63 protein-coding genes and 2 tRNA genes (1 of these 65 cut by a window edge) are annotated in these 57325 nt (G+C 38.4%); 12 read left to right on the top strand and 53 right to left on the bottom strand.

The window, feature by feature from the left end; translation table 11 throughout:
• The 4 genes from HMPREF1514_RS00785 to HMPREF1514_RS00770 form a co-directional block, all read left to right on the top strand.
• On the top strand, positions 1 to 478 hold the 3' portion of the coding sequence (locus HMPREF1514_RS00785; RefSeq protein ID WP_037596535.1) for a threonine/serine exporter family protein. The gene continues 299 nt to the left of window position 1, outside the view; 478 of the gene's 777 nt are visible here — the last part of the coding sequence; the start codon falls outside the window, past its left edge; its stop codon occupies positions 476 to 478.
• A 12-nt stretch (positions 479 to 490) separates the two neighbouring features.
• A complete protein-coding gene (locus HMPREF1514_RS00780; protein WP_006270632.1) occupies positions 491 to 931 on the top strand; it encodes a threonine/serine exporter family protein in 441 nt (146 codons plus the stop codon).
• A 133-nt stretch (positions 932 to 1064) separates the two neighbouring features.
• Positions 1065 to 2237 carry a hydroxymethylglutaryl-CoA synthase gene (locus tag HMPREF1514_RS00775; protein ID WP_037596532.1) on the top strand — a complete coding sequence of 391 codons (1173 nt, stop codon included), beginning with the start codon at positions 1065 to 1067 and terminating at the stop codon, positions 2235 to 2237.
• A 1-nt stretch (position 2238) separates the two neighbouring features.
• Positions 2239 to 3519 carry a hydroxymethylglutaryl-CoA reductase, degradative gene (locus HMPREF1514_RS00770; protein ID WP_037596530.1) on the top strand — a complete coding sequence of 427 codons (1281 nt, stop codon included), beginning with the start codon at positions 2239 to 2241 and terminating at the stop codon, positions 3517 to 3519.
• Positions 3520 to 3547: 28 nt separating this feature from the next.
• On the opposite strand, the gene fni is transcribed toward HMPREF1514_RS00770, so the two are convergent.
• The 8 genes from fni to gla all read right to left on the bottom strand — a co-directional run bounded on the left by fni (position 3548) and on the right by gla (position 11731).
• On the bottom strand, positions 3548 to 4564 hold the full coding sequence (gene fni / locus HMPREF1514_RS00765) for a type 2 isopentenyl-diphosphate Delta-isomerase (protein WP_037596528.1): 1017 nt from the start codon (positions 4562 to 4564) through the stop codon (positions 3548 to 3550).
• Complete coding sequence (locus HMPREF1514_RS00760; protein WP_037596525.1) at positions 4561 to 5559, bottom strand: phosphomevalonate kinase; 999 nt, start codon at positions 5557 to 5559, stop codon at positions 4561 to 4563. Before HMPREF1514_RS00760 ends, fni begins: the two co-directional genes overlap by 4 nt.
• Complete coding sequence (gene mvaD / locus HMPREF1514_RS00755) at positions 5552 to 6496, bottom strand: diphosphomevalonate decarboxylase (RefSeq protein ID WP_037596523.1); 945 nt, start codon at positions 6494 to 6496, stop codon at positions 5552 to 5554. The genes HMPREF1514_RS00760 and mvaD overlap by 8 nt, the downstream gene beginning before the upstream one ends.
• Positions 6478 to 7356, bottom strand: a complete 879-nt coding sequence (gene mvk, locus HMPREF1514_RS00750; RefSeq protein WP_006270628.1) for a mevalonate kinase — start codon at positions 7354 to 7356, stop codon at positions 6478 to 6480. Before mvk ends, mvaD begins: the two co-directional genes overlap by 19 nt.
• Before the next feature lie 165 nt (positions 7357 to 7521).
• Positions 7522 to 8457, bottom strand: coding sequence for a serine hydrolase domain-containing protein (locus tag HMPREF1514_RS00745; RefSeq protein WP_037596519.1), 936 nt, complete (start codon positions 8455 to 8457; stop codon positions 7522 to 7524).
• Positions 8454 to 9194, bottom strand: coding sequence for a CppA N-terminal domain-containing protein (locus HMPREF1514_RS00740; RefSeq protein WP_037596517.1), 741 nt, complete (start codon positions 9192 to 9194; stop codon positions 8454 to 8456). The genes HMPREF1514_RS00745 and HMPREF1514_RS00740 overlap by 4 nt, the downstream gene beginning before the upstream one ends.
• Before the next feature lie 81 nt (positions 9195 to 9275).
• Positions 9276 to 10541, bottom strand: coding sequence for an HdeD family acid-resistance protein (locus HMPREF1514_RS00735; protein WP_037596514.1), 1266 nt, complete (start codon positions 10539 to 10541; stop codon positions 9276 to 9278).
• A 338-nt stretch (positions 10542 to 10879) separates the two neighbouring features.
• On the bottom strand, positions 10880 to 11731 hold the full coding sequence (gene gla, locus HMPREF1514_RS00730; RefSeq protein ID WP_006269234.1) for an aquaglyceroporin Gla: 852 nt from the start codon (positions 11729 to 11731) through the stop codon (positions 10880 to 10882).
• 108 nt (positions 11732 to 11839) lie between these two features.
• Between gla and HMPREF1514_RS00725 the strand changes: the two genes are divergently transcribed.
• Together HMPREF1514_RS00725 and HMPREF1514_RS00720 are read left to right on the top strand one after the other, a co-directional pair.
• Positions 11840 to 14119 carry a Xaa-Pro dipeptidyl-peptidase gene (locus tag HMPREF1514_RS00725; protein WP_037596512.1) on the top strand — a complete coding sequence of 760 codons (2280 nt, stop codon included), beginning with the start codon at positions 11840 to 11842 and terminating at the stop codon, positions 14117 to 14119.
• 36 nt (positions 14120 to 14155) lie between these two features.
• Complete coding sequence (locus HMPREF1514_RS00720) at positions 14156 to 14455, top strand: YbaB/EbfC family nucleoid-associated protein (protein WP_037596509.1); 300 nt, start codon at positions 14156 to 14158, stop codon at positions 14453 to 14455.
• A gap of 51 nt (positions 14456 to 14506) precedes the next feature.
• On the opposite strand, the gene HMPREF1514_RS00715 is transcribed toward HMPREF1514_RS00720, so the two are convergent.
• The 3 genes from HMPREF1514_RS00715 to HMPREF1514_RS00705 are packed head-to-tail and all read right to left on the bottom strand — an operon-like array spanning position 14507 to position 17619.
• Positions 14507 to 16264, bottom strand: a complete 1758-nt coding sequence (locus tag HMPREF1514_RS00715; protein ID WP_037596506.1) for a glycerophosphoryl diester phosphodiesterase membrane domain-containing protein — start codon at positions 16262 to 16264, stop codon at positions 14507 to 14509.
• The gene (locus tag HMPREF1514_RS00710) at positions 16261 to 17076 is read right to left on the bottom strand and encodes a hypothetical protein (RefSeq protein ID WP_037596609.1); all 816 of its coding nucleotides are present in this window, start codon (positions 17074 to 17076) and stop codon (positions 16261 to 16263) included. The genes HMPREF1514_RS00715 and HMPREF1514_RS00710 overlap by 4 nt, the downstream gene beginning before the upstream one ends.
• Before the next feature lie 48 nt (positions 17077 to 17124).
• The gene (locus HMPREF1514_RS00705; RefSeq protein WP_003029403.1) at positions 17125 to 17619 is read right to left on the bottom strand and encodes a DUF536 domain-containing protein; all 495 of its coding nucleotides are present in this window, start codon (positions 17617 to 17619) and stop codon (positions 17125 to 17127) included.
• A 156-nt stretch (positions 17620 to 17775) separates the two neighbouring features.
• Between HMPREF1514_RS00705 and HMPREF1514_RS00700 the strand changes: the two genes are divergently transcribed.
• The gene (locus tag HMPREF1514_RS00700; protein WP_037596503.1) at positions 17776 to 18951 is read left to right on the top strand and encodes an NAD(P)/FAD-dependent oxidoreductase; all 1176 of its coding nucleotides are present in this window, start codon (positions 17776 to 17778) and stop codon (positions 18949 to 18951) included.
• Between the two features lie 150 nt (positions 18952 to 19101).
• On the opposite strand, the gene HMPREF1514_RS00695 is transcribed toward HMPREF1514_RS00700, so the two are convergent.
• From HMPREF1514_RS00695 to tsaB, 10 genes are all read right to left on the bottom strand, one after another.
• Positions 19102 to 19842, bottom strand: a complete 741-nt coding sequence (locus tag HMPREF1514_RS00695) for a MerR family transcriptional regulator (RefSeq protein WP_037596501.1) — start codon at positions 19840 to 19842, stop codon at positions 19102 to 19104.
• 95 nt (positions 19843 to 19937) lie between these two features.
• On the bottom strand, positions 19938 to 20609 hold the full coding sequence (locus tag HMPREF1514_RS00690) for a CPBP family intramembrane glutamic endopeptidase (RefSeq protein WP_037596498.1): 672 nt from the start codon (positions 20607 to 20609) through the stop codon (positions 19938 to 19940).
• A gap of 76 nt (positions 20610 to 20685) precedes the next feature.
• Positions 20686 to 20829, bottom strand: a complete 144-nt coding sequence (locus tag HMPREF1514_RS09395) for a hypothetical protein (protein ID WP_156921856.1) — start codon at positions 20827 to 20829, stop codon at positions 20686 to 20688.
• Positions 20830 to 21024: 195 nt separating this feature from the next.
• On the bottom strand, positions 21025 to 22251 hold the full coding sequence (locus HMPREF1514_RS00685; protein ID WP_037596607.1) for an MFS transporter: 1227 nt from the start codon (positions 22249 to 22251) through the stop codon (positions 21025 to 21027).
• Between the two features lie 374 nt (positions 22252 to 22625).
• Entirely contained in the window at positions 22626 to 23537 is a 912-nt protein-coding gene (locus tag HMPREF1514_RS00680; protein WP_049476305.1) for a helix-turn-helix domain-containing protein, read from the bottom strand.
• A gap of 17 nt (positions 23538 to 23554) precedes the next feature.
• Positions 23555 to 23881, bottom strand: coding sequence for an AzlD domain-containing protein (locus HMPREF1514_RS00675; protein WP_003070962.1), 327 nt, complete (start codon positions 23879 to 23881; stop codon positions 23555 to 23557).
• Positions 23871 to 24566, bottom strand: coding sequence for an AzlC family ABC transporter permease (locus HMPREF1514_RS00670; RefSeq protein WP_037596496.1), 696 nt, complete (start codon positions 24564 to 24566; stop codon positions 23871 to 23873). Before HMPREF1514_RS00670 ends, HMPREF1514_RS00675 begins: the two co-directional genes overlap by 11 nt.
• A 2-nt stretch (positions 24567 to 24568) precedes the next feature.
• On the bottom strand, positions 24569 to 25582 hold the full coding sequence (gene tsaD / locus HMPREF1514_RS00665; protein ID WP_037596494.1) for a tRNA (adenosine(37)-N6)-threonylcarbamoyltransferase complex transferase subunit TsaD: 1014 nt from the start codon (positions 25580 to 25582) through the stop codon (positions 24569 to 24571).
• Positions 25572 to 26015, bottom strand: a complete 444-nt coding sequence (rimI, locus tag HMPREF1514_RS00660) for a ribosomal protein S18-alanine N-acetyltransferase (RefSeq protein WP_003070965.1) — start codon at positions 26013 to 26015, stop codon at positions 25572 to 25574. The genes tsaD and rimI overlap by 11 nt, the downstream gene beginning before the upstream one ends.
• Complete coding sequence (gene tsaB / locus HMPREF1514_RS00655) at positions 26012 to 26695, bottom strand: tRNA (adenosine(37)-N6)-threonylcarbamoyltransferase complex dimerization subunit type 1 TsaB (RefSeq protein WP_037596492.1); 684 nt, start codon at positions 26693 to 26695, stop codon at positions 26012 to 26014. The genes rimI and tsaB overlap by 4 nt, the downstream gene beginning before the upstream one ends.
• Positions 26696 to 26972: 277 nt before the next feature.
• Here tsaB and HMPREF1514_RS00650 point away from each other — a divergent pair, with 277 nt between their 5' ends.
• Together HMPREF1514_RS00650 and rnjA are read left to right on the top strand one after the other, a co-directional pair.
• The gene (locus tag HMPREF1514_RS00650; RefSeq protein ID WP_003070969.1) at positions 26973 to 27203 is read left to right on the top strand and encodes a DNA-dependent RNA polymerase subunit epsilon; all 231 of its coding nucleotides are present in this window, start codon (positions 26973 to 26975) and stop codon (positions 27201 to 27203) included.
• Positions 27204 to 27206: 3 nt separating this feature from the next.
• Positions 27207 to 28892 carry a ribonuclease J1 gene (rnjA, locus tag HMPREF1514_RS00645; protein ID WP_003070971.1) on the top strand — a complete coding sequence of 562 codons (1686 nt, stop codon included), beginning with the start codon at positions 27207 to 27209 and terminating at the stop codon, positions 28890 to 28892.
• 153 nt (positions 28893 to 29045) lie between these two features.
• On the opposite strand, the gene gap is transcribed toward rnjA, so the two are convergent.
• From gap to rsgA, 11 genes are all read right to left on the bottom strand, one after another.
• The gene (gap, locus tag HMPREF1514_RS00640; RefSeq protein ID WP_003070973.1) at positions 29046 to 30053 is read right to left on the bottom strand and encodes a type I glyceraldehyde-3-phosphate dehydrogenase; all 1008 of its coding nucleotides are present in this window, start codon (positions 30051 to 30053) and stop codon (positions 29046 to 29048) included.
• A gap of 359 nt (positions 30054 to 30412) precedes the next feature.
• Complete coding sequence (gene fusA / locus HMPREF1514_RS00635) at positions 30413 to 32494, bottom strand: elongation factor G (RefSeq protein ID WP_003070974.1); 2082 nt, start codon at positions 32492 to 32494, stop codon at positions 30413 to 30415.
• A 148-nt stretch (positions 32495 to 32642) separates the two neighbouring features.
• Complete coding sequence (gene rpsG / locus HMPREF1514_RS00630) at positions 32643 to 33113, bottom strand: 30S ribosomal protein S7 (RefSeq protein ID WP_003026449.1); 471 nt, start codon at positions 33111 to 33113, stop codon at positions 32643 to 32645.
• A gap of 19 nt (positions 33114 to 33132) precedes the next feature.
• Positions 33133 to 33546, bottom strand: a complete 414-nt coding sequence (gene rpsL, locus HMPREF1514_RS00625; RefSeq protein ID WP_003026451.1) for a 30S ribosomal protein S12 — start codon at positions 33544 to 33546, stop codon at positions 33133 to 33135.
• Between the two features lie 200 nt (positions 33547 to 33746).
• Positions 33747 to 34313, bottom strand: a complete 567-nt coding sequence (locus HMPREF1514_RS00620; protein WP_037596489.1) for a hypothetical protein — start codon at positions 34311 to 34313, stop codon at positions 33747 to 33749.
• Between the two features lie 13 nt (positions 34314 to 34326).
• Complete coding sequence (gene purR / locus HMPREF1514_RS00615) at positions 34327 to 35145, bottom strand: pur operon repressor (RefSeq protein WP_020997566.1); 819 nt, start codon at positions 35143 to 35145, stop codon at positions 34327 to 34329.
• A gap of 92 nt (positions 35146 to 35237) precedes the next feature.
• A complete protein-coding gene (locus HMPREF1514_RS00610) occupies positions 35238 to 36182 on the bottom strand; it encodes a 3'-5' exoribonuclease YhaM family protein (protein ID WP_037596486.1) in 945 nt (314 codons plus the stop codon).
• A complete protein-coding gene (rmuC, locus tag HMPREF1514_RS00605) occupies positions 36172 to 37428 on the bottom strand; it encodes a DNA recombination protein RmuC (protein WP_037596483.1) in 1257 nt (418 codons plus the stop codon). The genes HMPREF1514_RS00610 and rmuC overlap by 11 nt, the downstream gene beginning before the upstream one ends.
• Before the next feature lies 1 nt (position 37429).
• A complete protein-coding gene (locus HMPREF1514_RS00600; RefSeq protein WP_037596480.1) occupies positions 37430 to 38062 on the bottom strand; it encodes a thiamine diphosphokinase in 633 nt (210 codons plus the stop codon).
• Positions 38055 to 38714 (bottom strand): ribulose-phosphate 3-epimerase, encoded by a 660-nt coding sequence (gene rpe / locus HMPREF1514_RS00595; protein WP_003070987.1) that lies wholly within the window; start codon positions 38712 to 38714, stop codon positions 38055 to 38057. Before rpe ends, HMPREF1514_RS00600 begins: the two co-directional genes overlap by 8 nt.
• Before the next feature lie 12 nt (positions 38715 to 38726).
• A complete protein-coding gene (gene rsgA, locus HMPREF1514_RS00590; protein WP_037596477.1) occupies positions 38727 to 39605 on the bottom strand; it encodes a ribosome small subunit-dependent GTPase A in 879 nt (292 codons plus the stop codon).
• A 111-nt stretch (positions 39606 to 39716) separates the two neighbouring features.
• Between rsgA and HMPREF1514_RS00585 the strand changes: the two genes are divergently transcribed.
• A tRNA-Leu gene (locus tag HMPREF1514_RS00585) sits at positions 39717 to 39799 on the top strand.
• Positions 39800 to 39931: 132 nt separating this feature from the next.
• Positions 39932 to 40020 (top strand) — tRNA-Ser (locus HMPREF1514_RS00580).
• 64 nt (positions 40021 to 40084) lie between these two features.
• Here HMPREF1514_RS00580 and rsmA read toward each other — a convergent pair.
• From rsmA to HMPREF1514_RS00510, 14 genes are all read right to left on the bottom strand, one after another.
• On the bottom strand, positions 40085 to 40960 hold the full coding sequence (gene rsmA, locus HMPREF1514_RS00575) for a 16S rRNA (adenine(1518)-N(6)/adenine(1519)-N(6))-dimethyltransferase RsmA (protein ID WP_037596474.1): 876 nt from the start codon (positions 40958 to 40960) through the stop codon (positions 40085 to 40087).
• 18 nt (positions 40961 to 40978) lie between these two features.
• Entirely contained in the window at positions 40979 to 41695 is a 717-nt protein-coding gene (locus HMPREF1514_RS00570) for a hypothetical protein (protein WP_037596471.1), read from the bottom strand.
• Positions 41685 to 42263, bottom strand: a complete 579-nt coding sequence (gene rnmV / locus HMPREF1514_RS00565) for a ribonuclease M5 (RefSeq protein WP_037596469.1) — start codon at positions 42261 to 42263, stop codon at positions 41685 to 41687. Before rnmV ends, HMPREF1514_RS00570 begins: the two co-directional genes overlap by 11 nt.
• Positions 42263 to 43039, bottom strand: coding sequence for a TatD family hydrolase (locus tag HMPREF1514_RS00560; RefSeq protein WP_037596466.1), 777 nt, complete (start codon positions 43037 to 43039; stop codon positions 42263 to 42265). Before HMPREF1514_RS00560 ends, rnmV begins: the two co-directional genes overlap by 1 nt.
• Before the next feature lie 134 nt (positions 43040 to 43173).
• Positions 43174 to 44313 (bottom strand): tyrosine-type recombinase/integrase, encoded by a 1140-nt coding sequence (locus HMPREF1514_RS00555; protein WP_037596465.1) that lies wholly within the window; start codon positions 44311 to 44313, stop codon positions 43174 to 43176.
• A 63-nt stretch (positions 44314 to 44376) separates the two neighbouring features.
• Positions 44377 to 44586 carry a hypothetical protein gene (locus HMPREF1514_RS00550; RefSeq protein ID WP_003036575.1) on the bottom strand — a complete coding sequence of 70 codons (210 nt, stop codon included), beginning with the start codon at positions 44584 to 44586 and terminating at the stop codon, positions 44377 to 44379.
• Positions 44587 to 44634: 48 nt separating this feature from the next.
• The gene (locus HMPREF1514_RS00545) at positions 44635 to 45489 is read right to left on the bottom strand and encodes a rolling circle replication-associated protein (protein ID WP_037596461.1); all 855 of its coding nucleotides are present in this window, start codon (positions 45487 to 45489) and stop codon (positions 44635 to 44637) included.
• Between the two features lie 245 nt (positions 45490 to 45734).
• Entirely contained in the window at positions 45735 to 46301 is a 567-nt protein-coding gene (locus HMPREF1514_RS00540; protein ID WP_037596460.1) for a hypothetical protein, read from the bottom strand.
• A 53-nt stretch (positions 46302 to 46354) separates the two neighbouring features.
• Positions 46355 to 46729 (bottom strand): hypothetical protein, encoded by a 375-nt coding sequence (locus tag HMPREF1514_RS00535; protein WP_037596457.1) that lies wholly within the window; start codon positions 46727 to 46729, stop codon positions 46355 to 46357.
• Positions 46730 to 46835: 106 nt separating this feature from the next.
• Positions 46836 to 47261 (bottom strand): RNA polymerase sigma factor, encoded by a 426-nt coding sequence (locus tag HMPREF1514_RS00530; protein WP_051426762.1) that lies wholly within the window; start codon positions 47259 to 47261, stop codon positions 46836 to 46838.
• A 206-nt stretch (positions 47262 to 47467) separates the two neighbouring features.
• Positions 47468 to 48325: a hypothetical protein gene (locus HMPREF1514_RS00525; protein ID WP_037596455.1), complete on the bottom strand. Its 858-nt coding sequence runs from the start codon at positions 48323 to 48325 to the stop codon at positions 47468 to 47470.
• 21 nt (positions 48326 to 48346) lie between these two features.
• Positions 48347 to 48877, bottom strand: a complete 531-nt coding sequence (locus HMPREF1514_RS00520; RefSeq protein WP_037596600.1) for a hypothetical protein — start codon at positions 48875 to 48877, stop codon at positions 48347 to 48349.
• 4 nt (positions 48878 to 48881) lie between these two features.
• Positions 48882 to 50012 (bottom strand): hypothetical protein, encoded by a 1131-nt coding sequence (locus HMPREF1514_RS00515; RefSeq protein ID WP_037596451.1) that lies wholly within the window; start codon positions 50010 to 50012, stop codon positions 48882 to 48884.
• Between the two features lie 10 nt (positions 50013 to 50022).
• On the bottom strand, positions 50023 to 50418 hold the full coding sequence (locus HMPREF1514_RS00510) for a hypothetical protein (protein WP_037596449.1): 396 nt from the start codon (positions 50416 to 50418) through the stop codon (positions 50023 to 50025).
• A gap of 145 nt (positions 50419 to 50563) precedes the next feature.
• Between HMPREF1514_RS00510 and HMPREF1514_RS00505 the strand changes: the two genes are divergently transcribed.
• A complete protein-coding gene (locus HMPREF1514_RS00505; protein ID WP_025194625.1) occupies positions 50564 to 50896 on the top strand; it encodes a helix-turn-helix transcriptional regulator in 333 nt (110 codons plus the stop codon).
• Between the two features lie 279 nt (positions 50897 to 51175).
• On the opposite strand, the gene rpmH is transcribed toward HMPREF1514_RS00505, so the two are convergent.
• The 7 genes from rpmH to glpK form a co-directional block, all read right to left on the bottom strand.
• On the bottom strand, positions 51176 to 51310 hold the full coding sequence (gene rpmH, locus HMPREF1514_RS00500; RefSeq protein WP_003026476.1) for a 50S ribosomal protein L34: 135 nt from the start codon (positions 51308 to 51310) through the stop codon (positions 51176 to 51178).
• Positions 51311 to 51446: 136 nt separating this feature from the next.
• A complete protein-coding gene (locus HMPREF1514_RS00495; protein ID WP_037596444.1) occupies positions 51447 to 52079 on the bottom strand; it encodes a hypothetical protein in 633 nt (210 codons plus the stop codon).
• 17 nt (positions 52080 to 52096) lie between these two features.
• Positions 52097 to 53107: a DUF6287 domain-containing protein gene (locus HMPREF1514_RS00490; protein ID WP_037596442.1), complete on the bottom strand. Its 1011-nt coding sequence runs from the start codon at positions 53105 to 53107 to the stop codon at positions 52097 to 52099.
• A 55-nt stretch (positions 53108 to 53162) separates the two neighbouring features.
• A complete protein-coding gene (gene jag, locus HMPREF1514_RS00485) occupies positions 53163 to 54200 on the bottom strand; it encodes an RNA-binding cell elongation regulator Jag/EloR (RefSeq protein WP_003071016.1) in 1038 nt (345 codons plus the stop codon).
• A gap of 12 nt (positions 54201 to 54212) precedes the next feature.
• On the bottom strand, positions 54213 to 55028 hold the full coding sequence (locus HMPREF1514_RS00480) for a YidC/Oxa1 family membrane protein insertase (RefSeq protein ID WP_037596440.1): 816 nt from the start codon (positions 55026 to 55028) through the stop codon (positions 54213 to 54215).
• Positions 55012 to 55371, bottom strand: coding sequence for a ribonuclease P protein component (gene rnpA / locus HMPREF1514_RS00475; protein ID WP_003071021.1), 360 nt, complete (start codon positions 55369 to 55371; stop codon positions 55012 to 55014). The genes HMPREF1514_RS00480 and rnpA overlap by 17 nt, the downstream gene beginning before the upstream one ends.
• Before the next feature lie 265 nt (positions 55372 to 55636).
• On the bottom strand, positions 55637 to 57148 hold the full coding sequence (glpK, locus tag HMPREF1514_RS00470; RefSeq protein WP_037596438.1) for a glycerol kinase GlpK: 1512 nt from the start codon (positions 57146 to 57148) through the stop codon (positions 55637 to 55639).
• Between the last annotated feature and the right edge of the window lie 177 nt (positions 57149 to 57325).

The following is a 57325-nucleotide window of genomic DNA, read 5'->3' as shown; positions in this document are numbered from 1 at the left end:
GAAGATCAGTCTTGAAGAAGCTTTTAAGAAACTGATTCAGCTAAAAAAGAAAAAACCTCCATATACAAACAGGCAACTAACACTTGCTGCGACCATTAGTGCCCCTTTTTTCTCCATCATGTTTGGTGGCAATCTCTATGATGCACTCGGAGCTGCTCTTGCGACCTTCTTTGGCTTTTCTTTTTCTCTTTTGGTTAATAAATATGTGCGTATTCCCTTTGTCACAGCTTTTGCCGGTGCTTTTGTTTTTGGACTGCTGGCACAAATCTGGGCACGCTATTCTGGCTTTCCTTCAAGTGCTGACTTAATCATCGCAGGTGCTGTCATGCCTTTTGTTCCTGGTATTGCTCTAACCAATGCTGTACGTGATTTAATGACCAATCATCTCAACTCTGGAATGAGCAAAATCTTTGAAACATTGCTAATTACCCTAGCGCTAGGAGCAGGCACTTCCGTAGCTCTCGTCCTAATGAAATAAAAGGTGAATCCATTGATTGTCTTACTACAAGCTGCAGCAAGTTTTCTTGCGATTGTAACGTTCTTAATCGTTTTAAATGTTCAAAAAAGCATGCTCATTCCAGGGGGAGCTCTTGGAATGTTTATCTGGTTATTATATTATGTACTAAAAGGTCCGACAAATGTCATCATTGCTACGTTCATCGCAGCTATTATTGGGTCTTGCATTAGTCAAGTGTTGAGTATTCTCTACAAAACGCCCGCAGTCGTTTTTATCTTAGCCATTTTGGCTCCTTTGGTTCCAGGTTACCTTTCCTATCGTACAACCGCTTTTTTCGTTACCGGAAATTATAGCCACGCTATGGTAAATGCCACACTAGTGGTAATTCTGGCCTTAGTGATTTCGATCGGAATGGCAAGTGGCACAGTGGTGCTCAGACTATACCATTATCTACAAAAGCATCGCTCCTCATAATTCGACATAACTCCTGAAAATGTCCCAAGTCTTTCTTTTCGCAAGAAGGATTTTTTCTCAGTTTCCACTTTAATTATGATAAAATGGAATAGAATAAGTTTGGTATCAAACCGAAAAATATATAGAGGTAATGATGAACATTGGAATTGATAAAATTGGCTTTGCAACAGCCAATTATGTATTAAAGTTAGTCGATTTAGCAGAGGCACGTAATATTGCGCCAGAAAAATTAAGTAAGGGACTTCTGGTAAAGGAATTCAGTGTCGCTCCTGTTACAGAAGATATTGTAACGATGGGAGCAAGCGCTGCTGCAGCCATTTTGACAGAAGAAGATAAAAATGAGATTGACATGGTTATCGTAGCCAGCGAATCTGGAATTGACCAAAGCAAGGCTTCCGCTGTTTTTGTTCATGGTCTGCTCAGAATTCAGCCATTCGCACGCAGCTTTGAAATGAAAGAGGCTTGCTATAGCGCTACTGCCGCACTGGATTATGCGAAGCTGCATGTCGAAAAGCGTCCTAGTTCAAAAGTATTGGTCATTGCAAGTGACATTGCCAAGTACGGTATTGAAACACCGGGAGAGCCAACACAAGGGGCTGGAGCAGTGGCTATGCTCATCACAAATAACCCACGGATTCTCATTTTTAATGAAGATAATGTTGCTCAGACGCGAGATATTATGGACTTTTGGCGACCAAATTATTCTACAACGCCGTTTGTCAATGGTCTATATTCTACTCAGCAATATTTGGATAGTTTAGAAACGACTTGGATAGAATATCAAAAACGCAACCAAGTGTCCTTAAAAGATTTTGCAGCAGTTTGCTTCCATCTGCCTTATCCCAAACTAGCCTTAAAAGGGCTGAAAAAGATTATGGATAAGAGTTTGCCAATTGAGCAGCAAGAGCAACTACAAGCGAATTTCGAGCAATCTATTCTTTACAGCCAAAAGGTTGGGAATATCTACACAGGCTCTCTCTTTTTAGGTCTACTTTCTCTGCTTGAAAATAGTACGTCTCTTAAAGCAAGTGACCGGATTGCACTTTTTAGCTATGGGAGCGGGGCTGTGTCAGAAATCTTTAGTGGTCAGCTCGTAGCAGGCTTTAAGCAGCAACTGCAAACCAATCATCTGGAAATACTCAACAATCGCACGCTGTTAAGCATTCCAGATTATGAGAAACTATTTTTTGAAGAAGCAAATCTGGATAAAAACGGATCTGCTAGCTTTACAAACTATGAAAACCAGGACTTTGCTTTAGCAGAAATTGTTGAGCACCAACGTAGATACATCAAGGTGGAAAAATAACATGAAGTTAAGTTGGACAGGTTTTTCTAAAAAATCGCTACAAGAACGATTAAAGTTCCTGCAAGATTATCACTTGCTAACCGAAAACAATCAAGCAAACCTTGAATATAATCACACACTTCCTCTTTCAACGGCTGATCAAATGAGCGAAAATGTCATCGGAACCTTTGCCCTTCCTTACGCTTTCGTTCCCGATGTCATGGTAGACGGACAAGTTTATCAAGTTCCTTTTGTAACAGAAGAACCTTCTGTCGTTGCGGCTGCCAGCTTTGCAGCAAAAATGATTAAACGTTCTGGAGGCTTCAAAACAACCATTCACAATCGCCAAATGATTGGACAAGTTGCCCTCTATCATGTGCCAGATATTAAAAATGCCATAAACAACATTCAGGAAAAGAAGCAAAAGTTACTAGAATTGGCAAATCAAGCCCATCCATCAATTGTCAAACGTGGAGGTGGGGCACGCCATTTGCATGCGGAATACCTAAATGGTGAAGCTGAATTTCTAATCGTCTACCTAACAGTTGACACCCAAGAAGCTATGGGAGCCAATATCCTCAATACCATGCTAGAAGCATTAAAAACACCATTAGAAGAGTTATCTGGTGGTAAAAGTTTGATGGCAATTTTATCAAATTATGCGACGGAAGCCTTAGTAACTGCCACCTGTGAAATTGATATCCGTTTTCTCGACCGAAATAAGTCAGAAGCCCTTGATATTGCTAAGAAAATAGTGTTAGCAAGCCAATTTGCCAAGCAAGATCCTTATCGCGCCAGCACCCACAACAAAGGAATCTTCAATGGGATTGACGCCGTCGTACTGGCAACAGGAAATGACTGGCGGGCAATTGAAGCGGGCGCACATGCCTATGCTAGCAGAAATGGAACTTATCAAGGATTGACGACTTGGTCCATCAAGGAAGCTACTCAAACACTCTACGGAGAGATTACTCTTCCACTTCCCATCGCTACAAAAGGCGGTTCCATCGGACTCAATCCTACGGTGCAAGTTAGCTTTGACTTGCTAAACCAACCAACCGCCAAAGAGTTAGCCAGTATCATTGCGTCTATTGGTTTAGCACAAAACTTTGCGGCTTTGAAAGCACTGGTCAGTACCGGCATTCAGCAGGGTCACATGAAACTGCAAGCTAAATCTCTCGCTCTTTTAGCCGGAGCTCAAGACACAGAAATCTCTCCTTTGGTTTCTCAACTCATTTCCGAGAAAAATTTTAGTCTCAAAAGAGCACAAGAAATTTTAGAAGACTTTCGTCAAAAATCATAAGCAAAAAAGAATCCGATAAGTGAACAACTCATCGGGTTTCTTTTTTCATTTGATTTTGTGCTTCTCGCAAACGTCCATACAAAAGATAAGGTACTTGCCTTAACTCCGTCAAATTTTGACAAGCAAGTGCACACATAATCAAGCGTATATCTTCCTTCCAACTATTGATAATAGAAATGACTTCGGTTACTGAATACCTCTCGATTAATTCTAACATCGTGCGCGAAAGCCCAACAGCTTTAGCGCCTAAAACAAATGCCTTAACCATATCAAGCGGCTGACGTACTCCGCCGCTAACAAGAAGGTCCATTTTATCCATCATCGACCGAGCATTCAATAAGGCTTGGAGAGTAGACTGCCCCCAATCATTGAGATAATCTCGATTGCCGCCACGCCTGTTTTCAATATAGGCGAAGCTCGTTCCGCCACGTCCAGAAAGGTCTACTGTTCGGATACCCAAGTCATAAGCCGTTTGAATCGTCGCTAAGTCCATACCAAAACCAACTTCTTTTAGTACGATTGGGACTGTGCTTTTTTCAGCATAGTCTTTTAAATGTGCTCGCCAAGTTTTAAAGGAGCGTTCTCCTTCTGGCATGAGCAATTCTTGCATGAGATTGACGTGCACTTGCAAAAAAAGAGGATGAAGAGCTGTGATTGCATGCTGACCTAACTCATACGGCTTATCCAACCCAATATTCGTTGCAAGGAGCAGGTTGGGCCTGTCTTTGTTTACAGTATAAGAATCGTCCGCTGGATTATTCAAAGCAGCACTGTAAGATCCTGTGACAAACAGAATACCGCACGCTTCCGCTACTTGAGCCAAGCGTTGATTGATGTCTTTCCCCTTCTCGCTTCCACCTGTCATAGCATTGATGTAAAACGGAAACTCCCAGTCTCTACCTGCAAAATGCGTTGTTACATCAATCTCGTCCAAATCATACTTAGGAAGCGAGCAATGAATGAGCTCCATATCATCAAAACTATTATAAGGCGACTCGTACTTGAGTGCGTACTTTATGTGTTCATCTTTACGATTTTGGCTCATCTATCCCACCTCTCCTTATGTAAAACCTCGATTCCTGCTGCTTGCCAACGCTCCACTAAGATTTGACTGGCTTCGGAATCAAAAGACAGGGCTATGCCACAGTCACCACCGCCAGCGCCGCTGCTCTTTGCCACACAGTCCAATCCTTGACTAGATCTTTTTAAAGCTCTCAATTTTTCATTATAAATAGCAGGGCTAAGTTGCAGCAGGAGGCAACTAACTTTTTCTAGACTTTGCTTCACAATTTCTTTCTCACCAACAAGCAACGCTTTCTCCAGTCGAAGGACTTCTTCTTGCGTTTGTGTTAAAAAGCTTGATGAGATTTTTGCTTTGACTTGATTGATGAGAACGCTAGAAATAGCTGGTTCTCTCGTCCAGCCCACGAGGAAATCACATGGAAGCTGTGGATGGATTGTCCGAATAATGTATCCCCAATCTTGTGTCACTATCTTTTCTAAAGGAAGCTCATTGATCTGCTCTGCTATTTTTTTTCGATTAAAAGATTGGTAATAAATCAAGTCCTCATAGGCGATACAAGCTACATCCCCCATTGAACCATTATCTCCCCGTTTAAGGAGGACATAGGCTGCCAACTTAAAGGTTTCATCCGCAGATAATGGCACATCAAACAAAGATGCTATCGCCCTTATCGTCACAACCACTACGCTACCACTAGACCCCAAACCGATTTTTTTCCCATCTCGTTCCATTTTTCCAGTAATGGTTAAAGAAAAAGGGCTTAATGAAATAGATTGACTTTGTAAAAACTCATCCATGACAGCAACCGTGTCTTGAATGAGACTGTAATCATCATCAGGTGTCAGATCCACAGCATGGTCAAACATATCTGAAAATAAGCGATACTGTTCAGCAAAATGAATTTTCCCAGTCATGTAGATAGGAATATGTTTCAAAATCGCTCCTTGCCCCGCCGTCAAGACAGAATATTCTCCTGCTAAATATAATTTCCCACATGTTCTTACTGTCTTAGTCATCTGGTAATTCCTTCGTTTTAGAAACAATGAGATGATATTTTTCAGCAAATATTGGTACTAAATGTTCCAAATCTTCTTCTAAACACAAAACTTTTACATTTGGTCCTGCATCCATGGTGAAATAGCAGCGCTCTCCCTCACTTCGTAATTGCTTAACAAAATCCATTGCTTCATAACTTTTCTCGGTCAAATAAGAAAAAGGAGGGCTTGCAGTCTGAGTGGTAGCATGCATGGCAAGTGCATTTTTTTCTGTTAGTTCTCCAATTTTAGAAAAATGATTGTTAGAAAGATAAATCAACATAGCTTTGTAATCTTCTTCTGACTGTCTCACCCAATCATCAAATATTGTTGAAGTTTCTGCACACCGTTTCATACCTTCACGACTCGAAATGGGCTTTTTCTGATCATATAAGACCAACATAATCATGGCTAATTTCAAATCCGTCTTTACTGGATAAATTTCACCACTATCTTTGTTCCAAGCCGAAATTGGACCATAAAAACTCCGCGAAGACGAGCCAGAAGCTAATTTTGCTTTTTGCGCCAGTTGTTTTGTGGACAAGTGTAGTCCAAAAAATTCATTGCATGCCTTAACGAGGGCAGATAAACCGCTTGAACTAGAAGATAACCCTGCTGCTGTCGGCATATTATTTTTTGTATCAATTCGCACAAACCCAGATCCTGCAGGACGGAAACGATCTATGATTTCACTCATTTTTTTGTGTTCAATTTGATCTTGCAAAATACCATTGATGTAAAATTCATCTGACTGGGCACTGACCGGCAAACTTGATAAGCTCGTTTCTGTGTACATATTTTCCAAGGTCAAAGAAATGCTGCTCGTCGCAGGAATCATCTTAGCAGTATCTTTCTTACCCCAATATTTGATAATAGCAATATTAGCATAAGACCGCACGTTTACAGACTTTCGATCCATGTATGCACCGCTCCTTTCTCTCTCAATAACTGGGATAGCCAACTAGCTTTTTCTTTGTTAGCCACTAGAGCAATGATGCAACCGCCAAGACCACCACCGCTCATTTTCGCACCAACTGCTCCATTTGCTTGCGCTATGGAAACCAGTTTATCTGCTTCTGAGCAACTAACACCTAAACTTTTTAGGCTTAGATGAGCTTCTGACATAGCCATACCAATTGCTTCTAAATCTTTAATTTTCAACGCTGCTTCAACTTCATTCGTCAATTTACCAAGCTGATGCAAATGTGGCAAAGCCCTTCTTCCAATACTTTCCACCTTTTGAATCGCTTCGCGTGTATGCCCATAAATCCCTGTATCTGCTATCACAAGATAAGCTCCAAGATTCGTCTCGAACTCTGAAAAACCAACATTTTTGATAAATTTAATAGCACGATCGCTCAAGCAAGTCTTCGCATCCAATCCACTCGGATTCATGTGGGCAATCATCTCCGCTCGATTCGCTAAAATCTCAAGAGTTTCTTTATCTAAATCTTGCTCATAATAGTCAAAGACAGCTCGAATCGCAGCAATGCTCACTGCTGCAGAAGAACCCATTCCCCGCTTTTCAGGTACCATTGATTCAATCTCGCAACGAATATCAGCCTCTTGTATCCCTAAAAATTCTAAAGAAGCAAAAACCGCCATAGAGAGGGTATCCTCCTCGTATAAAACCCACGTATGATTTGACGGTAGAATACGACAAGTCACTTCGATATTATTTAAAGGCAAGGCTAACGCAGGGTAACCATATACAACAGCATGTTCCCCTATCAAAATAATTTTACTATGTGCCCGACCGACACCTACTTTTTTCGTCATAGTTTCTCTCTATATCACATACTTCATCTATTATTTTAATATAATTCAGAGAAAAAAGCGATTGTTAATTTCCAATTCCTTTTATATTAAAAACTAATTTATTTCAACTCCTAAAACAGCGAAAAAGAGCAGGAAACCCAGCTCTTACTCTTACTGTCTTCATTTTTACAGTTCTTGTTTTATAACATCCATGAGCTTATTGCGTTCTAAAATCCACTGCTCACGTTCATCCTTCTCATACGTCCGATTGGAAAGAAAAATAACTGCTTTCTGCTGCGCACGATTAAACATAATGAACGTTCCTGTATAGCCTGTGTGCTGCAGCCATTCTCCATCTAAATCCCAGGCAAGGCTACGCTCTTTACCGGTTTCTTTTGAAAAATTTTGCCGCAAAGCTGCTGCAAAATCATCCTGCAAATAATGTTCCAAAAATATTTCTAAATCCTGAACAGTAGAAAACAGACCCGCACTCCCTGCATGTCTGCCCAATACACGCGCTTTTGGGTCATGTACAATTCCTGCTTTCACACCACGAACAGTCGGAACTGCCTGTGCGACAGGTCCAAAGACTGTTTTTCTCATATTCCATGGTTGAAAAATCTTCTGCTTAAATATGCCAGTCAAAGATTGACCAAAGATTTCTTCCAACATAAACCCTAACAACAAGAAATTCACATCTGTATAACGAAAACTCTTGTCGTCTAGTACTGTCAAATGATTCAAGGCATCCGTTAATTCTGTGGCATTGAGTGCATCTCGATTGGGAATAAAAGGATCGAGCCCTGATGTGTGAGTGGCTAGCTGCCTCACCGTGACAGAATCATCCTGAAAAGCTGGGTAGTAATTCGTCAAAGGCTGATTAAGATCAACAGCTTGCTGATCCACCAAGAAAGCAAGTATCGTTCCGACACCCACAACCTTGCTGACGCTTGCCAAGTCATACAATAATCTCGCCCGTGTTTTCTCACCCTGTTCAGGATTGCTCTCACCAAAATAGTATTCTTGCCACTTTCCATGAGCATATAAAGCTAAGCTAGCTCCAGGATAGATTTGCTGCAATATCTGCTGCTCGACTTTTGAGAGAATCTTATTCAAACTCATACCGCTTCAATCCAAACTTCAATCTGGCTGTCATCTTTTGTTAAGAAAAATTTACCCGATTTAGGTATAAAATTTTCTCTTCCTTGAAATAAGGTTTGCAAAGCTGCTACGTCGAACTGTTCAACGGTAAATTTAAACATTGCCAAGTCCCAAGTTTGACTGCTCTCTGTCACCAAATCTGGCCCATCTGCTTGTGAGAATGCTAGAATAGACTGATTTTCTAGCCATTCCCGATAAAAAGTGACTGCCTTTTCCTCATCTAGAACGTTAATCTGAATTTGCTCTATGGTAAATTGACTAAGTCCAATAAAATCCTCTAGCGGCTCAAATGCTGGGACTATCAGCATTCTATCCAAAGTCGTCCAGTCTTCCTCACTATGCAATAAAAACTTATCTCCTTCTGGAGAGCTTGCTTCAAAGGCATAACCATTTTTCCCTTGATACAGCGTATCAATCTTGTTGCCACGTGCTAAAAGTGCTTCAATTTCCTGTGGATTGGCTACTTTGATAATGATTTTTGCTAATTTTTTCGCACCCACCACTCTTCGAGTGCGCATACTAGGTGACTCTTCTAGCTGTAATTTTTCAACCTTTGTTTGATCTCCAAGACTGACAAAAGCACCTTCCTCTAGCAAGTCTTTCATTCCCAATGTTTGACAATAAAAAGCTAGATTGTTTTTCCGATTGTTGATTTTCAATACCGGTATCATATTTACAATTTTATTTGTTGAACGCATAACTTCCTCCAAGCCTTTCTATTTTAAATAATTTTTGTATATTTTACAAATATTTATGTTCAAATAGAAAAAATTGTACTATTACTGATAAATATTTTGCGCCACTACCAAATCATTTGCTGACTCAAATTCATATTGCAGATAAGATTGATAAGTTCCCGGAGTAATAATCCCACGCATATCTAAAATAGCTGTTCCAGCCTGTCCAATAATACTGTCTGCAAGCAAGCAGCAATTAGTAGACAAGATAAAATAGGTTTTAAACTGACTCGTTTTAAACTTATATAATTGAGCTCCTAATCCATGCTTCAATTTATAAGCATATGTATGGTCATTATTTTTTAACTCAGCCGATGGATTCCACACTGCCAGTAGTTCATCAATTTCAGCCAAGCGTTTCTCCACAGCACGTTTTTGTGCATCTGTTAAAGACAAACCATAGCCAAACAAGGTTTTCTTGCTTTCTTGCTTACACAGTTCAATATAAGCATCTTTATCCACTTTAAACAAAACACCATCTCCGATCGTGCCAAATAAACGCTCTGAAAAGACATCATAACTGCCATAAGAAATAACTTTTCCTTGATAACAAATATCAACATGCCCAATCATCCCAAAAAGATTTTGATCCGATGTATGAACGAGCACTTCTAAGTCAACCGACTTTTGATCATTTTGAATACGGCTGTAAACTTTTTGGTGACCTCGTTTTTCACCCTGCAACAAATGATTGAAACGATTCAATTGCTCTGCTGGAAAAAAGGCGGCAATAATGACAGGCAGATTAATCCGAATACGGCGCCAAAGCTGTTTTTGTTCCAAATCTGTATTGAAAAAAGCACCATCACGAACATTGGAAAAGCCTAACAATATCAGGTAAATACCAACGATCAAAAATTGTAAACGCCCATCTGTACTGGGTGAAAAAATGGTTGTTAAACCAATTCCTCCATAAAGTACGGTATCAAAAAAATAGCGAAAACCACCTTTTAATTTATTTTGACGATAAAGAAGATAAGTAATACCATAAACTGCCGCCGTACACAACTGATAACAACCTAATATAATAATGATAATATTGACCGGCAAATTACTGGCACGGTTGAAAAAGCCAACAACCAGTCCTACAAGAACATGAAAAAAAGCAGAGCTTAGACTAATACGATTCTTCTTGACTAAAAAACGAAAGAAGAGGTTGCTAACTCCGACAAATATAAAGTAGATACCTAATAAATCTAGAGCGAATTTTGTAACATCAACACCATTTGCGATAATAATGACTCCAAAAAGAATCGCCAAAATGCCGAATAACAGTGTCCGTCTGCCACTTAATCTATCTAATTCCATCTCATCTCTCCCAAATAAAAGATGGGAGCAGGACAAAATCGGTATTTCGCAAAAAACGATTTTGCCTTCTCACTCCCGCATAATGACTAACTTTGTTGTCATTTTTCACACAGCAAGAATTTAGAACTACCAGTCAACCACTGCGTTTCGTTGTAAAAATAATATATATTGTAAGAGGCTGAAACATTTTGGTCTCAAACTCATTACATTTGTTATCTCTAACCTGCCAGTACAACATTTTCACTCAGTAAGCGTCTAGTCACTTTCCCATTTTTAGCTCAATCTGTCGCTTGCCCATCAAAAAACGGCTCGCAAGAACCGTTCTTCATTTTTACGGATTATCCATAAATCAACTTGTAAAGTGCCACAGCAACAATACCGGCAAGAATCGGAGATACGACTGGTACCCAAGCATACCACCATTTTGAATCTCCTTTATGTTCACCAAGAACTGATTTCGGAAGAAGGAAGTGAAGAATACGTGGGCCTAAGTCACGTGCAGGGTTCAGACCTGGACCTGTAGGACCACCGAGTGATGTCACCAATGCCATCACAAGAAAACCAAGCGCTAAATGAGCCACAGCGAGACCAGCATTGATGTGGGATCCAATGGCAACTTTTCCTTGAAGTTGTGTTGCATCAACTCCTCGAGTTGCAGCGTATTTGATAACTTCTGCACCAAAATAATTTTTGGTCATCGCCATTGCCGCAAAGAACAGCACAAACGATCCAATAAATTCATTGATAAAACCATTTATCATAGAAGCAGCATGTGATTGCTTGCTTCCATCATCTGTATTCACAATGGTTGAGAACGAACCCAAAATAGCATTTGGATTGGTTGTTTGTAAGTAATAAGGGCGGTGACTTGCTACTACTAGTGCTTGACCAAACATTGCTCCTAATAACTGTGCAATAATGTAAGGTGCGACTTGCACCCAAGGGAAGTAACCGCTAATCGCAAGTCCTAGTGTGAAAGCAGGATTGATATGGTTTCCTGATACATTTCCAAACATAAGAGCAGGAATCATAACCCCCATACCGTAACCAACTGCAATGACTAACCAGCCACTTTGATGACCTTTCGTACCCTTTAACTCAACATTGGCAACAGCTCCGTTCCCCAAGATAATGAGAATTGCCGTTCCAAGAAATTCTGTAATATATTTCACAATCCATGTGACGTCCATTTTTGTTCTCCTCTTTCATTAAAAAATTTTAGACAAATCCTATTTTATCAGTTACAATGGATAATGTAAAGGTTATTTTTTGACAAAATGTAAAAAAGGAGTAAAAATATGCGTTACAACCAGTATAGTTATACACCAGAAACAAGCGAAAAAATCCTAGCTGAAATGGAAAGCATTGGATTTTCTTTCCGCCAAGAGTATTCTGATAAAGAAAATTTAGAGACTTTTGTACGTAAAACTTTTTTTAATTATAAAAATACAGACTATGCCTTAAAATCTTTGGTTGCCAATTCAAAAACAGACTTACTCAGCTTTTTTACGTCCAATCAGAAATTGACAGCAAAAATTTTTTATACGATTGCTTTTCAATTGCTAGAATTTGTGCCATTTGTTGACTTTGACGATGTAGAAAAGTTCCGAAAGAACGTAAATTTCCCCATTATCTATGGAAACCTACTTGAAAATCTCTATCAGTTGCTCAATACGCGCACCAAAAATGGTAATCTTTTGATTGACAAACTCATCAGCGACGGCTTGATCCCCGAAGATAACACCTATCACTATTTCAACGGAAAGAGTTTAGCTACTTTTACCAGTCACAATGCTATCCGTGAAGTTGCTTATGTAGAATCGCGCGTGGATACTGATAAGGATAGTCTACCTGATTTGATTAAGGTCAGTATCATTCGTCCTCGTTTTGACGGACAAATTCCTGCGGTTATGACTGCTAGTCCCTATCATCAAGGAACGAATGATAAGGCTAGCGACAAAGCTCTGTATAACATGAATGTGGACTTGATTAAAAAAGAAACTGGAAAAATTACTGTTCATGACCCAGAACTGCACTTGGTTGAACCTCAAGGACAAGCTACATTAGTTGAGCAAACGGAAGAAACACTCGGTCATATCGGAACTTATACACTCAATGACTACCTTCTTCCTCGTGGTTTTGCTAATTTATATGTATCAGGTGTGGGAACAAAGGACTCTGACGGTCTTATGACGAGCGGAGATTATTATCAAATCGAGGCTTATAAAAATGTTATTGATTGGTTAAATGGTCGCTGTCGTGCTTTCACAGACCATACCAGACAACGAGAAATCAAAGCCACTTGGTCCAATGGAAAGGTTGCTACAACAGGAATCTCTTACCTCGGAACTCTGTCAAATGGGCTGGCTACAACTGGCGTAGATGGTCTTGAGGTCATTATTGCTGAAGCTGGCATTTCTTCTTGGTACAATTATTATCGTGAAAATGGTTTGGTGACAAGTCCTGGGGGCTATCCTGGTGAAGATTTTGACTCTTTGACTGAATTAACTTACTCACGCAACCTCTTAGCTGGTGAAAATCTCCGCCACAATGCAGCATACCAATCTCGTCTAACAGAATTAAAGGCAAATTTAGATCGCGAAACGGGTGATTATAATCAATTTTGGCATGACAGGAACTATCTGATTCACGCGCACAAAGTCAAAGCTGAAGTTGTCTTTACGCATGGCTCTCAAGATTGGAATGTCAAGCCGCTGAATGTCTACAATATGTTCCACGCGCTACCAGAACACATCAAAAAGCACCTCTTCTTCCACAATGGCGCCCATATCTATATGAATAACTGGCAATCCATTGACTTTCGTGAGTCCATGAATGCGCTTCTTAGCAAAAAATTGCTAGGATACGATTCTCAGTTTGAATTGCCAACTGTGATTTGGCAAGACAATCGTCAGGCTCAAAGTTGGCTGTCTTTAGAAACATTTGGCGATCAGAAGTACGGCACTCATTTCAACTTAGGTAAAGGCACACAAATTATCCCAAACCAATATGCTCAAGAAGACTACGACCGTTTTAGCAAAACTTATCAGACTTTCAAAAATGAACTTTTTGACGGAAAACTCAATCAAGTGACAGTGAATGTGACACTGGAAAAAGATTTATTCTTAAATGGCCCTGTTAAACTTAACCTTCGCCTTAAATCCAGTACTGATAAAGGCTTGATTTCTGCACAATTACTGGATGTTGGTCAAGCTAAACGGCTCCTTCCACTACCTAGTGTACTTGCACCAAAAGCTATGGATAACGGTCGCTTTTATATGTTAGAACATTTGATGGAATTACCCTTCAAAGAAACACCACATCGCGTCATCACCAAAGGTTTCCTAAATCTTCAAAATCGCACTGATTTGCTAACAGTCGAAGAAGCCACACCAGATCAATGGATAGAATTTTCTTTTGAACTTCAACCCACTATCTATAAAATGGCAGCAGGTGATACACTCCGTCTTGTCCTTTATACTACTGACTTTGAACACACTGTCCGTGATAATACCGACTATCACTTAACAATTGATTTAGAAAAATCTAGCCTAGATATACCAGATGTGTTAAAATAAAATCATAACTATTGAATATTAAGGAGAACCCAAATAATGATGAACATGCAATCAATGATGAAACAAGCACAAAAGCTACAAAAACAAATGGAAAAAGGACAGGCAGAACTAGCTGCGACAGAATTTATTGGCAAATCTGCCCAAGATCTCGTAGTCGCAACCCTTACAGGTGATAAAAAAATCGTCAAAATTGACTTTCAAGAAGCCGTTGTAGATCCAGAAGATTTAGAAACTTTATCTGATATGACAACCCAAGCCATCAATGCAGCTCTTGATGAGATTGATAATGCAACAAAGAAAAAATTAGGTGCATTCGCAGGGAAGTTACCATTTTAAAATACACTAAAAAACCAACCCCTCCTAGTTCATTACTAAGAGGGGCTTGTCTTATGTAAAATTAAAAAAGTCAAAAGCTTGATTGATTAGCAAGTCGGTGTATTTAGGATTATTTTGCAATTCTTTAATAGCTGTTTGTACTAACTGCACATCATCAGTGATAATGCCATCTACACCTAAACGCAACGATTTTGAAATAGCATTTTCATCATTGACCGTCCAATCATACAGTTTCTTGTCCGTTTGCCACAGCTTGAAAATAAAATTATCATCAAGTGTGGAGTACTCCATTGTATAGCCACTTGCCTTAGTGCGTGGGAAAATGGTATTGTAAGGAAGAATGAAAAAAGTTGGAATGCTGGCATCATATTTAACTACTTTATTGATGACTTTATAATCCAGTGAATGCATTTGGTGGCCATATTGTTTAATGGTGTTCCCATATTTATTCAGAAAGCGATCCATCATATCAGGCGAATCTTTCTTACTGGTTTTTATTTCAATCAGCAAGCGTTGACCTAATTCATTAGCACGTTTTAAATAAGCATCAAAACTCGAAATCTTTGTACGATAGCCATTTTCAGTAACATCCAAAGCTGTTAATTCTGTCAACGTCAAATCTTGTGGCTTCGCGTTGACTCCAGTCAAAGCAGATAAATTTGCATCATGCATCATGACAAATTGTCCATCCTTTGTTTCTTGAACGTCCATTTCAATATAGTCTGGCTTTAATAAGGCTGTCTTCTCTAACGATTGAATCGTATTTTGGACACCGTTTGCCTGTGAAACACCACGATGCGAAATCACAGCAGGATTGTTGCTCAACGGAATCTGAAGATAGCTATAACCCTCAGCTGCAAATGCTAAAAAAGCAATCGACATAACAACCCAACGATAGAGTCGATCTAACTTCCTGCGTGCACTGTGACAAAGTCTTTTCTCTGTCAAAAAAGCTACAAATTTAACTAAAAAATAGGTCAACATCAAATAGTGAGTCGTTTTCATCAGCACATAATTGACAACTCCGGCTATAAGCGCAGTTTGATTGGACTGACCGTCCGTATAAGTTTGAAGGCACAATAATGGAATCGTTATAGCGAAAAAGAGTAGAAAACTCTTGGTAACAATCCAAAACAAGTGCCAAGAATAGAACAGCAAACGCTTATGTGTTTTTTCCAAACTAAATCGAACCGCTTCTCTGACAGAGACATTTTCAATCAGAATTTTTGGCAACGCAAACATCAAACGGACAGCAATCAACAGCATCAGCAATACTAGTAAAGCAAGTCCAATTCCAGCTAAAAAGTAAGTATCTCGTAAATACGACACGATAAAATTCGGAATTAAAATTTTATTTAAATAATAAATTTTCAAGATTTTCCGAATGAACGGAAAAAGCAAACCAATGTACAATAAAACAAATGCAACTTTGCTGGGACGAACTTGTTTTAAAAGTGAAAAACCATCAGAGACTGTTTTTTTAGTGAATGCAAAAAGTGTACTTCCCTGCTGAGTCAGCAAATTATGAGCACCTAAAAAGAGCAAACCAACCTGAAAATAAGCGACTAGCAGGTTCACTAGAAATAATACAATAAATGCTAGAGTTAGCAGCAGATTGCTGGATAGTACCGCTAAGACATTATTGTACGATAAAAATTGATAACCTGTCAGCCTCAGCAAAGAATCTGCAGCCCAGGAATTAAAAGGTAACCAGAGATACTCCATTACCATAAAAATGATAAAAAATAAAAATAAAATTTTATCAAGGTTGTAATACAGCTTATGAAAGTCTAAACGTTGTTTCATCATTCTCCTTTAACTATCTCATCAGTAGAAGCATAGAGAGGATTTGCTATGCGAATCAAATCTCCATAACTTTTCTTTAATGTTTCAAAAGCAGTTCTAACCTCTATAGGAATTTCTACGTGCGAAATATAGCCTCTTCCCCTTGGTCCATAGCCCGATTCATCATCTGACAAACGATGAATTTCTCCCATCAACAGACTGATATAATGCTCTATTTCCCACATACCGTAAATAGACTGTTTAAATTCAAGCTTCTGATTCTTTACGGTTACATCAGCCTGATAAGTAGCAAAATTGATGATACATGTATCTGGAGAAAGATAGTTCCTGATTCCCGCTTCCATACGCGCCTGCATTGTCGCATCTTGACTAAGAATGATAGAATGAAAATCAATCTTCTCTCTTTTCAGCAAATCCAACAAATAAGTGATGTTGTTCCCACAATTAGTCGAGTGAGATTCCAAGTAATCAGCCGTTAAATTATACCTTTCTTTCAAATAAGCATTAAAAATTTCTGCCTCCGAAAAAGTTTGGGTTCCTATTTTCGGATATTCCTTTGCGACCACTTGCCGAAGAGTCTCTGTCGTATGTCCTGCCCCACCGACAATAATATAAGTCTTTGCTATTCCCTCTAACATAGCCTGCGCCAAAACGTCTCCACCTGCCAAAATACTTCCGCCAAACAGAACCATGACATCAACTTGTTTCAAGTGATATTTCTTTTTCAATGCTAACTGTGTTAATTCTGGCAAATCGCGTTTTCCACAAAAAGAGCCAAGGATATTGATATTGTTTGCTAGTTCTTCCTTTACCATACTTTTCATTCTATAAAAAAATCCCAGTTTCTTCAACCGAGATTCTCATTATCTTCCAAATAATCTTGCAAAGAAGCCTTTTTGTTCTTGTGCTTGTACTTTTTCCTTAGCTTCGTCTAATTCTAATAGCAACGTTTCACGTTCATTCATGGCCTTTGCAGTCAGTTGTTGCTGTTGATCTAATTGCTTATCCTTTTCAGCGATTTGAACATCTTTCACACGCAACTGCTCATCTTTTTTAGCCAATTGAACATCTTTTGCTTTTAGCTGATCATACAAGCGCACGATTTCAGCATTTTTCTCATCTACTAAAATTTCCATGAGTTCACGCTGTTTCACGTCCTCGCTGACTGGTTCATCTTCAAAAATCGTCTTTTTGTAGATTTCCTCCAGTTTTATCAAACCGCTACGCGTTACAACAGTGACCCCTTTTTCATTTTTGTCAGTATCTTCGGGTGCAAGAGTTTTAACTCGATTATTCATTGCCTGACGGCTAATTCCTAAAATTTCGGCTAACTCGCTGACTGTTTTTTCAATTGCCATAATTTCCTCTGAAACATTTCTAGATATAGATACCTAAATCTTATCATATCAAGGCTTAACTGTCAAATTTGCTCTGGATTTTAGGGAATTTCGCCGCATTTATGATACAATGAAATTTAAAGATTCCTTACAGATTTATCTACAGAAAGAGATACTATGAAACACTTTGATACAATCGTTATCGGAGGTGGTCCGGCCGGTATGATGGCTGCCATTTCCAGTTCTTTCTATGGACAGAAAACCCTGCTCCTTGAAAAAAACAAAAAATTAGGTAAAAAACTAGCTGGAACAGGTGGCGGTCGCTGCAATGTGACTAATAACGGTAACTTGGATGACCTCATGGCTGGCATTCCTGGCAATAGTCGCTTCCTCTTCAGCGTTTTCTCTCAATTTGACAATTATGATATCATCAACTTTTTTACAGAGAATGGTGTCAAACTCAAGGTCGAAGACCACGGTCGTGTTTTTCCAGCTACAGACAAGTCTCGGACGATTATTGAAGCCTTAGAACAAAAAATGAAAGAGCTAGGTGCTACAATTAAAACACAGACAGAAGTGGTTTCCGTAAAGAAAAATGAAGATTGCTTTATCATCAAATCAAGTAAATGCATGTGGAGCTGCGACCGCTTAATTGTCACAACAGGTGGCAAGTCCTATCCTTCAACTGGCTCTACCGGCTTTGGCTATGAGATTGCTCGCCATTTCAAACATACGATTACCGAGCTAGAAGCTGCTGAAAGCCCGCTTTTGACTGACTTCCCACACAAGGATTTACAAGGAATTTCCCTTCAAGACGTCACTCTCAGCTACGATAAACATGTCATCACTCACGACTTGCTCTTTACCCACTTTGGCCTATCCGGTCCGGCAGCTCTGCGCTTGTCTAGCTTTGTCAAAGGCGGCGAAACCATCTATCTAGATCTTCTGCCACAGATGAGTAAACAGGATTTGGCAGACTTTTTAGAAGAAAATCGGGAAAAATCCTTGAAGAATGCCTTGAAAGCCTCACTCCCTGAACGCTTGGCTGAATTTTTTGTTCAAGGCTTTCCTGAAAAAGTCAAACAGCTAACGGATAGAGAACGTAATCAACTCATCCGGTCCATCAAGGCTCTCAAAATCTCCGTGACTGGTAAAATGTCCCTTGCTAAGTCCTTTGTCACAAAAGGCGGAGTCAGTCTCAAAGAAATCAATCCAAAAACCTTAGAAAGCAAGCTCGTACCTGGTCTACATTTTGCTGGTGAAGTGTTAGATATCAATGCTCATACTGGCGGTTTTAACATCACCGTAGCTCTTTGTACCGGCTGGGTGGCAGGGAGTATGCATTATGAGTGATTGCTCATATTTTACTATTCAGCTCAAACAAAAGGAATCATAAAATGAATCGACTCGAAAATGTAGAATTTGTCAACGCTGTTCTTGGTGAGTTCCCAGATTGGATAGACTTGAAGTAGAACAAAATAGGCTAGGAAATTCCTAGCCTATTTATTCCGCATTGGTTCGAACATAAGCCGCAATCACTTCTGCAGCGTACTGAGCTGTACCTGAACCAAATTTATCAATATTCTCTTTAAACTCAAGATTTGCCACATAGCCTTTTCCGATAGAAGCAAAAACTTCCAACGAGCAATCAAAACCATAAGTTCGGATAGCCTGTAAAAGATTAGCTGCTTGCACTTGATTTTCTGCTGCATCTACTTTCAAACCTACTTGTAGATTTTCTGCCAAATTTCGGAATACTTGATTAAAGGCTTCCGTTGCTTGCTCCTCTTGACCTGCTTGTCTACTTGCCGCTTCATCTATAACAGCTTGCCCATATTTTTCGACAGCTTGGTCGCGATAGTTTTGATGATCTTGATAGGTAAATCCAACAAATTTTTCTTGTGTTGTCATTTTTCTTTCTCCTTTTTGCGCTTGAATTGTCTTTTGTAAGGTAGAAATCAAGGTATCTAAATGTTTCCTTTCCTGCTGCAAATACTGCAACTGTTTGTTCAAGTGAGGCAATAATTCCTGCTCTTGCTGACTTAGCAGCTCTGCTATTTCCTTTAAAGAAAATCCAAGATATTTGTAAAATAAAATAATTTGCAGGCGTTCCAAATCTGACTCACTATAAATTCGATAACCATTGGCTGACTTCTGCGGAATCAGCAGTCCAATTTTATCGTAGTGATGCAACGTTTTAACAGAAATACCAGAAAGCTGCGCAGCTTCTTTGATTTGATACATGATTTCCTCCTTACAATGATGATTATACACCCTGACCTAAGGTCATAGTCAACACATTTTTAAAATATTTATCAAAAAAAGATATCTGGGAGAAACTATCTTTGTGAAAGAGTATATAAGAGAGCAAGAAAGCTATTCCAGGCAACATGAGTCGCCATGCTATAGTAGATCCCATTTGTTTTCCTAAAGACCCAACCTAAAATGAGCCCGGGAACAAAATATAAAATAAAATCTGTCGTTGACCAGCCAAACTGCACAATATGACCCATACTAAATAGACTAGCAGAAACGACTAAATCCAAACGGAACCTTTGAAATCTCTTTAAGGCTGTCATGACAACGCCTCGATAAATCAATTCTTCCCAAATGGGGGTCAGAATACCCAGAATAATCCACATCCCCCAAAATAAAGCAGCACCTCTTATTGATTGCAAAACTTCATTGATGGCATTTTGATTTTGTCCATGCGGAAGGATCGGTGTTGCCAATGCATTCCACAGCAAATTCATAACGAAACCTGCTACACTATAACCTAGATAAGACCATTTGAATTGCGGTTTAACGATAATCAATTTTTCTTTATGTTTATAAATGACAAAAGTCAATAAAGCCACATGGCAAGCTGTAGCAATTGCTAGCCAAAAATAATACCAAGCATCTGATAAACTTCTAACGAAGTCTAAATGAAACAGAAGCCCTAAACCAGAATAATAAGATAGGCAAATACAGCCTATGCATACATAATATCCTATTGTCTTCTTCCACATAGAGCATCCTCCCTCTATCTTTTATAACATCACATTATGGTCTTTTCTTTGAAAAAGCAGGTGCTAGCTGACCAACCTAGCCCCAAGCACCGTTACCACCAGAATTTCCCCATCCCATATAGATGCCGGGAGTTCCATAAGGGGCACCCGGACCACCGCCAGGAGTGATTTTTGCTAGATTTCCGCCCGTTATTTGTGCTAAATTTTGTTCTTCTAACAATTGAAAGGTTGTATTTAATTTTGTATCTCCTTTAATTCTATCAAATCTCTATCAAAAAAATTCATCAAAATCCTGAATGGTATTTTTACCAAAAAAATTCTACTTTAGTAATTGATTGCAAATCATTTCCAAAGCAGAATGTTTATTTGATAGATGAAAGTCACAGATTGTCTAAATGATGCCTCACTTTAATTTCTATTCAGCAATATTCTTTATTGAATAAACTAAAAACATTCCTAAAAATAATAGAACTCCTAATGATACAGCAACATATACTATCCCCAGACTACTTGCTATCCCAACAAGTACTATAGATAAAATTCCTGGTAAAACAATACTGAGCATACTAATCCCAGACTGTACAGCACCCATTGATTGCTCCGGTACTAATCTAAAAACAGATTGTTGAAGACGAGGGCTTAGTATTCCAATTGAAAATGTATTGCCAAAAGCAGCAAGTAAGACAACTAGAAAATTATTGTTCAAAAATCCGACTAAAATCACGAATTCCATCACTTGGCTAAGATAAACACTTGTTTTTGTTGACATTTTTTTCATCACATTGCCACTTAGGAAATTACCGCACACTATACCGAGCAATTCAACTGTTGTTAAGATAGCTATGGATTGACCAGTTTCTAAACCAGCGAAAGGATACTTTATTAACAAAAGCGTCGTCACAGGAATCGTTACATTTATGACAGCTTGATTGATGGATAAAATCCCAATCAGTTTAATAATATTTCCAAGGCTTCCTAAAATCTTTAAAGAATCCAGCAAATGTTTCCAAAAATTTTTGCTGTCTAAAGCTTGCGTAATTTCAATCTGTTCTTCAAAACGAACAAGATTTGTTCTAATCAATAAGATACCAAAAAACGCAAATAAAAAAGTTAAGGCGTTCATACCGGCAAACATTCCAATATTGATAAAACCAATCAAAGCGCCTCCGCTTAGATTACCAAAGACACGAACTAAATTTGCTGTCGCTTGCTTAAAACCTAACGCAGATGTCATATCATTGTTAATAATTTTTACATAAATAGGCGTTATCATAGCACTTGAAAAATAACCAATCGTATCCGATACAAAATTGATGAGGCAAATAAGAAAAACAGAAACAAGTGAAAATTTTGTCCCGACCAGTATCAATGCTACAGTTGCGTACAGAACAAACTTAACAAACATCAAAACAGAGTACTTTCCAATTCGATTCTTTTGAAAATCCGCTACAACTCCTGTGAATATCTGCATAATTTGCGGCAATGTTTCAGATGTTGTAATCATAAGAATCGCAAGAGGTGCAAAAGCATAAGAAGATACATAATTGATAAACGCTAAGTAAAAAACTGTATCACCAAATGTAGATATCCATTCATTTATTGAAAGTTGCCTAAAGTTTCGATTTGAAAGAAAAATATTCAATTTCATCCCTCCAAGTGTATTTCAAACGGGAATTTATTCCCCAATAATGTCCAATAAATTCCTAATGTCCCAATTCCAAAGTCAAAAACATCTCGACGATTATCCTCACTTTGAAAAACTAATAAATGATGTTTATCTCGATAAGAACGTGTTATGAATATTCTTTTGATTTTTTCTTGTAACTCTTTATTATCATTTAATGCTTAATGTGACTAGTATACCATTAAAATTCACCATTTCTTTAAAATCGCATATTTGACATTTTTATTCTATAAACTTTCTAATTTGCAATTCTTGCAATTTTCTGAATCTTTAGAGTATACTACTTTTTAAAAAGGAGATCCCAAATGAGCAAACGCAAATTTATCGCCATTCTATTCACTATTATCATGGATATTATTATTTTCTGTCCTGTTATCTTCTGTTTTTAATAATTTTTCATATTGCTGTAATTTCAAAGTTAATAATGCTATTAACTGCGGATTATCCAGTACTTTCAGAGATTGAATAAAATCTTCAATCTCTTTTTGATTTTCTCCTCCTGTCTGAAGATAGATATTGATTTTTCTTAAAAATTGCAAAAGTAATTTTTCAAAGACATCGTAGGGTGTCAGCAACTTTTCTAGCTCACTTTCAAAAATGCTGATGTATTGATAGAGTTCACGTTCCATCATTTCTGAAATGACATTTAAGAAACAACTTTTCATATAAATTTGATTATAGACTAACTCTTTAAATTCCTTAGATTTCTCCATCAAACTTGTTGAAAGAAAAATTAAATCTTGATTCTCCAAAAAGGGCATAGCATTACAGAAAAGATAGAGCTCAAACCAAGTCCATGAATCAATGGCAAAAAGATAAGCTGTTATAAATTGCTTATCTTCTTCTTTTAAAATATAACTAGAATCCAAGGAGTGCAAGGCATTTTGAATCACAATTTTATTCAGACGGATATATTGTTGAGAGGATACTTTTTCTTGAACTTTGTGAAGCAGATCCTCCAAGCCGTCTTTATCCTGATGAACAAATAAATCGACAATTTGATGTCCCAATTGAATATGCTGAGATTCTTGATAACTATTGAGTTTATATGCAAACTCTGCAAATGTCATATTGATTCCTTCAATGGCAAGAAATAATTTATCTGCCGACAGCATAGATTGCCCTAACTCAAACTTAGAAAGCTGTGAAGCCGTCAGTCCTTCACACGCAACTTCATTTTGCTTCACACCTCTTGCTATCCGTAATTCTCTATAAAATTCACCTAGTTCCATTTTATCAATCATAAAGGTTCTCCATCACATCATAAAAACATAAATCGCAGACCAGCTACCAATATCACACCAAAAATCACGGTCACCACTAAGTTACGATAGCGAAAAGCAACATAAATTGTTGGAAAAACAGCTATTAAATCTAGCCATTTGAAGGTTGGAAACTGCCCTATCTTCCCATTTGTAATGCTGGATAAAATTAAAGCAAAAATAATAGAAATTGGTAAATACTGTAAAAACCGCTCTACAATCTTAGGCAAGCCACGATATTTCACCAATATAAATGGACTAATCCGTGATAACCATGTCACCAGGGCTGAGAAAAGAATAGCGACAAAAATATAATTATTTATCATCTAGCATTACCCCCACAGCACAGCCTAATAAGGTCGACATTAGAACAGCTAAAGACGAAGACACAAGCATACTTAACGCATAAAATGATAAAGCTACTACAGCCAAAATTACGATTAGTTTTTGAAGTTTTGTTTTATGTAGCATCACTAAAAATTGGGAAGAAAAAATGCCAATAAACATGGCAACTAGGGCAAAGTCTAATCCAAACACTTCTGGATTTGGCAAAAGACTTCCTAATGTCGTTCCGAACACCGTTCCTATCATCCAAGCAAGGTAGCTTGTTATATTATTTCCATACATCCATTGAAGCGAAATATCCTTTGTATGAACGTGCTCACTTAGTAAAACGCCGTATGTTTCATCTGTCAAAAGGATTCCGATACCGATATTTTGCCATAGACTTGCATGTCGAAAAAAAGTAGATGTATGAAGTCCCAGCAAAAATAGACGCAAATTGATTAAAAAGACTGTCAGAAGAATAGCTGTCACCGGTGCATGGATAGCGAGAAGCGCTAGCATAGCAAACTGAGCACTTCCTGCATAGACAAGAATACTCATCAGTGCCATTTCAAGAGGAGTGACATAAGAAGCACCAATAATGCCACAGGCTAACCCAATACTAATATAACCCAGAGCTGTTGGCACAGCTGCCTTAACACCAGCCTTAAAATTTTTTCCTATCATTCTTATTCTTCCATTGTCTCAAACGCCAGACTTGGCTTGGCATTCAGATTTAATGTTGCAAGATTGGCGTTGTTCCACTCACTGACACTGGCATAAGCAATCATTCCTGCATTGTCCCCACAGAGACGCAAAGGCGGTATGATAACTTTAATATCTGTTATTTCAGCTGCTAAACGTTCACGTAAGCCTTGATTAGCTGCAACACCACCCGCAACCACCAAGGTCTTGACAGGATATTTCCCTAAAGCCTTCTTTGTCTTTGCCATGAGAATATCTAAAACAGCAGCTTGAAAACTAGCTGCCAGATCTTCCTTGGAAAGAAACTCACCTTTTTGCTTAGCATTATGATGTAGATTAATAAAGGCTGATTTGAGACCAGAAAATGAAAATTCTAGATTGTCCTCTTTAATCATCGCTCTCGGAAAATCATAAATATCTTGTCCTTTATGGGCCAATTCATCTATCTCACGCCCTGCTGGATAAGTCAAACCCATCACACGACCAACTTTATCATAGGCTTCTCCGACCGCGTCATCACGTGTTTCCCCTACAATCTGATAATCCCCGGCTTCGCTAACATAAACCAACTCTGTATGCCCTCCGCTGACTAGTAGTGCTAAAAGAGGATATTCTAAGTTCTCGACATTCTGAGCAGCCATTAGATGTCCCGCCATGTGATTGACAGGAATAAGTGGTAAATGATGTGCCCACGCAAAGGACTTGGCAGCCGCCAATCCAACCAAAAGAGCCCCCACCAAACCAGGTCCATAGGTCACAGCTACGGCTGTCACATCTTGCTCGATAATGCCTGCTTCTGCCAAGGCTTCCTCAATGCAAGCCGTGATAGTTTCCACATGGTGGCGACTGGCCACTTCCGGTACCACGCCGCCGAAACGCTTATGACTCTCAATCTGGCTGGCAATGACATTGCTCAAAAGCTCAGTCTCATTCTTTAGAACCGCCACGCTGGTCTCATCGCAAGACGTTTCAAAAGCTAAAATATATCTATCTTCCATAGTTCTCCCTTTTCATGACGATCGCGTCTTCCACTGGCGCATGGTAATAGGCCTTCCGCCGCGCAATTTCTTCAAATCTTTCTTTTTTGTAGAATAGCAGAGCTGGCTTGTTGGACTCCCTCACTTCGAGGAAAATCTCTTTGTTAATGGGCAGATGTTCAAACAAAGCGGTCGCGATTTTCTTACCTTGATAAGCCTTCTTAACCGCAATTTGCAAAACTTCCGCTTCAAAATCTGACTCCTGAAAAGCCAGAAAACCAATTAAATTTTGACCCTCTAGAGCTAAAATATAGCTCGACAAAGGATGTTGTAAATCTTTCTCTATTTGTTCCACACTCCACGGACTGACTGCATACACGTCTTTCAATACCTGATAAATCCGCTCTGTCAAATCAACGGTCTGCTTTTTTTCATCTTTTTTAATCTCAATCATAAGCGTTTGATGTAAGAATCTTTCGTTTCTTCATGGTTTTTCAACCAATTTTCCTCCGCTTCCACTCGCTTGAGGTAGTTTGGCACAAAGTCATGAACAGAGCGAGCTGGTAATTGCAGACCGATTTTAGCAAGGAGTGCAGCGTTTGGCAGAGTTGTTTTGATAAAAGCTTCTGGCAAAACTGCTTGAATCTGCTCCGCAAAATTTTCCACTTCTCCTACAAAGGTTACTTGAGAATCAGGCTTGGCTTTTTCTAAGACCTCTTCAAAAGATAAATGAGCTTCTGGCTGAACGATCCTACCATTTTTATAAAAACCAGCATAAACATTGTTGCGTCTAGCATCCATGAGAGGAATAACCAAGCCATCAATACTTTCTGGTACCAGAATCCGTAAGCTAGAAACTCCAACCAAGCCAATCTTAAGGGTATGAGCCAGAGTTTTAGCTGTTGCTACAGCAATCCGCAAACCCGTATAACTACCCGGACCTTCTGCAACCACAATGCGTTCTAAGTCCGTTGGTTTTAAATCCAAACTTTCCATGAGAAAATCAATTGCTGGCATCAATGTAATGCTATGATTTTTTTTAATATTTATTGTCATCTCAGCAAGCAACTGTTCATCCTCTAAAATCGCAATTGCCAATGCTTTACTAGAGCTATCAAAAGCTAAAATTTTCATTTTTATATTTCCTTCGTGATAATCTAGTTTCTATTATACTACAAAAAATACGGATTTCCTCAATATGATTTCCAAAAAAATAAGACCTTGTGAAAATCATTTTCCTAGATTTTCCAACTTCTTTCTTTTACTAAATCAGCTTTTTATGATATAATGATTATAATTGTAACGTATCAAAATCAATTTATTACCCGGAAAATTAAATAGATGAAGACCGCCCTTGAAAATAAGGTGGCTATTTTCTGGTAGATTGATTATGAATGAGAAAGGAAATTAAATGATTTACAAAGTTTTTTATCAAGAAACAAAAGAGCGCAATCCACGACGCGAGAATACACAGTCGCTTTACTTGGATATTGACGCTAAGGATGAATTAGAAGGACGCATTAAAGCGCGTAAACTCGTTGAAGAAAAAACGCCTTACAATGTCGAATTTATCACACGCTTGTCTGATAAACATTTAGAATATGAAAAAGAATCAGGCAACTTTACAATTACGGAGCTCTAAACCATGTCTTATACTTTAAAACCCGAAGAAGTCGGTGTATTTGCCATTGGTGGCTTAGGAGAAATTGGAAAAAATACCTACGGAATTGAATACAAAGATGAAATTATCATCGTTGACGCTGGTATCAAATTTCCTGAAGATGACCTTTTAGGGATTGATTATGTTATTCCTGATTATTCCTATATCGTAGAAAACGTTGACCGTATCAAAGGTGTTCTGATTACTCATGGACATGAAGACCATATCGGTGGGATTCCTTTCCTACTCAAACAAGCCAATGTTCCGATTTATGCAGGACCACTTGCTCTAGCACTTATCCGCGGGAAACTAGAAGAACACGGTCTTTTACGTGATGCTAAGCTCTATGAGATCAATCAAAACACTGAACTTCAATTTAAACATTTAAAAGCAACTTTCTTCCGCACAACCCACTCTATTCCAGAGCCGTTAGGAATTGTCATTCACACACCTCAAGGGAAAGTTGTATGTACAGGTGACTTCAAGTTTGACCTTACACCCGTTGGAGAACCAGCGGATTTGCATCGAATGGCAGCTCTTGGCGAGGATGGGGTTCTAGTTCTTCTCTCTGACTCAACCAATGCAGAAATTCCGACTTTTACAAATTCGGAAAAAGTGGTCGGTCAGTCCATTATGAAAATCATTGAAAACATCCATGGACGGATTATTTTTGCTTCCTTTGCTTCCAATATTTTCCGCCTACAACAGGCTACTGATGCGGCTGTCAAAACAGGACGGAAAATTGCAGTCTTTGGTCGTTCAATGGAGAAAGCCATCGCCAATGGAATTGAACTTGGCTACATCAAGGCGCCTAAAGGTACTTTCATCGAGCCAAATGAGATTAAAGACTATCCTGCCGGCGAAATACTTATCATGTGTACAGGAAGCCAAGGAGAGCCAATGGCGGCTCTTTCACGCATCGCCAATGGAACACATCGTCAAGTACAGCTTCAACCAGGTGATACAGTGATTTTCTCTTCTAGTCCTATCCCAGGAAATACTACTAGTGTCAATAAGCTTATCAACACCATTTCAGAAGCTGGTGTTGATGTTATCCACGGTAAAATCAACAATATTCATACTTCCGGACACGGTGGACAGCAAGAACAAAAACTTATGCTTCGTTTGATAAAACCGAAGTATTTCATGCCAGTCCATGGTGAATACCGTATGCAAAAAGTGCATGCGGGACTTGCAATGGATACTGGAGTGCCTAAAGACAATATCTTTATCATGAGTAATGGAGACGTTTTAGCCTTAACTGCTAATTCTGCTCGCATTGCCGGAAGTTTCAATGCACAAGATATTTATGTCGATGGCAATCGTATCGGAGAAATTGGTGCTGCAGTCCTCCGTGACAGACGTGACCTTTCCGAAGATGGCGTCGTCCTTGCAGTCGCTACCGTTGACTTTAAATCGAAGATGATCTTAGCCGGTCCTGACATTCTCAGTCGCGGTTTCATCTATATGCGGGAATCAGGTGAACTGATCCGTCATAGCCAACGTATTCTTTTCAATGCGATACGTATTGCATTGAAAAATAAAGATGCCAGCATCCAGTCTGTCAATGGAGCTATTGTAAATGCTCTTCGACCATTTTTATATGAAAATACAGAGCGTGAGCCTATCATTATTCCAATGATTTTAACACCAGATGAAGATACTTTATAACAGAATTCTTACATAAATATAAAAAGAACTTAAATCTATTTAGATTCAAGTTCTTTTTTTCGTGGAGCAAATCATAATCGGAGTAATTATATACGGTTTTCAAATAACAACAAAAAAGAGAGGGCAAACCTCTCTTCTCTATATACTAATGAATTATTTAGCGATTTTTGCAAAGTATTCAAGAGTACGTACAAGTTGTGCAGTGTATGACATTTCGTTATCATACCAAGATACAACTTTCACCAATTGTTTTCCATCAACGTCAAGAACTTTAGTTTGAGTTGCATCAAACAACGAACCGAATGACATACCTACGATATCTGAAGAAACGATTGGATCTTCAGTATAACCGTATGATTCGTTAGCTGCTGCTTTCATAGCTGCATTTACTTCATCAACAGTAACGTTCTTTTCAAGAACAGCAACCAATTCAGTAACTGATCCAGTTGGAGTTGGAACACGTTGAGCTGAACCATCAAGTTTACCATTCAATTCTGGAATAACCAAACCGATAGCTTTAGCAGCACCAGTTGAGTTAGGAACGATATTTGCAGCACCAGCACGAGCACGGCGAAGATCACCTTTACGATGTGGACCGTCAAGGATCATTTGGTCACCAGTGTAAGCGTGGATAGTAGTCATCAAACCTTCAACGATACCGAAGTTGTCTTGAAGTGCTTTAGCCATTGGAGCCAAGCAGTTTGTAGTACATGAAGCACCAGAGATAACCGTTTCAGTACCATCAAGAACATCGTGGTTAGTGTTAAATACAATTGTTTTAACGTCACTTCCACCAGGAGCAGTGATAACAACTTTCTTAGCACCACCTTTAAGGTGTTTTTCAGCAGCATCTTTCTTAGCAAAGAAACCAGTTGCTTCCAAAACGATTTCTACACCATCAGTAGCCCAATCGATTTGTTCTGGGTCACGTTCAGCAGAAACCTTAACGAATTTACCGTTAACTTCGAATCCACCTTCTTTAACTTCCACAGTACCGTCGAAACGACCTTGAGTTGTGTCATATTTCAACAAGTGTGCAAGCATTACTGGATCTGTAAGGTCGTTGATACGAGTAACTTCAACACCTTCTACGTTTTGGATACGACGGAATGCAAGACGACCAATACGACCGAAACCGTTAATACCAACTTTAACTACCATTCGTGATTTCCTCCTTATGAAAATCAAAAAAATTTTTATGTGAAAAGAGTAACTTGAGTCGCTACAAATCACCTTTCAACATATCTATTATATACTTTCTCTCTTAAAATTGCAACTGATTTCATTGTTATTAACAAGTATTATGAGTTCTTTCACTAATTTTCATTTCGACTTTCATTGATTTGAAAAAGCAAGGTAATATCTTCTGAAAACGGAAGAACACAACTTACAAAATAGACAAGAATTTATAAATTCAGATTCATCAGATTGATTATTTTTTCTTTTGATTGACAGAGAGATTATTTTCCAAAAAAAGAAAAGGCACTCGCAAATGCGAGTGCCCAGGTTTAATTCAAAGCTTAAGCTTCACCTTTGTTTTTCTTAATGATTTCTTCTTGTACTGATTTTGGTACATCTTCGTAGTGGTCAAAGACCATCATGAAAGTACCGCGTCCTTGAGATGCTGAACGAAGAACCGTTGCATAACCGAACATTTCAGCAAGTGGTACATAAGCACGAACGATTTGGCTGTTACCATGAGCTTCCATACCATCAACACGTCCACGACGAGCTGTTACATGTCCCATAACGTCACCAAGGTTTTCTTCTGGAACAGTAATGGTAACAAGCATCATTGGTTCAAGAATGGTTGGTTGTGCAGTCTTAGCAGCTTCTTTCAACGCAAGTGAAGCTGCAACCTTGAAGGCTGTTTCAGATGAGTCAACATCGTGGTATGAACCATCATACAGTTTTGCTTTCACATCAACGATTGGATAACCTGCAAGGACACCGTTAGCCATTGACTCAACCAAACCTTTTTCTACGGCTGGGATAAATTCACGTGGAACCACACCACCAACGATAGCATTTTCAAACTCGAAGCCTTTTCCTTCTTCATTTGGAGTAAATTCAATCCAAACATCACCGAATTGACCTTTACCACCTGATTGACGTTTGAAGAATCCACGTGCTGATGTTTGTGCACGGAAAGTTTCACGGTAAGATACTTGAGGAGCACCCACATTTGCTTCCACTTTGAATTCACGACGCATACGGTCTACGAGGACATCCAAGTGAAGCTCACCCATACCAGAGATAACTGTTTCACCAGTTTCAACGTTTGTTTCAACACGGAATGTTGGATCTTCTTCAGCCAATTTTTGAAGAGCAATACCCATCTTGTCTTGGTCAGCTTTAGATTTTGGTTCCACCATCAATTGGATAACTGGCTCTGGGACTTCGATCGATTCAAGGATAATTTTTGCTTTTTCATCCGTCAATGAGTCACCAGTCGTGGTATCTTTCAAACCAACAGCTGCAGCGATATCACCTGCGTAAACAGTTTCGATTTCGTTACGGTGGTTTGCGTGCATTTGCAGGATACGTCCGATACGTTCGCGTTTACCTTTAGAAGTATTCAATACGTATGAACCGCTGTTCAAGACACCTGAGTAAACACGGAAGAATGTCAAACGACCTACAAATGGGTCCGTCATAATCTTGAAAGCAAGTGCTGCAAATGGTTCTTCATCAGAAGCTGGACGAGTTTCTTCTTCGTCTGTATCTGGGTTTACACCTTTAATAGCTGGAATATCAAGTGGGCTTGGAAGGTAGTCAATAACTGCATCAAGCATCATTTGAACACCTTTGTTCTTGAAGGCAGAACCAGCAAGAACTGGGAAGAATTCAACATTGATCGTTGCTTTACGGATTGCAGCTTTCAATTCTGCCTCAGTAATTTCTTCACCTTCAAGGTATTTCATCATCAAATCTTCATCAGTTTCAGCAACTGCTTCGACCAATTTTTCACGCCATTCTTGAGCTTGTTCAAGGTAATCTGCTGGAATATCTTCTTCAAGAATATCTGTTCCAAGGTCATTTGTATAGATTTCAGCTTTCATGCGAACCAAGTCAATGATTCCACGGAAGTCGTCCTCTGCACCAATTGGTAATTGAATTGGATGAGCATTTGCTTGAAGACGATCGTGAAGAGTGCTTACTGAATAAAGGAAGTCAGCACCAATTTTATCCATTTTGTTAGCAAATACGATACGTGGGACACCATATTCAGTTGCTTGACGCCAAACTGTTTCCGTTTGAGGTTCAACACCTGATTGTGAATCAAGAACAGTTACAGCACCGTCCAATACACGAAGTGAACGTTGTACTTCGATAGTGAAGTCCACGTGCCCTGGCGTGTCGATAATATTGACACGGTAATCTTTCCATTGCGCTGTTGTTGCAGCAGATGTGATGGTGATACCACGTTCTTGTTCTTGTTCCATCCAGTCCATTTGTGAAGCACCTTCGTGTGTTTCACCAATTTTATGGATTTTACCGGTATAGTAAAGAATACGTTCAGTCGTTGTTGTTTTACCAGCATCGACGTGAGCCATGATACCGATGTTACGAGTTTTTTCAAGTGAAAATTCGCGAGCCATTTGGTTATTTCTCCTATTATTTTATTTACAGTTTATTATAACATATTTTAAGAAAAGCGAGTAGGCAAATCCTACCCGCTTGTTGATTACTCATGCTAATTAGTAAGAGTACTGAGCTTTTTGCAAGTCTCTAAAAAGAGTAGCAATCTTACCAACGGAAGTGAGCAAAAGCACGGTTAGCTTCAGCCATACGGTGAGTATCTTCACGTTTTTTAACAGCTGCACCAGTATTGTTTGCCGCATCCATAATTTCTTTCGCAAGACGATCTTGCATAGTGTGTTCTCCACGTGAACGTGAAATAGTTACCAACCAACGAAGCCCAAGAGTTGTACGACGTTCTGGACGAACTTCAACTGGGACTTGATAGTTAGACCCACCAACACGGCGAGCACGTACTTCAAGTACAGGCATGATGTTTTCCATAGCTGTTTCAAATACTTCAAGTGCATCGTTTCCAGTAGCTTCTTTGATTTGCTCAAAAGCGCCATATACAATTGAAGCAGCTGTACCACGTTTCCCATCAAGCATAACGCGGTTGATAAGACGTGTCACTAATTTTGAATTGTAGAGCGGATCTGGCAATACTTCGCGCTTAGGCGCACGGTTTTTACGACTCATTTATCTTTATCCCCTTTCCTTATGCTTTTGGTTTTTTGGTACCGTATTTAGAACGGCCTTGCTTACGATCAGTTACACCTGCTGTATCAAGTGCACCACGAACGATGTGATAACGTACCCCTGGAAGGTCTTTTACACGTCCACCACGAAGAAGCACAACACTGTGTTCTTGCAAGTTATGTCCGATACCTGGGATATAAGCGGTTACTTCAATAAGATTGCTCAAACGTACACGAGCAAATTTACGAAGAGCCGAATTTGGTTTTTTAGGTGTCATAGTCCCAACACGAGTTGCTACACCACGTTTTTGTGGTGAGTTTTCACGAGTAGGCACACGTTTCAGACTATTATAACCAACGTTTAAAGCTGGTGATTTAGATTTTTCTACTTTTGATTTACGCGGTTTGCGAACCAATTGGTTAATTGTAGGCATCTACATTTCTCCTGTATTTTTTTAATTTTGGTGATGATACACTTGGTGACAGCTATCATCTGCGTGTACTTTTGCAACATTTGTCAGCACGTCTCTGTACACTTTTGAGAGACCAAAAGTAAAAAGTACCGTCTATTAGTATAACACGACGACACTTTCTTTGTCAATATATTTTTATAGTTTTCTTGCTGAGTTCCCATCTATTGTCCCGTAGTATTTGTGGCTGGGACACCTGCTCCGTTAGTCGTTGGAGTTTGAGCTGAATTGGTCTCAGCCTGTCCTGTGGTAGCTGAAGTTGCAGGAGCTTGATAGGTTTGTTGATAAGTTTGCCCTGCATCTGTTTGAGGCGTCACAGCGTTTTGATTTGCTGTAGCAGCTGCTTCATTGGCTTCACGCGCAGCAATCGCGTCACTAACTGCCTTAATCCGTTGTTGAAGTTGAGCTTTTTGAGCTTCGTCTTTCAACTTGTCCACTTTTTCTTGAGCAGGCGTTACATTAGCCGTCGTCTGCTCTGTCTCCAATTTTTTAACAGCATCTTCTGCCTCTTGTGCAATTTTGGCTTGCTCTTTTTTCTCTTTTTCTGCTTTCGATTCTGAAGATTTTGATGTTGAAATGGTTCGCCTTACAGTCGGAGCAGCTGCACGCGTCGCATCATCTTGCTTTTTAACGAAAAATAATCCAGCAGCAAGAATGAGTACCAAAGCTATAACAATCGAAATTCTTAGCCACAAAGAGCTTTGATCCAATTTATCCAATATATTTTTCAAATTCTCACCTCATCTATTTGTCAAAAATATTGCCAACTTCTACACTGATTTTGTTAGACTTCACATCAATATTTGTTACTTTCAACAAAGATTTGTAATCTAAGTGCTCACGCTCTGTCTGTGCATTTTCCGCAAAAACTGCTACACCAGCCAATTCCGAATCAAATTCTCGTAAAAGGCTAATCATGCCGTTGACTGTCCCACCACCTTTTAAGAAATCATCTACGATTAAAACACGGCTTCCAGCTTTTAGGCTGCGTTTCGACAAGAACATCTTTTCAATACGATCCCCACTTGAACCCGACACATAATTGACGCTAACCGTTGAACCCTCTGTAATTTTCAAATCGCGGCGCACGATGACAAATGGGACATTTAATACATTTGCCACTGCATTTGCCAAAGGTACTCCTTTTGTAGCAACGGTCATAACAGCATCAATTTTTTGTTTTCTAAATGTTTTGGCAATAATGCGTCCAATGTTATTTAAAATAGAAGGTGTACTCAACAAATCTGACAAATAAATGTAGCCACCAGGTAGAATCCGATTGCTTTCGGATAATTTCGTACAAAGTTCTTCCACCATTGCTCTAGCTTCTTTATCTGAGATAGAAGGTGTAAAAATAACACCTCCGCCTGCTCCTGTAATGGTTTCGATATATCCGATTTCCATTTCTTCAAAAGCACGTTTAATAATGACAATATCTTCGGAAATGGAGGATTTTGCGGACTCATACTTTTCAGCAAATGTATTGAGACTAGTTAGTTCATAAGGATGATTGATTAGGTAGTTAGAAATGACTACCATGCGTTCACTTCTTCTTAATTTCATTTTTTCACCAATTTTATTTTATTTTCTTCATTATATCATAATAAGACCAAAAAACGAACATTATTTTTGCAATAACATTCGTTTTTCGTTTTTTACTTATCAAAATTTGGTTTATAGAAGGAGCGGTTGTCCATAGCAAAGATTCGATTGGTCATTTCACCTTCACCAACTAAGGCTAAAGCTGAAGTCATCATCATCATTTCCGCATCTAAATTGTCAATCATGTGGATAATCTCTGCTTCCATGATTTTGGGACGAACAGGACTGCCGTATTCCAACAAACCGTGATGGCTTAGTAATACGTGACGGAGAATGATGACATCTTCTTTGGTATCTTCGATTTTTAATTCTACCAATACCTTTGTCATTTCTTCGTCAATCAAGGCAATATGTCCGATGAGATTGCCTCGAACAGTGTATTCTGTCTGTTCAGGACCCGTCAATTCCAGCACTTTTGCTAGATCATGCAACATAATCCCTGCAAACAAAAGACTTTTATTTAACTGCGGATAAATATCTCCGATGCTATCTGCCAACCGCACCATTGTAGCTGTATGAAAAGCAAGTCCTGCTTCAAAAGCATGATGATTCGTTTTAGCAGCAGGATAAGAATAAAATTCTTTATCGTATTTAGCATACAAGGCTCGCACCACACGCTGCCAAATTGGGTTTTCAATTTTGAAGATCATTTGTGACAGATATTCACGTAGTTCTTGGACATCAACTGGCGGCTTTTCTTTAAAATCAGCTGGATTGTTTGGCTCACCAACTTTTGGCAGACGTAGTGTAATTTGATTCACTTGCGGAGTATTGTTATATACTTCTCTGCGCCCTTGCATATGGATGACTTTTCCAGCAGTAAATTCTTCCACATTGTGCGGTTGTGCATCCCACAATTTCCCTTCAATCGTTCCAGTGTCATCTTGAAAGGTGAATGCCAAATAGTTTTTCCCTGCCCTTGTTTGACGAAGTTCAGCAGATTTGATGAGATAAAACCCTTCAAATAGCTCATCTTTTTTCATTTGGTTAATCTTCATATTCTTCCTCTTCATCTTGAAAATCTAATAGACCATCTAAGGCCGACTTATCCGAAATTTCAATATGGCGCAAAGTCCTCTCGATAGCATTAGTTCTTCGCGTCAGCAATTCATCAATATTGCCAGATGCATGTTGCAAATGTTTTTGTGCCTTGAGCAAAATACCGCCAAATTTATTAAATTCTGATTTGACATTGCCCAGAACCTTGCTGATGTCATCTGCACTTCTTTGAATATTGAGCGTTTTAAAACCGACCGAAAGCGAATTAAGCAAAGCAGATAGCGTAGACGGCCCTGCCACCACAATCTGCTCATCCCGACGCAAATTGTCAAAGAATTCTGGATTGCGAACAATCTCTGAATAAAGCCCTTCCGTTGGCAAAAACATCACTCCAAAATTCGTGGTTGCAGGAGGTGCCAGATATTTTTTCTTAATGTCTTTAGCAAAACGTTTGACGCTAGCTAGCAAAGACTTGCGGTATAAATCAATCTCGTCTTTGTTTCCTGACTCGTAAGCATCCTCTAAGCGATAGTAGTCTGCCAGAGGAAACTTGGAATCAATTGGTAAATAGATGTAGTCTTTTTCCACTTGTCCCGGTAATTTAATTGCATACTCTACACGTTCACTAGAGCCTGGAACTGTTGCAAACTCACGCTCATACTGGCTCGGTGTCAGAATGTCTTCAATGATTTGACCAAGCTGCAATTCGCCTAAAATTCCGCGCGTTTTAGTATTGGAGAGCACCTTATTTAGAGTGCCAACATCACGCGCTACATTTTGCATTTCTCCTAAACCGCGATTGACCGACTCCAACTGTTTAGAGACTGTTTCAAAGGAGGCTTGCAATCTTGTTTGCAGTGTTTTCTCTAATTTTTCTTCCACCGTTTGGCGCATTTGTTCTAAGCGACGATCGTTTGATTCTTGAATCTGACGCATTCGTTCATCTGTCTTATCACGATTTTGGGTTAGATTTTCACTTATTTCTAAACGCATTTCCGTTAAATTCCGATGTAAATCCGTACGCACCTCACCCAAACGATCTCCCAGAGCCAATTCCAGTTGTTGTTGTGTCAGAAGACTTCGTTGCCGTTCTTGCTCAAAACGGTAATCCAACTGATCAGATAAGTGATCAGCTTGATCTTCCAGCAATTTCTGTACCTGATCTGCCTGTTGCTGATTCTTTTGCCATAAAAGAAAAATCACAACAAGATTTCCCAGCAATAAGAGGATAATTATAAACTCCATACTAACTCCTGTCTTTGCTATAAATGACAATAACATAACCTGATTGGCACTCTAAAAAAACGGGCTCATCTATAAATTCGTTAGAAGCATACACTTTTTTGAAAAAATAATTGAATTCGTTTAAAGGATATTTGGCTCCTTCAATCGTTAATCGACTATTGCTCACAGGCATAAAGGCTAGATAATTCATACCAGCTACTGGCTTTATCTTGTGACGCCCTTGAGGACAATAGCTGAGCTCATTTTGCGCACTACAAAGCCGAATTTGTTGCATATAAGGCGTGATTTCTGGATCGCTCGGCAAGAAAATATTTGCCAAAGTATGATCCAAGCGCCCGCCAAAAGCACCAAAAATAGTCACTTGCGCTTGCGGATAACGTACAAAAGCAGTCTTGATAGCTAGTTCTAAATCTGTGTCGTTTTTTTCAGGTTGTGCTTGAAGTACCTCCTTAGATTGAGAACAAACCAAAGCCAGCTCTTCCTCCGAAACAGAATCAAAGTCACCGACCGCTAAGTCTGGACAAATGCCTTGTTCAATGAGAAACAGGCTTCCTCTGTCCACTCCGATAAAAATGTCAAAATCCACTTGAAAACTATCTATCATCCCGCCAGCAAAAAGAGCAATTTTAGTCATGCAATGCTTCTTTCAATGTTTGAACCTGATGAGCTACATCTCCTTTGAAAACGTAACTGCCCGCTACAAAGACATTGGCACCGGCTTCTTTGGCAACGCGAATGGTTTCATCATCAATACCACCATCTACTTCAATATCAAAGTCTAGTTGGTTCACTTCTCTCAAAACAACTAATTCCCGTACTTTATCCATTGTTTCTGGCAGAAAGGCTTGTCCACCGAAGCCTGGATTGACCGTCATAACCAAGACTTGATCGACTAAATTCAAAACATTTTTCACCACTTCAACAGGCGTCCCTGGATTGATAACGACACTTGCCTTGACACCTGCTGTCCGAATCTTTTGCAAAGCTCCGTGAATATGAGGGGTTGCTTCAGCGTGGATACTGATAATATCTGCACCCGCACGAGCAAATTCTTCAATATGATGTTCTGGATTAGATACCATAAGATGACAATCAAATACCAATCTACTGTGCGGTCGCATGCTCGCGACCACACCCGCACCAAAGCTGATATTGGGCACAAAATGACCATCCATAATATCAATATGAACATATTCTGCACCAGTTGCTTCTAGCTTTTTTAGTTCCGATTCAAAATTAGCATAATCTGCACTTAAAATAGATGGTGCAATTTTATAAGGTTTCATTTGACTTCCTCCTCACTTAGGTTGCTTTTTAGCTACTTTTTTATAGGTTTCACGACGGTTTTCAATTTCACTCAGAAATTGCAAGTAATTCTCGAAACGAAAAGCTGCAATTTGTTCCTTTTCAACGGCAGGTTTTACCGCACAATTCGGTTCATGCGTATGCGTGCAGGTCCGGAATTTGCAGCCATGACTGACTTTTGCAATTTCAGGAAATGCTCGATTTAAATCCTCTGCATTGTCCACTTCATAATCCAGCGAAGAAAATCCCGGTGTGTCTGCAATTTTTCCCCCATTGAGATTGTAAAAACTAACCACTCTAGTTGTGTGGCGACCACGACCCAAACTTTCTGAAATTTTTCCGGTTTCCAACTGTAAATCTGGTACCATTTTATTGAGCAGAGTAGATTTGCCAACCCCAGTTTGTCCCATGAAAACAGTCGTCTTAGCTGTTAAAAACGGCAACAGTTCTGTTATTGTCTTGGCAGTATCATAGCCGATAGAGCAATAAATATCAAGGAAAACGTCTAATTCCTTGTCGTCCGCCAACAAATCTAATTTACTGATATAGATAATCGGGTGGATAGCTTTCTGCTCCAAGAGGACTAAATAACGGTCCAAAAGATTAGGATTGAAATCTGGCTCTTTAGCACTCATTATTACAACAGCTTGATCTATATTGACAATAGGTGGTCGTACCAGACTGTTTTTTCGCTCTGCTATTTTTAAGATATAACCTTCAGAATCTTTTTCAGCAGAAAATTCGACCTCATCTCCCACATAGGGAGTTTGTCCTTTCTTGCGGAAATTTCCTCTAGCTCTAGTCTGATAAACCTTGCCTTCTGACTCTACATAATAGAAACCTGCTAAGGCTTTCACGATTATTCCTTTCAAATGGACTCCTTTAACGCTTAATAAATTCATTATAACAAAAAAAGCAGTATTTTGCTTTTTAGTGCAAAAAAATGATGAAAAACGTTTCTAATATGGTATAATAGAAACCAAGCGGAAATGGCGGAACGGCAGACGCGCATGCTTCAGGCGCATGTGTCCATTCGGACGTGAGGGTTCAAATCCCTTTTTCCGCATTTTTATTTCGTTTGAGACTTCGTCAATTGTAGCGCACCTTACTCAAGTTATGCTACGCTTTGTCTTCTCGTTTGGAACGAAATAACATAGTTGGATACACCCCATTCAAAAAGTGTTTATTCTATAATGTTGGAAAGGTGGCCCAGCTTGGTACGGCACCGGACTCGAAATCCGGCAAATGGATTTTATTCATGCGCGGGTTCAAATCCCGTCCTTTCCTTATGAAGAACCTCGCTAAGATGAACTTAGCGAGGTTCTTTGTTATGTGATACTTATTATGCAGTTTATCTGAATCCCTCTTCATATAAGCTGTCTGCTAAACGTGCAAATTCTTGCAAAGCAAGCGCTTCTCCTCGTACACTTGGAGATAATTCAGCATTACTCAAAGCGGCTTCCAACTTTGTTTTGACTTCATCAGTTTTTCCAAAATAACTAGTCAAATTATTCCAAAGGGTTTTCCGCCGGTGGGTAAAGCTTACTTTTGAGACCTTGAAGAAGAATGATTCATCTTCAACCTCGACTGCCGGCTTGTCTCTACGAGTCATTTTCAGAATTGCCGAATCCACATTTGGGGCGGGAACAAAGACTGTCCGCGGTACGATAAAAGCGACCCTAGCTGTCATGTAATATTGCACAGCTATTGACAAACTACCATAAGACTTACTATTGGGCTGCGCCGAGATGCGATCAGCTACTTCTCGCTGCATCATCACAACAAATTCTGAAAAAGGAATCCGACTTTCTATCAGATGCATCAAAATCGGAGTCGTGATGTAATAAGGCAGATTAGCCACCACTTTGATAGGTAATTCTGGATTAGCAAATTCCTTGATCCAAGCTTGTAAGTCTGACTTAAGAATATCTTCATTGATAATCTTAACATTTTCAAATTCCTGCAAGGTATCTGCCAAAATCGGCATTAGACGCTCATCAATCTCAAAAGCCATGACTTCTGCTGCATTCTCCGCTAAAAACTCAGTCAGTGCTCCAATGCCCGGTCCGATTTCAATAACATTAACATGTTTATCAATTTCAGCTGTATCTACAATTTTTTGTAAAATATTGGTATCTGTCAGGAAGTTCTGACCGAATGATTTTTTAAAAGTAAAATCATGACGCTCAAGTACCGCTCGCGTCACGCTATAATCCGCAATTCTCATAGTTCTCATTTCTATCCATTAGCTAAATAAAATATATAAAATCCGCATAATTCCTAGCACAAGCAAAATCCAAAATGCTGGATGAATCCGGCGTTTGTTACCTTTTGAATCGGATTCAATCACATTATCTGCCTGCTTGCTTTCTTGATTTTGCCGTTTCTTCAACTCATCTTGGTAAGCAGCTGATTTTAGAATATTGTCTTCTGGCAACATGTCTGAAGCATAATCATCTGGGAACCCCATAGCTAACCCAAGCAAGTCCTTATCCGTTAGAGAGAAATCTAAGTCTTCTGGTTGATTTTGCTGAATAGCACGGACATTTTTTAAAAGTTTACCAGAAGCGATAGGCAATTCGTCCATAGAAACAATTTCTAAAACGTCAAATCCTAGCGTATCATCCTCTTTGACATTTGCAATAATATAGCGAACAAAATCATCATACAGTTGCAACACCTGTGGAGCATGTTGCTCTAAAAAAGACCGATTGTGGCGGGCATTTTGCTGGAATTTTTCAATGGAAAGAGTAACTCCCATATTCTGCTCTTGATAAAATTCTTCTGCTTTCTCTTTATCTTCTTTTTCAAGCTCTTCTACTTTTTTCCACAAATCAATAGCTGCTTGCAGATCTTCTTCATTCCAAAACAGTTGCCAGAAATAGGGAATACTATAAATTCCCTCCGCTAAAGCACGTGTCTCATCTCCGTTTTTAAAATAAATATAACTTCTATTTGCCATGTCGCTTCCTTTCGTACTCTTTCATTACATTTTCAACATCTGTCAATCCAATCCCAAACAATTCTAGTCGTTTAAGCAACTGTTTCCCATTTGAATAGCCAATGCGGAGTTCTTCTCCTAAAAATTCACGACGTTTGCGGCTGTCATTGCCTGCCAGAAATCCTAAGCGAATCAAATCTGAACGTGTGATATCAAAATCAGTCTTTTTTTCAAAATGTTTAGTTACCTGAGAAAGAGCAGCTTTTAAATCTTCATATGAAGCATGCTCAATACCTAATGATTTCCCTTTATTTTTAGACTTAGGAGCAGCCTCATCACGCCTTAAAAAAGCATGTTGAACACTAGGAATAGCGGTCATAATCATCCTACGAATCCGCTCACCATTGACATCTGGATCAGTAAAAACGATAACCCCATGTAAATCATGAAGTCTTGCAATTCGCTCTAAATCCTCTTGGTTAATCGCTGAACCTCTGGTTTCATAGGTTTTCACATCAAAATATCGTTGAAGATTAACCGTATCATCTCGTCCTTCCACAACGAGAACCTGAGAAATCTTTTCTTTCATCAATCTTCTTTCAAATTAAATATCCGCAGTGCATTTTCATACGTCACTTGTGCAACTTCTTCCGTCGTCAAGCCGCGAAGCTCTGCTATTTTATCTACAACATAACGAGTATAAGCCGTTCGATTTTCACGACCACGTTTTGGTACAGGGGCTAGATAAGGTGCATCTGTCTCAACTAAAATCTTATCTAAAGGCAACTTCTGCGCAGCTTCTTGCACATCTACAGCCTTTTTAAAAGTCACCACACCAGAAAAAGAAATCATCATACCAAGCTCAACAAAACGTTCAGCCATTTCTAAAGAGCCTGAATACGAGTGCATAATACCACCCTGTTCGCCAACACTAGCTTCCTTAACAACTTCATAAGTATCTTCTAGCGCATCACGCGTATGAACAACAAATGGCAAATCGTGGTCTTTCGACAGCTGAATCTGACGTTTGAAGACCTCAATCTGCACATCTTTCGGATCTTCCATCCAGTGATAATCCAGACCAATCTCACCGAGGGCAATAACTTTGGAATCGTGCAAATGACTGACAATCATGTTTTCAACTTCTTGCGTATAAGAGCCTGCCTCAGTTGGATGCCAACCAATCGTGCTGTATAGTTCATCATATTGACGAGACAGCGCTAGCGACTTTTCAATGGTTTTTGTATCAAAACCCACAATATTCATCTTGGTAACACCTAGCTCGCGTGCGAAAGCAATCTCTTCAGCTTCTTTTCCTGCAAAATTATCCACGTTAAGGTGTGTATGTGTATCAAAAATTTTCAAACTTTATTTCCTCCTTCTTCCCTATGCTTCTCTAACCATTGTAAATACAGGCTTTTAATTTTCCATATTCCCCTGTATTTCCTATTGTTTCTCACCGCTTTGGTTAATTCATGGTTAGTTTTTTGGTTAGTCTTTTACAGGTGAATTTGATTAAGTTTAGTTCTTACTTCATCTTGGATATTTTCAGTAACATGGCTATATACCTGTAAAGTAATGGACTCATCTCGGTGACCTACACGCTCCATAATCGCTTTAATAGGCAATCCTAGTTCAGCAAGTAAACTAATATGGGAATGCCGGAGCATATGGATATTATAAGCTTTTACTTCACCTAAGACTGTATCGCAACTATTCTTGATGAATTTGTATAATAAAGGTTGTCTCATAATATTTCCTTGCTCTGTGACAAAAACAAACTCTTCATCACGACAATGCTCACGAAAATATGAAACAATCTCTATACAACGCTCACTCAGAATTATCGTTCTAACAGAACCTACCGTCTTAGTAGTTTGAAGCACTCGCTCATCGTACTTGTGAGCTACATAATCAATCGTATGGTCAATCTTCAAAAAGCAATTTTTAAAATCTATATCTTGATAGCGAACACCGATAAATTCAGCAAAGCGAAGACCTGTTAAAAAAATGAACTCTATCGCTAACGTATAGCGTCTATCTTTATTATGACTTTCGCAATACGATAAAACTTTTCCTAACTCTTCTTTACTGATAAAATGTTCCTTAGCCTTTTTGAGTTTTTCATAGTCAGCCTTCTGCTTAGGAATTACTACATTTTTGACAGGACTCTTGGTGATATATCCGACCTTCTCAGCATAGCCAAAGATACCATTAAGATAAATCTTTCGATTTTTCCTTGTAGAGTTTTCAACATTTAAACTCATTAGGTAGCTCTGTATTTGCTGGGTAGTGTATTCTGATAACTTCAAATCTCCTACTGCATCAGCAAAAAATTGCAGACATTTCATTTCACTTCTGAAACTTGACGGTTTAATTTCACTAGCTCGAATAGTTTTCCATTCTGCTAACAGCTGACTAAACGTAGTCGCTTCATATTTTTGTTGTTTCAGCTCTTCTTTTGTCGGTGTTGTAAGAATTTTATCTATCTTAGTTGCTAATCGCCGTTTTGCTTCTGCTTGAGAAACTCTAGATTTTGATTTCAAAGTAACAGTCACCTGTTTCCACTTTTTATCACGATCATCATAAAACTTCTCATAATAACGGTATTTGCCATTATCTAACTCTTTATAAAACATCATCTCTCCTTTTATCATCATAAATAAAGGAAAGCTATGTAGCATAGCTTAATTATAACATAACTACATAGCTTCCTCATACTTCTTTTGTTTATATTGCAAAAAACGCTCATATCCCTCAATACTTATATAAACCCTCTTATGAGAGGGCTTCAAAATAAAATCTTGAAACTGCTCAATTCGCCTCATCTCAGTCAAATCATTATTTAATGTCTTTAAAGGAATGTCAAATAATTCTGAAATCCCTTTCTTTGTTTTGTATAAATGTTCCATAATACCTCTTCTTCTACTATAATAGAGATGATAAAAGTTTTTCCTTTGTCACTCATTTGGCTTGTCAGTTGCTCCGCTAAAAGTGTCTGACAGGCTTTTTACATTATCGTAAAACTCCGTTGTGTATTCTTTTATGCCGTAAGGAGTTTCATATTTTGTAGTACGTGAAAAATTCGGTGGACTATTAATTTTATAAGTCTCCATAAGTTCCCCCTTTGTTGTTGTAATTTCCAAAGGCTTTTCTATCCCACGACTGGTTCTATAAATACGAATCCCTTTTGGATACATGTATAGTCTCGCTCCCTTAACGGTTGCTTTACTCTGTGAATCTTTATCACCTATCTGCAAATTAGATAGATAAGCTATCAAGTAATTTCCAACCTTATCAGCCCTTCTCAATCGTTTGGTCTTTGTAAAACCTTTACCCCACATAGTAGCAACTACATCATTAGGGATAGAGAGAGTCGTTTCATTCTTCATAAGCACATGTAAATGCCACCGTCCGCTCTCTTGTGGCTCAATCACGGCAATATATTCTACATGACCATACTTACTACGCAAGCGTCGCATAAATGCCTTAAAATCTTTATAGACTTGAACAGGATCAATCACATGTTCACGATAGGTAAATGTAAGCCATAGCTGATTATCACCACCACCTGAAAAATTATGAGCAACCAAGCGACGCAGTTTTTTCATAGTTTGCTTTGTTGACTTCAAATTATCAAGACGACTACTATTAGAAGTATCCATGTCATGAATTTCTCCCGTCTCCAGATTTACATAACGTTTTCCAGATATTACCTTGATGGTCTGCTCCTGTTGTCCATTCGCAGTTGTCATTTCTATCGTATCACCATACAAGTAACTTTTAACAAGTTTAGTTGAATCTATTTTGTGCATATATATTTATACTTGTCGTGCTTTTGTTTGACGCTTATCAAGTTAAGAGCGTCAAAATTGTAATCATTAAATTCTAATTTATTCCATGATTTATTGACAACAGGTTCCCTAAGATGACTAAACTGATTGTGCCGGCACGGGCGAACAAAGTTCGACCGCACCGTCTCAACCAGTCTAATTTAACTTAGCCTACTGTCAATAACTTTCACAGCATAAAACAGAATTTAATTCTCATATCAATAATTTTATGAGTTCTTCAAATGAAACAAAGCACCTTTAACCGCTCGCTCATTCGTTTTATCGTAGATGATAAACACTAAATAGCGTAAACCGTCTTTTTTATAAGTGTCAGCAGTACCATACAAAAAGTATTGTCCATTATGACATAAATAGTATGTCCACTTTTCTTTTATTTTTGATAAAATATCTGAATCTAGCTCACCAAAGATACTAAAGTGAAATATTTTGCAACCTGCTGGAAATTCTTTACAATTGACATCAAGCTTGCATCTTGGGACTATCATATTCGCTACATGAACTCTCTGAACTGATTTGCTCTCATCAACTTGAACAATTTCCTTGTCTTCAAAAACTAGTTGTAAGTCGTAGACATATTGATCTGAACTAATTTGCTCTTTTACCAACTTCATTAGTTCATGCTGAGTCTGTTCAAGAAAGACAGCCCATCTCCTCTGTTTTTCTTTTTCTAGCATTTTTGCATTATATTCCTCTAATTTTTTCCTACAAAATTGAAAACCTTTACCAACAGCCTTCAAAGCTTTTCTAGGTAATTCTTCTAAAATAGATGGCATTTCAAAACCTCCTTCAAATTAGGGTAGTCAGATAAACGATATATCTGACTACTTTACAACTCGACAATATCGTCAGCTTTAACAACTTTTGCAGTGATTGACAACTGATTACGATATTCACCGTAAACCGAAGCTTTTTCAATATCAACGATTTCACATACTGTCACCATTGGTTGATAATTTGCATAATCCTCTAGAGTCGCATAAGGTACTTTGACAACAAGCTGTTCACCAAGATTGTTTTTCTCGTTGGAATAGTCACTATCATCAACAAAGACAAGTAGCCCTACCTTCACCCCTTTTTCAACCTTAGAACCAGACTCAGTTTTCTCTACCCACGAAGTAGCAGAAATGAAACGAAGTTCTTTGTGAGCTAAGAACAACGAAGCATTAAATTCAGTGAAATGTGATAAATTCTTCAATGACATATACAACCTCTTTCTTTTTCTAAAAGCAAATCATAAAATTTTTGCTAGGCACTAAAATTCACCTCCTATCTATAAGGAGAAAATTTCAAGAAATTCGGAAAATTTTTTAATTTTTTTCTAAATTTTCTTTCAACATTTCTCTTACTCGTTCATAATGTCTTTTGACCGTCTTATCGCTTATACCAAATTTCTTTGCCAAAGCGACATAGCTAGTTTCATAGATAGAACGTTCCAAAAAAATTACTCTATCAACCTCAGATAGCTCTTGTAGCCTTTTTACTATAGTAGCCATTATTTCTTTTTTTATAAGAATCGTTAAAGGGGTCTGGTTATCCGAAACAATATCAATTAATTCACCCGAACCATTTAGACCCGTGCTATTTAAACTGCATAATCCTTTTTTTCTGTCTCTTCTCAATACGTTGAAATACGGTTGATCAAGTAGTCTACTAACCTCTTCCCAATCTCCCCGTTTAACCGCTTTTTGAATCTTATCCTCTCTCCTCTGCTCTACTTGATTATTTATTTCCATGTGTTAGTTCCTCCTTTTGGATTTACCAACACTACAGAAAGGGGAGAATTGCTTTTCTTATAGAGGAGAAGCGACAAGGTAAAAAGTAGAAACAGTTCTTATAGATGCATAAAAAAATAACAGTTATACAAAAAATATAACTGTTATGCATTATTACACTATAAAACACTACTTAAAGAAGCATATTTATTCCTCAGAAAATAGTTCTACTTCTCAAAAATAAGAATATCAACTTTTTTTAGTTTTATTTTTGTACTTATGTGATAGCTATTACCTTGACTACCCGCCCAATCTTCCCAGACTGTATCACCAATCTCCACGCTCTTACCTACAATAATACCCTCGCTGTTAACTATCCACACAGAATTACTAGAAGTGTATATAGCTAAAACATCTTCTTTAGTTGAATCAGGAAAAGTGACTCTAAGAGTACCATATTCCTTTAATTTTTCAGAAGGAACCTCTCTATTCTCAACCCCAAGAAAGTTTTCTTTTTTATCAAATGGCATGTGTCCTTCTTCGACAGAGTACCAATTCGTACTAGGTCGAGCTTCATCTTTAAGCATAATCCCTTGCCAAAGTTCATTTTCATCATAGACCTTCTCAAAATCATCAACATTTGAAGTAGGGTCTACAAACTTTTTATTAAAATAACCCCATACATATCCCGAAGTATCTAAAACATAGGCTACACCACGTACTTTATCCGCAAAAACATATACTTCATCATTTTGCCCAACATAAGGTTTTAATGAGTGGACTTCCGCATCAATACCATAATATTCATTAAATTTATAAATTTGATTCATCCATTTACTAGTATCATACTTCATACTAGTAGGAAGCTCTTTAGTTCCCTCAACCAAATATGTAACAGGACTCCTCCCCTCACTAATTTTTAACTTATGTATCGTAGCCTCATGCCGAGCTGCTTTTCTTCCTGCATTTGAACGAGCATCCAAGCCTCTCCAAATGAAAAAACAAACAATAAGACCTATTACTACCAATACAAAGACAATAATCTTCCAAATCGCTCTCAAAATGGAAAAAAATGTACTAATCATTTCTCCCTACCTTCCCTAATTTTAAAATGATGGTGCCTCTATACTGTTAAAAGATAATTCTGTATAGAAAATATCCGACGTATTTTTTATTGCTTCAAGATGGTTCACTCTTTGGGATTGAGTAAATTTCACTTGTAAGCCCTGTTTTTTATTGTAGTTTACAAAATCAAATTTTTTATCCTCCGCTAGACTTTCTAAAACAGATAGCTCAGCCATTATAATTCTGATTTTCCTTATATCCTCTTGAGAATCTACAAAAACAAAAGAAATTGCTGGAATCATTCCCAAGAGATTAGAAGTATCTCTTAGCTTTTCAATATTGTTTCTGTCAAAATCAAAAGATTTACTTTCTTTAGGAGGAAAGTTTCTTCCCTTTACCGAAATAGCTAATCTCTTATAGCTCAATTCACGACTAACTGCTAGAACGTCCACACCAACATGATCAATCAATGCAACTGACCAATTATTTAACCCTAAAACATACATCACTAAAGACTCAGCAAAATCTCCAAATTGCTTTGGAAAACGAAGGTCTCGATTTATATTTTCCATTATTTTATTTTCTAAAAAACCTCTCAATTGCATTCAATCCAAATTGTTGTGGCGAATCAGAAGACAACTCCTTCTTATCAACTCTTAAGCCGTTTTTAAAATGTTCGACAAAACGCTCAAAATCTGTAATCGTCAAATTATTTTTCGAGAGTTTCCCACAATCAGACAGCTTCAATCGAAAATCAAAAGACAACAATTTGACAATTGCTCTAAGCCCATTTTTCCAGTTCTCCTGAGAAAACTTAGCTTTTGTAATATCACTTACAGACATACCTTCGACTAAGAAAAGCTCTAAAACATTAGCAATGTATCTCCTAGCACCACTTCCTAACTGTCTTCTAATAACAGGCAACTGACTACTAAAATTCCTCTCTCCTTGGAATTTCCACATCTCATACTGTGACGTTAGCAAATTAAATAGTTTATCGGAATTCTCATTTTTATGATTTATAAAGGGAAGAGTCACTCTATAGTTTTTCTCAAAATCTGTATATACTTTATAAGCGCCTTTATAAATAATGTCAATGTTAAGTATACTACCTCCTTGATTTTTCTCAAATCCTTTTATTTCTTTAAAAGGGATAAGCATGTCTATAGAACTTTTCTGAACATCGCCTAATATATATACAAAATAATCTTCAAATATAGCAACAAAATAATCAATAGATTGGGATGAAGAATAATTATCAAACTGCTCGTGTAAAGCAATTGAATATTTATATTCGCTTCTAAACCCCAATCCTTGAGAATAGATATATTTTAAAATTGATTCTGCACTCTTAATGGCAGCTTCTGAAGCGAATATAGTTTTATTTCGTTGTTCTGCTGGATCAATATGTGCAGAACTCTCTATCCAATCCGACAAAGTTAACCCTTTATCATACGTTCCTTTTGGATAAGCTTCAATAAATTTTTTGATATTTTCCTTAGTAGTAGCGACTTTACCTCTATTTTTTCCTCTATATTCACTATATCCTTGGGTTATAGCTGAAATTTTCCAAGCATAATTTTTATTTTTATAGTAATTTTCAGCAATAAAACCACTTGATTCTCCTTTTACGAGATAAAGATATAATACTTCAATACGCTCTTCGATACTAGTCTGTAAAAAATCATTCAATAATTTAAAAACCATAATTCTCCCTCTACTTTCTCACTTTCCACATCAAAATAGTTCCACTATCTTTGTATTCAGCTTTATAACCTGCTGCTTTTATCAATGTGATGGTCTTTTTACAAATAGTTTCAACGTCCTTGCCAGTATTAAAATAGTGCCAATTAGGCATTTTTTTATACATCGCTAAATTTTTTAGGTTAGCAGAATGGTAAAAACTATATACAGTTACGCTGAACACATTTCTTGATAATAGTTTTTTATTCCCGTCAAATTTGTAACTAACTAATTTCTCTTTTTTCTTAAATTCCTCTATGGCATATTTTTTAAATGCTCGATGAAATTGTTCTTTTTGACTTGTTGTCATAGCCTCAGTTGTATGGTAAGTCTTATATGCTTTTGCAGTTGTTGCAGAATATACTAACATTAAGCAACCTCCTCTTGTACTGTTTTTTATCTATTTTAACAAAAATAGTGTCACTATACAACACTTTTTGTATTTTTTAGATTGTTTATTGTACTTAATTTCATGCAAAAAGGATAGTAAAATGATACAAAAGAGGATTGTAGGAATGAAAGCTAACCAATTACAGAAATATATATCTAACAGAATCAGAGAATGTCGCAAAGAAAAGAAGCTAAGCCAAGAACAACTTTCAAACGATGCAGGCTTAGGTATTAAGGCTATTCAAAATATTGAAAATTTAAAATACGACTTTAAAATTCAAACACTTGAAAAAGTGCTAACCGCCTTAGATATGACGGTGGAAGAATTTTTCGACTTCCCACTCTCCGATAATTCTGTATCTCTTGATACACTCGTAGATAACCTTTCTGATTTATCGAACGATAAACAAATCAAACTCATTTCGTCGTTTAACGAAATCGTAAAAAGCATAGACTAAAAGAGGAACTCTTTACGAATTCCTCTTTTTGCATGCTACACTTACTTTCCTTTGGTTAGTTTCTTGGTTAATTGCCACCTTAAGAACTGTAAAACCTTTTAAAATCACAGACTCAGGTCTGTTGTATGTGTATCAAAAATATTCATCAGTTCAATCCTCTTTATATCATTTTCTATTATATCAAAATCTCGTGGTAAATGCAGTTTGTCTCGTTGTTATCCAACAAAAAAACCAGCGGTCTCGAGTTTCCGTTGGTTCTTCATCTTGTATTCGTTTGGATTATGCAGCCAAAACTTTGCGTCCTTTACGACGACGGCTAGCAAGCACGCGACGACCGTTTTTAGTTGCCATACGATGACGGAAACCGTGTTTGCGCGCACGACGGATTTTACTTGGTTGATAAGTACGTTTCACTTTGAATACCTCCTCTTAGATTCTTGTATTCGTTTAGCCGGCTATGTGATCAGTTACTAAACATACTTAACTATTCTATATGATTCTGGGGCTTTTGTCAATACTTACTGAAATAACTTTCTCTTTAAAAACGTAATCATAGGCTTCGAGTCGCTTCGTAAAAGGGAATTAAGCTTGTCATGGCCTCCTGCAACTGGGACAGCACCTGATCCCTTGAAGTGGCTCGATAGAGGGGAATATCGTATTTGACCAGAACCTTGCGAGCCTGACCGGCTGCCACTTGCTGGATAAGAAACTGACGATTTTTCTCCGTACCTTCAAAGCGCTGACTCAGGCCATTGATCTGGACAAAATAGTAAGCTGGTGACTGGATAGGCAGATTCAGTACTCGGTTTTGCTTACTAAGGCTATGCTCATCTTTCTTGCGCTCCATGAAACTCACCTCTAGTGACACCCCAAAGTCTTCTGCAGTTCCATACAAGCGCAGAGCAAACATAGGCTCCGTAATTCCCCCATAACCTTTAAGATAATTCCAAAAATGTGGCCGCAGCATCTGCGCCTGATTCATCCACTGACTAGTTCGCTCCAAGGTCAGCTTGGGATAAAGGCACTGAAAATCCTTGACCAAGTCTGCAAACTCCTTACGCGCTTCCTGTCCATTAGCCTTGAACTCCAGCATGGACTTGCGCAACTGGCCTGCCTTATCTGGAGAAATGTACTTGACTCCCTGATGGGGTAGAAAGCTTTCAATAGCTGGAAAAAGTGACATGAGAACTCCTTTCTTTTTTACTCTTTATAATAGAACGCTTCTGAGTTATTCACGTTAACGCTTTGCGTAATAAGAATCCTGTCCCTCTTACGATTAGAAGCATCCATTATTTTTTGATTATCCAAAGTCATAGACATATCTATACCAGCAGGAATAAATAAGACGGCTGCACCCGGTCCTCCAAAGGATACTCCACCTTGTAAATAAGAATTAATCATTTTAAAATTGTTTCCTAATTTCAAGTCATTATTAACCAAGCCATTTTTATCAAATACTAATTCATTCCCCCACCCATTTCTCCATGTACCTTCAACACTAGAATAATCTCCCTTTTGGATGGCTCCCAAATCCATTTGGGACGAACTATTTTGTTCTTTCTGATTTCTAACACTTGTCGTTGCTTGGTAGTTTTCTATATCTTTCCACCTTAACGAAGATAGATCAAGCTCTTTTTTAGAAGCTAACCCAAAAACTGAACCTACGCTTTTTTCAGAATTTGAATCTACACCAGTTATTTGAAAATCTGCTTCTTTTAGCACATCTATACCACTATTATCAGATTTCAGTTGATAAAGATAACCCTTAGCATCTGGACTTAGAGAATGCCATTGAGCATAAAAGACTGTCCCATCTGTATATATTGTGGCGCTTTCTCGACTTCCACCTACTGAAGCCACTTTTGATTGAGCTAAATAAGTTGATGTCCCTTGATTCAAATAATAAACAGCCGCTAAATAATAAGCCCCGTTAGAATGATGTCCTGTGATTAATTCATCCGTCCCATTTTTATCAATATCATAAAATGTGTATATCTTCGCACGGCCTTCAAAAGTATCTTTCTTTAATTTATCCAAAGTCGAAGCATATAATTTTTCATCTTGTGCTACTGAAATCGAAGCACTCTTTTGCTCTTTGTCCAATGTACTCTTACTCGAGTCAGAAGTATTCTCCTGCTTCTCTATTTTCTTTTGACCACAGGCACCAAGTAGTACTAACCCTAAAATAATTAGAAAAACTCTCTTCTTCATATATCCTTCTCCTAGTTTATTACTACAAAAGCCAGCATCTCTGCCGGCTTTCTCTTTATTCACTATCAATATCCACTACAACATAACGGTTTGGTTCGTCACCCTCTGAATAGCTGGTAAGCCCGTCCATTTTAGAAATAATTCGGTGAATAATTTTCCGCTCATTGTTAGACATAGGATCAGTCTTTTGGCTATGTTGGTATTCCAACACACGATCAGCTAGCTTCTGAGCGTAGCTTTGTAGAACTTCTGCTCGATGTTCTACATAATCATTGACATTTATAGAAATGTAAAAACTCTTAGAGTAACGATTATAAAGATAATTCTGTGCCAATAATTGAAGAGCTTTCAGCACTTTTCCGTGATAGCCGATAATGCGACCAGGCTCATTAGTATCAATTTGCATATTGATTGTCCGACGATTATGAGCACTTGCAAGGCTAGCTTCTACGTCCATTTCATCCACGATGTTTTGCACATAACCCGTCACACTCGCAACAACTTCTTCAACATCATAATTTTCTTCAACTTGAATGCCCAAATCTTCAAAATCAGCCGGCTCTTCAGCTATCGGTTGACTTTCCGAGCGCTTTTCTATAGCCTGATCAAAAGAAATAATCTTATCGGTTGTCTTTTCTTCTTGAGCGACCGATTTTTGAAAATTTACGATATCACTATCTTTCAATAAGTCAATCGTTCCTGTCTCTTCAAGAATCGTGCTGGCTTCTTTTTCATGCTTCAAGATTTCAGCTTTGACATCATCTGAAATTTCTTTGCCTTCTTCTTCAACTTTTTTAATAGCTGCAACAACGTGGCCTAAGTCAACAGTTGCTTCACTGACGCTCTTGACAGGTTCATTTTGAGCATTGATTTCTTCTGGAACACCTTTGACAGCCTTTTGATTCGCCTTTACTACTGTCGTTTCGTTGATGGGTTCTACGTCAACTTGGGCTAATTTCTTGCCAAATAATCCCAAAAATCCTTTTTTCTCACGAGAAATCACTTTGATATGTGCTTTCATCCTTGGAATCTCTAACTCACGCAAGCCATTTTGAATAGCTTCTTCAACACTCGCTCCTGTAAATAATACCATACAAGCGCCTCCTTACTTTTTCTTTTTTTGTGCTTTACGATAGGCACGTTTTTTCTTTTCTTCACGTTCACGCTCGGCAGTCGCCTTTGCTTCTCTTTCTGCAATGATTTTATATGGATTGCTCAGTAAAAGCGTTTGGAACACTTGATAAGCATACGACGTACTCCAGTATAATGCAACCCCACTCGCTACGTTGACCGCAAAGAAAAAGACAAAGATTGGCATGATAAACATCATTCCTGTCATCAAACCATTACGTTCTGCCATTCCTTTATTGCTCAACCAAGTGCTCAAAAAGGTGAACGCAGCTGCTAAAACTGGCAAAATATAATAAGGGTCTGTCGCCCCAAGATTCATCCATAGGAAATGCCCAACTTTAAGAAACTCAACACGGATCAAAGCATGGTATAACGCAATCAGCACAGGCATTTGAATGAGCAAGGGCCAAAATGATGCCGAAGGCTTCACTCCTAATTCTTTATATAGTTTTTGCGTTTCTTGAGCCAGACGATTACGGCTTTCCATATCACGCCCTGGATACTTCGCCTGCAATTCTTTCACCAATGGCTGTGCTTCCTGCATTTTGCGCGAAGCATTGATCTGCAATTGGAAAACTGGCAGAAGAACAGTCCGGATAATTAAAGTGAAGAGGATAATCCCAATCCCCGTACTTCCATTAAAGGAAAGAAACCGAATCGTTACAGCGAAGAAATACACAAATCTTTCCCATAAATCTGGTGAACTCGCTGTAACCTCACTCGTTCCACATGCTGTTAGAATGAGCAAAGCCAGAGCTAAAAGCACCACCAACTTACTTTTCTTTTTCACAACTCAAACCTTCCTGATAAATTTTTGCTATTTTTAGTACATGAAGTAAATTTTGTTCCAATTCTGGATAAGTCAGAATTTCTACACCTTTCCGTGCAATGACGACAAAATCAAGCGTTGCTAACTTTAGTTTATGAGTTATCAAAACGTGTCGAATACGACGTTTAATCTTGTTGCGCATGACCGCGTTTCCTAGTTTTTTACTGACAGATATTCCTACTCGAAAGTGTTTTTGTTTCTTTTCTAATTTATAAATGACGAATTTTCTATTGGCAAAACTTTGCCCAACTTTGAAAATCGCATTAAAATCTTTCTCGCTCTTGACGCGATAGCTTTTCTTCAAAACTCAACTCCATCTACCAAAATTATATCTATTATACCATAATTTTCAAAAAAACCAATAAGAGCAGGTATATTCACCATTTTACTAATTTTCCAAGCTAAATTAGAATGAATTTTGTGAGCTGTTCTGCTTAAAATTTTATGCGAAAGCTATTTAAAATGGTAAATACGAAAAAGCGACTAAGATCTATTCCTAATCGCTTCTCTACGCCTGATCCTCAATGATTGCACGTATTTATAAATTTGGGCAACACCATATTTTTCAATTATTTATTAGATTCTTTTGCAAAAAATTGTGTCGCTGCAACTGCTGCTTTCCAGCCTTTGTACAATTTTTGGCGCTCTAGTTCTGACATAGTTGGACAGAATATTTCCCCAACCGCATTTAATGTTTTTAGCTCCTCCATGTCTTTCCAATAGTCAACCGCAAGTCCTGCTAGAAAAGCTGCTCCAAGAGCCGTTGTTTCCAAATTTGCCGCACGCGCTAACTCAATTCCCAGAATATCTGCTTGAAACTGCATGAGGAAATCATTCATGGCAGCACCACCATCTACCTTCAGGACTTGGATAGCTGTATCTGTGTCCATTTGCATCGTATCAATGATATCGCGCACCTGATAAGCAATGGATTGCAAAGTTGCTTTGATAAAATCTTCTTTACTCGTTCCACGTGTCAAGCCAAAAATAGAACCTCTTGCTTCTGGATCCCAATAAGGCGCTCCAAGTCCCGTAAAAGCTGGAACAACATACACTTCATTTTCATTGGTGGAATTTTTTGCATATTTCTCAGATTCAGGTGAATTAGAAATCATTCGCAGGCCGTCACGAAGCCACTGAATGGCACTACCTGCAATAAAAATCGAACCTTCCAAAGCATAAGTCACTTTGCCATTTATCCCATAACCAATGGTTGTCAAAAGATTATTTTTTGATAAATTGCATTCCTGACCAGTATTCATAATGATGAAAGATCCAGTCCCATAAGTATTCTTCACCATTCCCGGTTCAAATGCTAATTGCCCAAAGAGAGCAGCTTGCTGATCGCCTGCCATTCCTGCAATTGGCACTTCTCCACCATAAAAATGATAAGGTGCTGTTTTGCCATACATTTCTGAGTTCGAGCGAACTTCTGGTAGCATAGCCTTAGGAATGTTGAGCAAGGATAAAATCTCGTCGTCCCACTTCAAATCCTTGATGTTGTATAACATGGTCCGCGCTGCATTGGAATAATCAGTCACATGAGCTGCACCATCCGTTAATTTCCAGACCAACCATGTATCAATCGTTCCAAAGAGCAATTCTCCTCGCTCTGCACGTTCCTGTGCTCCTTCCACATGATCTAAAATCCAGCGCACCTTGGTCGCAGAGAAATAAGCATCTATAATCAAACCTGTTTTTCCATGAAAGAAGTCTACATATCCATCTTGTTTGAGCTTTTCTGCTAAAGAAGCTGTTTGCCGAGACTGCCAAACGATCGCATTGTAAATGGGTAATCCGCTTTTTTTATCCCACACAACCGTTGTCTCCCGTTGATTGGTAATCCCAATCGCTTCAATCTGATTTGGCTTAATGCCACTTTCGATAAAGGCACCTGCAATGACCGACTGCACAGAATTCCAAATCTCATTTGCATTGTGCTCAACCCAGCCTGCTTGTGGAAAAATCTGAGTAAACTCTTTTTGACTCGTGGCAACTTGTTCGCCCTTTTTATTAAAAATAATCGCCCGCGAACTGGTTGTCCCTTGGTCAATCGCCATGATATAAGTTTCTTGTGACATAAAACGCCTCCATTGTATGTTCTATTTTTATTATACACAATAAAGCGTTTTCTTTCTATCTTTTTCTTCTGTTTTTGTGAAAATTTCACTTGAATCCGAGTTCAGACATACAAAAAGGGAGTGGGACAGAACTCAAAATTAAAAATTTTAAGTTCGTAGTCCCACCCCCGCAAAGAT

Origin of the sequence: Streptococcus sp. AS20 (genome assembly GCF_000524255.1) — a bacterium.
GTDB classification, from domain to species: Bacteria; Bacillota; Bacilli; order Lactobacillales; family Streptococcaceae; genus Streptococcus; species Streptococcus constellatus.
The sequence above is the reverse complement of the archived record's forward strand: the minus strand, read 5'-3'. Positions and strand labels throughout refer to the sequence as shown.

Coding starts and splice junctions, on each gene's coding strand:
- HMPREF1514_RS00775 (WP_037596532.1), top strand. CDS start 1,065: ATGAACATTGGAATTGATAAAATTGGCTTTGCAACAGCCAATTATGTA.
- HMPREF1514_RS00770 (WP_037596530.1), top strand. CDS start 2,239: ATGAAGTTAAGTTGGACAGGTTTTTCTAAAAAATCGCTACAAGAACGA.
- fni (WP_037596528.1), bottom strand. CDS start 4,564: ATGAGCCAAAATCGTAAAGATGAACACATAAAGTACGCACTCAAGTAC.
- HMPREF1514_RS00760 (WP_037596525.1), bottom strand. CDS start 5,559: ATGACTAAGACAGTAAGAACATGTGGGAAATTATATTTAGCAGGAGAA.
- mvaD (WP_037596523.1), bottom strand. CDS start 6,496: ATGGATCGAAAGTCTGTAAACGTGCGGTCTTATGCTAATATTGCTATT.
- mvk (WP_006270628.1), bottom strand. CDS start 7,356: ATGACGAAAAAAGTAGGTGTCGGTCGGGCACATAGTAAAATTATTTTG.
- HMPREF1514_RS00745 (WP_037596519.1), bottom strand. CDS start 8,457: ATGAGTTTGAATAAGATTCTCTCAAAAGTCGAGCAGCAGATATTGCAG.
- HMPREF1514_RS00740 (WP_037596517.1), bottom strand. CDS start 9,194: ATGCGTTCAACAAATAAAATTGTAAATATGATACCGGTATTGAAAATC.
- HMPREF1514_RS00735 (WP_037596514.1), bottom strand. CDS start 10,541: ATGGAATTAGATAGATTAAGTGGCAGACGGACACTGTTATTCGGCATT.
- gla (WP_006269234.1), bottom strand. CDS start 11,731: ATGGACGTCACATGGATTGTGAAATATATTACAGAATTTCTTGGAACG.
- HMPREF1514_RS00725 (WP_037596512.1), top strand. CDS start 11,840: ATGCGTTACAACCAGTATAGTTATACACCAGAAACAAGCGAAAAAATC.
- HMPREF1514_RS00720 (WP_037596509.1), top strand. CDS start 14,156: ATGATGAACATGCAATCAATGATGAAACAAGCACAAAAGCTACAAAAA.
- HMPREF1514_RS00715 (WP_037596506.1), bottom strand. CDS start 16,264: ATGATGAAACAACGTTTAGACTTTCATAAGCTGTATTACAACCTTGAT.
- HMPREF1514_RS00710 (WP_037596609.1), bottom strand. CDS start 17,076: ATGGTAAAGGAAGAACTAGCAAACAATATCAATATCCTTGGCTCTTTT.
- HMPREF1514_RS00705 (WP_003029403.1), bottom strand. CDS start 17,619: ATGGCAATTGAAAAAACAGTCAGCGAGTTAGCCGAAATTTTAGGAATT.
- HMPREF1514_RS00700 (WP_037596503.1), top strand. CDS start 17,776: ATGAAACACTTTGATACAATCGTTATCGGAGGTGGTCCGGCCGGTATG.
- HMPREF1514_RS00695 (WP_037596501.1), bottom strand. CDS start 19,842: ATGTATCAAATCAAAGAAGCTGCGCAGCTTTCTGGTATTTCTGTTAAA.
- HMPREF1514_RS00690 (WP_037596498.1), bottom strand. CDS start 20,609: ATGTGGAAGAAGACAATAGGATATTATGTATGCATAGGCTGTATTTGC.
- HMPREF1514_RS00680 (WP_049476305.1), bottom strand. CDS start 23,537: ATGATTGATAAAATGGAACTAGGTGAATTTTATAGAGAATTACGGATA.
- HMPREF1514_RS00675 (WP_003070962.1), bottom strand. CDS start 23,881: ATGATAAATAATTATATTTTTGTCGCTATTCTTTTCTCAGCCCTGGTG.
- HMPREF1514_RS00670 (WP_037596496.1), bottom strand. CDS start 24,566: ATGATAGGAAAAAATTTTAAGGCTGGTGTTAAGGCAGCTGTGCCAACA.
- tsaD (WP_037596494.1), bottom strand. CDS start 25,582: ATGGAAGATAGATATATTTTAGCTTTTGAAACGTCTTGCGATGAGACC.
- rimI (WP_003070965.1), bottom strand. CDS start 26,015: ATGATTGAGATTAAAAAAGATGAAAAAAAGCAGACCGTTGATTTGACA.
- tsaB (WP_037596492.1), bottom strand. CDS start 26,695: ATGAAAATTTTAGCTTTTGATAGCTCTAGTAAAGCATTGGCAATTGCG.
- HMPREF1514_RS00650 (WP_003070969.1), top strand. CDS start 26,973: ATGATTTACAAAGTTTTTTATCAAGAAACAAAAGAGCGCAATCCACGA.
- rnjA (WP_003070971.1), top strand. CDS start 27,207: ATGTCTTATACTTTAAAACCCGAAGAAGTCGGTGTATTTGCCATTGGT.
- gap (WP_003070973.1), bottom strand. CDS start 30,053: ATGGTAGTTAAAGTTGGTATTAACGGTTTCGGTCGTATTGGTCGTCTT.
- fusA (WP_003070974.1), bottom strand. CDS start 32,494: ATGGCTCGCGAATTTTCACTTGAAAAAACTCGTAACATCGGTATCATG.
- rpsG (WP_003026449.1), bottom strand. CDS start 33,113: ATGAGTCGTAAAAACCGTGCGCCTAAGCGCGAAGTATTGCCAGATCCG.
- rpsL (WP_003026451.1), bottom strand. CDS start 33,546: ATGCCTACAATTAACCAATTGGTTCGCAAACCGCGTAAATCAAAAGTA.
- purR (WP_020997566.1), bottom strand. CDS start 35,145: ATGAAATTAAGAAGAAGTGAACGCATGGTAGTCATTTCTAACTACCTA.
- HMPREF1514_RS00610 (WP_037596486.1), bottom strand. CDS start 36,182: ATGAAGATTAACCAAATGAAAAAAGATGAGCTATTTGAAGGGTTTTAT.
- rmuC (WP_037596483.1), bottom strand. CDS start 37,428: ATGGAGTTTATAATTATCCTCTTATTGCTGGGAAATCTTGTTGTGATT.
- HMPREF1514_RS00600 (WP_037596480.1), bottom strand. CDS start 38,062: ATGACTAAAATTGCTCTTTTTGCTGGCGGGATGATAGATAGTTTTCAA.
- rpe (WP_003070987.1), bottom strand. CDS start 38,714: ATGAAACCTTATAAAATTGCACCATCTATTTTAAGTGCAGATTATGCT.
- rsmA (WP_037596474.1), bottom strand. CDS start 40,960: ATGAGAATTGCGGATTATAGCGTGACGCGAGCGGTACTTGAGCGTCAT.
- HMPREF1514_RS00570 (WP_037596471.1), bottom strand. CDS start 41,695: ATGGCAAATAGAAGTTATATTTATTTTAAAAACGGAGATGAGACACGT.
- rnmV (WP_037596469.1), bottom strand. CDS start 42,263: ATGAAAGAAAAGATTTCTCAGGTTCTCGTTGTGGAAGGACGAGATGAT.
- HMPREF1514_RS00555 (WP_037596465.1), bottom strand. CDS start 44,313: ATGTTTTATAAAGAGTTAGATAATGGCAAATACCGTTATTATGAGAAG.
- HMPREF1514_RS00550 (WP_003036575.1), bottom strand. CDS start 44,586: ATGGAACATTTATACAAAACAAAGAAAGGGATTTCAGAATTATTTGAC.
- HMPREF1514_RS00545 (WP_037596461.1), bottom strand. CDS start 45,489: ATGCACAAAATAGATTCAACTAAACTTGTTAAAAGTTACTTGTATGGT.
- HMPREF1514_RS00540 (WP_037596460.1), bottom strand. CDS start 46,301: ATGCCATCTATTTTAGAAGAATTACCTAGAAAAGCTTTGAAGGCTGTT.
- HMPREF1514_RS00535 (WP_037596457.1), bottom strand. CDS start 46,729: ATGTCATTGAAGAATTTATCACATTTCACTGAATTTAATGCTTCGTTG.
- HMPREF1514_RS00530 (WP_051426762.1), bottom strand. CDS start 47,261: ATGGAAATAAATAATCAAGTAGAGCAGAGGAGAGAGGATAAGATTCAA.
- HMPREF1514_RS00525 (WP_037596455.1), bottom strand. CDS start 48,325: ATGATTAGTACATTTTTTTCCATTTTGAGAGCGATTTGGAAGATTATT.
- HMPREF1514_RS00520 (WP_037596600.1), bottom strand. CDS start 48,877: ATGGAAAATATAAATCGAGACCTTCGTTTTCCAAAGCAATTTGGAGAT.
- HMPREF1514_RS00515 (WP_037596451.1), bottom strand. CDS start 50,012: ATGGTTTTTAAATTATTGAATGATTTTTTACAGACTAGTATCGAAGAG.
- HMPREF1514_RS00510 (WP_037596449.1), bottom strand. CDS start 50,418: ATGTTAGTATATTCTGCAACAACTGCAAAAGCATATAAGACTTACCAT.
- HMPREF1514_RS00505 (WP_025194625.1), top strand. CDS start 50,564: ATGAAAGCTAACCAATTACAGAAATATATATCTAACAGAATCAGAGAA.
- HMPREF1514_RS00495 (WP_037596444.1), bottom strand. CDS start 52,079: ATGTCACTTTTTCCAGCTATTGAAAGCTTTCTACCCCATCAGGGAGTC.
- HMPREF1514_RS00490 (WP_037596442.1), bottom strand. CDS start 53,107: ATGAAGAAGAGAGTTTTTCTAATTATTTTAGGGTTAGTACTACTTGGT.
- jag (WP_003071016.1), bottom strand. CDS start 54,200: ATGGTATTATTTACAGGAGCGAGTGTTGAAGAAGCTATTCAAAATGGC.
- glpK (WP_037596438.1), bottom strand. CDS start 57,148: ATGTCACAAGAAACTTATATCATGGCGATTGACCAAGGGACAACCAGT.